Below are 40,721 nucleotides of genomic sequence, written 5' to 3' on the forward strand. Positions count from 1 at the left end.
TCTCGCCGTAGATGATGAACGGGATCATGGCGAAGAAAGAGATCAGCAGCGCAGTCAGGTACACCCACCAATGTTGCTCCTTGGGCAATCCGGCCTTTTCCACCAGTGCCAGGGGCAGCGCGACGAAGCTCGACATGAGCATCGCATGCAACACAAAGATGCCCAGATCGAGGCGCAGCAGATCGGGATGCTTGAGCGTCGGCATCAACGCCTGACGCGCCACGCCCGATTCACGATGCTGCAGCGGCCCGGTGGATTTCGGCACCATGAACATGATGATCAGGATGCCGACCAGCGCCATCGCGCCTGTGGCGAGGAACAACCCGGACAAACCGAAAGCACTGGTCAACAACGGCCCGACCACCATGGCCACGGCAAACGACAGGCCGATAGTCATGCCGATCATGGCCATCGCTTTGGTGCGGTGCTGTTCGCGGGTCAGGTCTGAGAGCAAGGCCATGACCGCAGCGGAAATCGCGCCGGCGCCCTGCAGGATCCGGCCGGCGATCACGCCCCAGATCGAATCGGCTTGAGAGGCCAACACACTGCCGAGGGCGAAGACGATCAGCCCCAGGTAAATCACCGGACGACGGCCGATGCGGTCGGAAATGACCCCGAACGGAATCTGGAAAATCGCCTGGGTCAGGCCATAAGCACCGATTGCCAGGCCGATCAGGGCCGGGGTCGCGCCAGCCAGATCCATGCCATAGGTCGCCAGTACCGGCAACACCATGAACATGCCAAGCATACGGAAGGCGAACACCAGGGCCAGACCGCTCGCCGCGCGGGTCTCGCTGCCACTCATGCGTTCGCTGTGGGGATCGTGCATGGAAAAACCTCATGTGAACCGGCGGCGATTCTACCAGTCCCATCGAGAGACGGGGTATATCGCGACGCTATGACGCGTATAGATGAAACACTCTTCATGCACGGCAAAAAACGCTTCGCTTGATAGTGTGCATCCATCCAGTATTTGCCCGTATACTCCTACGTTTTCGACGCCCGCCGAGCGAGGCCACTTTGGACAAGATCCTGATACGTGGGGCCCGTACCCACAACCTGAAGAACATCGACCTGACCCTGCCCCGGGACAAACTGATCGTCATCACCGGCCTGTCCGGATCCGGCAAGTCGTCCCTGGCCTTCGACACCCTGTACGCCGAAGGTCAGCGCCGCTATGTCGAATCCCTGTCGGCGTACGCCCGGCAGTTCCTGTCGATGATGGAAAAACCCGACGTCGACACCATCGAAGGCTTGTCGCCGGCGATCTCCATCGAACAGAAGTCGACCTCGCATAACCCGCGTTCCACGGTCGGCACCATCACCGAAATCTACGACTATCTGCGTCTGCTGTATGCACGCGTCGGTACGCCGCGCTGCCCGGATCATGACATTCCGTTGGAAGCACAGACCGTCAGCCAGATGGTCGATCTGGTGCTGGCCCAGCCGGAAGGCAGCAAGCTGATGTTGCTGGCACCGGTCATCCGCGAGCGTAAAGGCGAGCACCTGTCGGTCTTCGAAGAACTGCGCGCCCAGGGCTTCGTCCGCGCCCGGGTCAACGGGCGGATCTGCGAGCTCGACGAACTGCCGAAACTGGATAAACAGAAGAAGCATTCGATTGATGTGATCGTCGACCGCTTCAAGGTGCGCGCTGATTTGCAGCAACGCCTGGCCGAGTCGTTCGAGACCGCGCTGAAACTGGCCGACGGCATCGCGCTGGTCGCGCCGATGGACGACGAGCCGGGCGAGGAAATGATCTTCTCCGCACGCTTCGCCTGCCCGATCTGCGGCCATGCGATCAGCGAGCTGGAGCCAAAGCTGTTTTCCTTCAACAACCCGGCCGGCGCCTGCCCGACTTGCGACGGTCTGGGGGTGAAGCAGTTCTTCGACATCAAGCGACTGGTCAATGGCGACCTGACGCTCGCCGAGGGCGCGATTCGCGGGTGGGACAGGCGCAACGTCTATTACTTCCAAATGTTGGGGTCACTGGCCTCGCACTATAAGTTCAGTCTGGAAGTGCCGTTCAACGAACTGACAGCCGAACAGCAAAAGCAGATTCTGCACGGCAGCGGTTCGCAGAATGTCGATTTCAAATATCTGAACGACCGTGGCGATATCGTCAAACGTTCGCACCCCTTTGAAGGGATCGTGCCGAACCTCGAACGCCGCTACCGCGAAACCGAATCGGCGAGCGTGCGTGAAGAGCTGGCCAAGTTCCTCAGCACCCAATCGTGCCCGGATTGCCGTGGCACCCGCCTGCGTCGCGAAGCACGGCACGTGTGGGTCGGCGAGAAGACGCTGCCGGCAGTGACCAACCTGCCTATCGGTGACGCCTGCGTGTACTTCGGCGAACTGAAGATGACCGGCCGTCGCGGCGAGATCGCCGACAAGATCCTCAAGGAAATCCGCGAGCGTCTGCAGTTCCTGGTCAACGTCGGCCTCGACTATCTGTCGCTGGATCGCAGTGCGGACACGCTGTCCGGTGGTGAGGCTCAACGGATTCGCCTGGCCAGCCAGATCGGCGCCGGCCTGGTCGGGGTTCTGTATATCCTTGACGAACCGTCGATTGGCCTGCACCAGCGCGATAACGACCGGCTGCTCGGCACGCTCAAGCATTTGCGTGATATCGGCAACACGGTGATCGTGGTCGAGCACGACGAGGACGCCATTCGCCTGGCCGACTACGTGGTGGATATCGGCCCGGGCGCCGGAGTGCATGGCGGCCAGATCGTCGCCGAAGGTACGCCGGCCGAAGTCATGGCACACCCTGATTCACTGACCGGCAAATACCTGTCGGGCCGGGTCAAGATCGAAGTGCCGGCCAAACGTACGCCACGCAACAAGAAGCTGACCCTGTCGCTCAAGGGTGCGCGCGGCAACAACCTGCGCAACGTCGACCTGGAGATTCCGATCGGCTTGCTGACGTGCGTCACCGGCGTGTCAGGCTCGGGCAAATCGACGCTGATCAACAACACGCTGTTCCCGCTGAGCGCCACGGCACTCAACGGCGCCACCACGCTCGAAGCGGCGGCACACGACAGCATCAAAGGTCTGGAGCATCTCGACAAAGTCGTCGACATCGACCAGAGCCCTATCGGCCGCACACCGCGCTCCAACCCGGCGACCTACACCGGGCTGTTCACACCGATCCGCGAACTGTTCGCCGGCGTGCCCGAGTCGCGCTCCCGTGGTTACGGCCCGGGCCGTTTCTCGTTCAACGTCAAGGGCGGCCGCTGCGAGGCGTGCCAGGGCGATGGTCTGATCAAAGTGGAAATGCACTTCCTGCCAGACATCTACGTGCCGTGCGACGTGTGCAAGAGCAAGCGCTACAACCGCGAAACCCTTGAAATCAAATACAAGGGCAAAAACATCCACGAAACCCTCGAGATGACTATCGAGGAGGCCAGGGAGTTCTTCGACGCCGTCCCGGCGCTGGCGCGCAAGCTGCAGACACTGATGGATGTGGGCCTGTCGTACATCAAACTCGGGCAGTCGGCGACGACCTTGTCCGGTGGCGAAGCCCAGCGGGTCAAGCTGTCTCGCGAGTTGTCCAAGCGTGACACCGGCAAGACCCTGTATATCCTCGATGAGCCGACCACTGGCCTGCACTTCGCTGATATCCAGCAACTGCTCGACGTGTTGCATCGCTTGCGCGACCACGGCAACACCGTGGTGGTGATCGAGCACAACCTCGACGTGATCAAGACTGCCGACTGGCTGGTCGATCTCGGGCCGGAGGGTGGGTCCAAAGGCGGCCAGATCATTGCCACCGGTACGCCGGAACAAGTGGCCGAGATGAAGCAATCTCACACTGGGTATTACCTCAAACCGTTGTTGATCCGCGATCGGGCTTAAACGCCGAGCATGAAAAAGCCCCTGTCACTTCATCAGTGACAGGGGCTTTTTTGTATCTTTTGCAATCAGGTGTGCGATTGCAGATAGTTCTCGAGACCGATCAGTTTGATCAGGCCCAACTGCTTTTCCAGCCAGTAAGTATGATCTTCTTCGGTGTCGTTCAGCTGAATCCGCAGGATCTCACGGCTGACATAGTCTTTGTGCTGTTCGCACAGCTCGATGCCTTTGCACAGCGCGGCGCGAACTTTGTACTCAAGACGCAGATCTGCTTCGAGCATCGAAGGCACAGTGGTGCCGACATCCAGATCATCCGGACGCATGCGCGGCGTGCCTTCTAGCATCAGAATCCGGCGCATCAACGCATCAGCGTGACCGGCTTCTTCTTCCATCTCGTGGTTGATTCGCTCGTAGAGCTTGGTGAACCCCCAGTCCTCATACATCCGCGAATGAACGAAATATTGGTCACGCGCGGCCAGTTCGCCGGTCAGCACCGTGTTGAGGTAATCGATAACGTCTGGGTGGCCTTGCATCGCCCTACATCTCCCTGCTTGAAAGTCTGTAGTTTGAACCAAGCCGACTGTAAGGTCACCCACTTTGCGCAATAAAAGCGAAGATATTCTGAGAAAAGCAGCCTAAATAACGCAAAAACCGCCCTTAATGCGGGCGGTTCTGCTTCTCGTTTAGACTTCGTTAAGCTCTACGTCGAGCAGCTTTGCGATTGCTTCTCCATACGCCGGATCGGCCTTGTAGAAATGCTGCAACTGACGGTCGACAACGTCAGGCGAAACACCGCTCATGGCGCCTGCGATGTTGCTGACCAGAAGCGCTTTTTGCTCATCGTTCATCAAACGGAACAGCGCACCGGCGTGGCTGTAGTAATCGGTGTCTTCGCGGTGATCGTAGCGATCGGCCGATCCACTCAGGGCCAGCGCTGGCTCGGCATAGCGCGGAGCTTGCTTTGGCGATTCGACGTAGCTGTTCGGCTCGTAGTTAGGCGCTGCCCCACCGTTGCTGCCAAAAGCCATCGAACCATCGCGCTGATAGGTATTCACCGGCCTACGCGGGGCATTCACCGGCAGTTGCTGGTGATTGGTGCCGACACGGTAGCGGTGGGCATCGGCATAAGCGAATACGCGACCTTGCAGCATACGATCTGGCGACAGACCAACACCTGGCACCATATTGCTTGGGCCGAACGCCGCTTGTTCAACTTCAGCGAAGTAGTTCTGCGGGTTGCGGTTCAGCTCCAACTCACCCACTTCGATCAACGGAAACTCCTTCTGCGACCAGGTCTTGGTCACGTCAAACGGGTTCTCGTAATGCGCCGCTGCCTGAGCTTCGGTCATGATCTGGATGCACACACGCCATTTCGGGAAGTCACCACGCTCGATTGCCTCGAACAGATCACGCTGAGCGTAGTCCGGGTCGGTGCCTGCCAGACGCGCAGCATCCGCCGGCGCCAGGTTCTTGATCCCTTGCTTGGTTTTGTAATGCCACTTCACCCAGTGACGCTCACCTTTGGCACTGATCAGGCTGTAAGTGTGGCTGCCGAAGCCATGCATGTGACGGTAGCCATCAGGAATGCCGCGATCGGAGAACAGAATCGTGACCTGGTGCAGCGCCTCAGGCGAATGCGACCAGAAATCCCACATCATCTGCGCGCTTTTCAGGTTGCTTTGCGGCAGGCGTTTTTGCGTGTGAATGAAGTCCGGAAACTTCAACGGATCGCGGATGAAGAACACGGGCGTATTGTTGCCGACGATGTCCCAGTTGCCTTCCTCGGTATAGAACTTCAGCGCAAAGCCACGTGGATCGCGTTCGGTGTCTGCCGAACCGCGCTCACCGCCAACCGTGGAGAAACGCAGAAAGGTCGGTGTTTGCTTGCCAACAGATTCGAACAGCTTGGCGCTGGTGTATTCGCTGATATCGCGAGTCACAGTGAACGTACCGTAAGCACCCGAACCTTTTGCGTGTACGCGGCGCTCTGGAATGTTTTCGCGGTTGAAATGGGCGAGCTTCTCGATCAGATGAAAATCGTCGAGCAGCAACGGGCCACGGGGGCCCGCGGAGCGAGAATTCTGGTTATCGGCGACAGGTGCGCCACTGGCGGTCGTAAGCGTTTTGATCTGGCTCATACGGTCTTATTCCTCTGTCAGACTTGAAACTGCCGGCTAATCGGCTTGGTGGGAAGTATTGATCATCAATGTATCAGCCACAAATTCATTAACTTGCAGGCGTCGATAGATAATTACTAATTATGTTTCCCGGCACATAGTGACAACAGAACAATGTCAGATGCTAGTACGAACCAATCATTTTTTTGCAGACACAAAAAACCGGGCACTAGGCCCGGCTCTTCGTTTCAGACTGACGTCTTACTCGGCGGATACAGCTTCGCCAGCAGTAGCACGATCAACCAACTCGACGTACGCCATAGGCGCGTTGTCGCCAGCACGGAAACCGCACTTGAGGATGCGCAGGTAGCCACCCTCACGGGTAGCGTAACGCTTGCCCAGGTCGTTGAAGAGCTTACCAACGATAGCTTTCGAACGAGTACGGTCGAATGCCAGACGGCGGTTAGCCAGGCTGTCTGTCTTGGCCAGAGTGATCAGCGGCTCGGCAACGCGGCGCAGTTCTTTGGCTTTTGGCAGAGTAGTTTTGATCAGCTCGTGCTCGAACAGCGACACCGCCATGTTTTGGAACATGGCCTTGCGGTGCGAGCTGGTGCGGCTCAGGTGACGACCACTTTTACGATGACGCATGGTTCATTCCTTACCAAACACTACGTTCGGTGATTACGACGATCAGGCAGTCGCCTTGTCGTCCTTCTTAAGACTTGCAGGCGGCCAGTTGTCGAGGCGCATGCCGAGGGACAGACCGCGGGAGGCCAGAACGTCCTTGATTTCAGTCAAGGATTTCTTGCCAAGGTTCGGAGTCTTCAACAGCTCTACTTCGGTACGCTGAATCAGGTCACCGATGTAGTAGATGTTTTCCGCCTTAAGGCAGTTAGCCGAACGTACAGTCAGTTCCAGATCGTCAACCGGGCGAAGCAGGATCGGATCGATCTCGTCTTCCTGCTCGACAACCACTGGCTCACTGTCACCTTTGAGGTCGACGAACGCAGCCAACTGCTGTTGCAGAATGGTTGCAGCGCGGCGGATAGCCTCTTCAGGATCCAGAGTACCGTTGGTTTCCAGATCAATAACCAGCTTGTCCAGGTTGGTACGCTGCTCGACACGGGCGTTTTCCACCACGTATGCGATACGGCGAACCGGGCTGAACGAAGAGTCAAGCTGCAAGCGACCGATGCTGCGGCTTTCGTCTTCATCGCTCTGACGCGAGTCGGCTGGTTCATAACCACGACCACGAGCTACGGTGAGCTTCATGTTCAGGGCGCCGTTAGACGCCAGGTTAGCGATTACGTGATCGGGATTAACGATCTCGACATCATGATCCAGCTGAATATCGGCAGCGGTAACCACCCCCGAACCCTTCTTCGACAAGGTCAGCGTAACTTCGTCACGACCGTGCAGCTTGATGGCCAGACCTTTAAGGTTCAACAGGATTTCAATTACGTCTTCCTGTACACCTTCGATGGCGCTGTACTCGTGGAGCACACCGTCAATCTCGGCCTCGACTACTGCGCAGCCGGGCATTGAGGACAACAGGATGCGTCGCAGCGCGTTGCCCAGGGTGTGGCCAAAACCACGCTCGAGAGGCTCGAGAGTGATCTTGGCGCGGGTTGGACTGACAACCTGCACATCAATGTGGCGGGGTGTCAGGAACTCATTTACCGAAATCTGCATGGATGCACCTATTTTCTAGCCCTTACTTGGAGTAGAGCTCGACAATCAGGCTTTCGTTGATGTCGGCGGACAGATCACTGCGAGCAGGAACGTTCTTGAAAACGCCCGACTTCTTCTCAGTGTCTACTTCTACCCATTCTACGCGGCCACGTTGGGCACACAGATCGAGAGCTTGGACAATGCGAAGTTGGTTTTTTGCTTTCTCGCGAACTGCAACCACGTCACCAGCACGAACCTGATACGACGGAACGTTTACGGTCTGACCGTTAACGCTGATCGACTTGTGCGATACCAGCTGACGGGATTCGGCACGAGTCGAACCAAAGCCCATACGGTATACAACGTTGTCCAGACGGCATTCGAGCAGTTGCAGCAGGTTTTCACCGGTTGCACCTTTCTTGCCAGCAGCTTCTTTGTAGTAGCCGCTGAACTGACGCTCGAGAACGCCATAGATACGACGGACCTTCTGCTTTTCACGCAGTTGGGTGCCGTAATCGGACTGGCGACCGCGGCGTTGGCCGTGGATACCAGGTGCTGCTTCAATGTTGCACTTCGATTCGATCGCGCGCACGCCGCTCTTCAGGAAGAGATCGGTGCCTTCGCGACGAGCGAGTTTGCATTTTGGACCAATGTAACGAGCCATTCTTTACAATCTCCTGGATTACACGCGGCGCTTCTTCGGCGGACGGCACCCGTTGTGCGGGATTGGCGTCACGTCGGTGATGCTGGCGATCTTGTAGCCACAGCCGTTCAAAGCGCGGACTGCGGATTCACGACCTGGACCTGGACCTTTGACGTTTACGTCGAGGTTTTTCAGGCCATATTCCAGCGCAGCTTGACCAGCACGTTCAGCAGCTACTTGAGCAGCAAACGGGGTGGACTTGCGGGAACCGCGGAAACCTGAACCACCAGAGGTAGCCCAGGAAAGAGCGTTACCTTGACGGTCGGTAATGGTCACGATGGTGTTGTTAAAAGATGCATGGATGTGGGCGATGCCATCAACCACTGTCTTTTTAACTTTTTTACGAGGACGAGCAGCAGGTTTTGCCATGATTAAATTCCTGTCGATTCGCTGGGGCGATTACTTGCGGATCGGCTTACGCGGACCTTTACGGGTACGCGCGTTGGTCTTGGTACGCTGACCGCGCACTGGAAGACCGCGACGATGACGCAGACCGCGATAGCAACCGAGGTCCATCAAGCGCTTGATTTTCATGTTGATTTCGCGACGCAGGTCACCTTCAGTGGTGAACTTCGCCACTTCGCCACGCAGCTGTTCAATTTGCTCGTCGCTCAGATCTTTGATCTTTGCTGCTGGGTTTACCCCAGTCACTGCACAGATCTTCTGCGCAGTAGTGCGACCAACACCATAGATGTAGGTCAGCGAGATAACAGTATGCTTGTTATCTGGAATGTTAACGCCTGCAATACGGGCCATTCAGTGGGACTCCAATTGACAGCTACCTACGCCCCGGAAGCCAAGAAATAGGGCGCGAGATAATATCGCTGTAATAACAAATAATCAACCCGGTAGCGCACTAGCTACCGGGCTTGAAGCACAATCACACTCAGCCTTGGCGCTGTTTGTGACGCGGTTCCGCGCTGCAAATTACTCGAACAACACCTTCGCGGCGAATAATCTTGCAGTTACGGCACAGCTTTTTCACCGATGCACGAACTTTCATCACCAACTCCTCGAACCTTATGGGTACTCAGCGCAACATGCCGCTGCCGTAACCCTTCAGGTTGGCTTTCTTCATCAGGGATTCGTACTGGTGCGAAACGAGGTGCGATTGTACTTGGGACATGAAGTCCATCACAACCACGACGACGATCAGCAACGAGGTCCCGCCAAGGTAGAACGGAACGTTTGCTGCAACCACCAGGAATTGGGGCAACAGACACACGGCCGTCATGTAAAGAGCACCGAACATGGTCAAGCGGGTCAGAACGCCATCAATGTAGCGCGCAGACTGCTCACCTGGACGGATGCCCGGAATAAAGGCACCGGACTTCTTCAGGTTTTCCGCTACGTCTTTCGGATTGAACATCAACGCCGTATAGAAGAAGCAGAAGAAAATAATCCCTGCACTAAACAGCAGAATATTCAACGGCTGACCAGGAGCGATCGACTGCGAGATGTCCTGCAACCAGCCCATACCTTCAGACTGACCAAACCAGGCACCCAGCGAAGCCGGGAACAGCAAAATGCTGCTCGCGAAAATAGCCGGAATAACACCGGCCATGTTCACCTTCAGCGGCAAGTGGCTTGTCTGCGCAGCGAAGACCTTGCGACCCTGCTGACGCTTGGCGTAGTGAACAGCAATACGACGCTGACCACGCTCAATGAACACCACGAAACCGATAATCGCTACTGCCAGCAAACCGATGGCAACCAGGGCGAAGATATTGATATCACCCTGACGCGCAGACTCGAAAGACTGCCCGATTGCTCTCGGAAGACCGGCGACGATACCCGAAAAAATCAACATCGAGATACCGTTACCTACACCACGCTCAGTAATCTGCTCACCCAGCCACATCATGAACATCGCACCAGCCACAAAAGTGGATACCGCGACGAAATGGAAGCCAAAGTCACCAGTGAACGCAACGCCCTGCCCCGCCAGGCCAATGGACATGCCAATAGCCTGAACGAGAGCGAGGACGACGGTGCCGTAGCGGGTGTACTGGCTGATCTTGCGACGGCCAGCTTCACCTTCCTTCTTCAACTGCTCCAGCTGGGGGCTGACGGCGGTCATCAATTGCATGATGATCGATGCCGAAATGTACGGCATGATCCCCAGTGCAAAGATGCTCATCCGTTCCAGCGCGCCGCCGGAGAACATGTTGAACAAGCTAAGAATGGTCCCCTCATTCTGTCGAAACAGGTCTGCGAGTCGGTCCGGGTTGATACCTGGAACCGGGATGTGTGCGCCTATTCGGTAGACGATAATCGCCAGGAACAGAAAACGCAGACGAGCCCAGAGTTCAGACATACCGCCTTTGCCGAGCGCAGAGAGAGCACCTTGCTTAGCCATTTATTCCTCGAACTTGCCGCCAGCTGCTTCGATAGCCGCACGCGCACCTTTGGTGGCGCCGATTCCCTTGCCGATAGTGACAGCGCGAGTCACTTCACCGGACAGCATGATTTTCACACGCTGTACGTTGACGTTGATCACGTTGGCATCTTTCAGGGACTGCACGGTGACGATGTCGCCTTCCACTTTAGCCAGCTCGGACAGACGCACTTCTGCGCGGTCCATGGCTTTCAGGGAAACGAAACCGAACTTCGGCAGGCGACGATGCAGCGGCTGTTGACCGCCTTCAAAGCCTGGAGCGATGGTACCACCGGAGCGGGAGGTCTGACCTTTGTGGCCACGGCCACCAGTCTTACCCAAACCGCTACCGATACCACGGCCCGGACGATGCTTTTCGCGACGGGAACCCGGCGCTGGACTCAGATCATTGAGTTTCATCGATTAACCCTCGACACGCAGCATGTAGTAAGCCTTGTTGATCATCCCGCGATTCTCGGGAGTATCCTGGACTTCTACAGTGTGACCGATGCGACGCAGACCCAGACCCTTAACGCACAATTTGTGGTTAGGGATGCGGCCGGTCATGCTTTTGATCAGCGTTACTTTAACGGTAGCCATGATCAGAAGATCTCCTTGACAGTCAGGCCACGCTTCGCAGCGATGGACTCAGGAGATTGCATGGCTTTCAGACCCTTGAAAGTGGCGTGAACCACGTTTACCGGGTTAGTCGAGCCGTAGCACTTGGCCAGAACGTTCTGAACGCCAGCAACTTCGAGGACAGCACGCATAGCGCCGCCAGCGATGATACCGGTACCTTCAGAAGCAGGCTGCATGTACACCTTCGAAGCGCCATGGGCGGACTTCATTGCGTACTGCAGAGTTGTGCCGTTCAGGTCAACTTGGATCATGTTGCGGCGAGCAGCTTCCATTGCCTTCTGGATCGCAGCAGGCACTTCACGCGACTTGCCACGGCCGAAGCCAACACGCCCTTTACCATCACCAACCACGGTCAACGCGGTGAAAGTGAAGATACGGCCGCCTTTAACGGTTTTGGCTACGCGGTTAACTTGAACCAGCTTCTCAATGTAGCCTTCGTCGCGCTTTTGGTCGTTATTTGACATAACTTAGAACTCCAGCCCAGCTTCACGAGCAGCATCAGCCAGCGCTTTAACGCGGCCATGGTACTTGAAGCCAGAGCGGTCGAAAGCCACTTGCGAGACGCCAGCGGCCTTAGCACGCGTAGCGACCAGCTGGCCAACCTTTGTGGCCGCGTCGATGTTGCCAGTGGCGCCATCACGCAGTTCTTTATCCAAAGTCGAGGCGCTTGCCAGGACTTTGTTGCCGTCGGCCGAGATGACCTGGGCGTAGATGTGCTGCGACGAGCGGAACACGCAGAGACGCACGACTTCGAGTTCGTGCATTTTCAGGCGTGCTTTGCGAGCGCGACGCAGTCGAGTAACTTTTTTGTCGGTCATTTGCTATGCCCTACTTCTTCTTGGCTTCTTTACGACGGACGACTTCGTCCGCGTAGCGCACACCTTTGCCTTTGTACGGCTCTGGTGGACGGAAGTCGCGGATCTCAGCGGCCACTTGACCTACCAGCTGCTTATCGATGCCCTTGATCAGGATATCGGTCTGGCTAGGAGTCTCAGCGGTGATGCCTTCCGGCAGTTCGTAATCCACTGGGTGCGAGAAGCCAAGGGCAAGGTTCAAAACCGTGCCTTTTGCTTGCGCTTTGTAACCAACACCGACCAGCTGGAGCTTGCGCTCGAAGCCTTGGCTTACGCCTTGGACCATGTTGTTTACCAACGCACGCGTGGTACCGGCCATTGCGCGAGTCTGTTGATCGCCATTGCGAGCAGCGAAACGCAGCTCACCAGCTTCTTCAACGATCTCAACGGACGAATGGATGTTCAGTTCAAGAGTACCCTTGGCACCCTTCACCGAAAGCTGTTGGCCTGCGAATTTTACTTCGACACCGGCTGGCAGCTTAACGGGGTTCTTAGCGACGCGAGACATGCTTATCCCCCCTTAGAACACAGTGCAAAGAACTTCGCCGCCGACACCGGCAGCGCGCGCAGCACGATCCGTCATCACACCTTTGTTGGTGGAGACGATAGACACGCCAAGACCGCCACGAACTTTCGGCAGATCTTCAACGGACTTGTACTGACGCAGGCCTGGACGACTAACGCGCTTCACTTCTTCAATAACCGGACGGCCTTCGAAGTACTTCAGCGAGATGGACAACGACGGCTTAGCGTCGGTGGTGATCTGAAAATCCGCGATGTAACCTTCGTCCTTCAGGACTTTTGCTACAGCCACCTTCAGCGTGGAAGACGGCATGCTTACGACAGACTTTTCAGCCATCTGGGCATTACGGATTCGAGTTAGCATGTCCGCTAACGGGTCCTGCATACTCATGGGCTAGACGCTCCTAATACAGAAAAATTAGCCTTGCGGCTACTACTTGTCGCCGAGAACTTCCGGGCATGAAAAACACGGGCTCAGGCGAGCCGGTCATTCTAGACACACCCCAGAAATGAATCAAGCCCCAAAAGGGGCTTGATTCACATTCTAGGCCACCGATGGTCAGGTTCTTGCAAACCCGCCCATCAAGGCTTTGGCAGCGATTACCAGCTGGCTTTAACCAGACCTGGAACGTCACCACGCATTGCAGCTTCACGCAGCTTGTTACGGCCAAGGCCGAACTTGCGGTAAACGCCGTGCGGACGACCAGTCAGGCGGCAACGGTTACGCATGCGCGAAGCGCTTGCGTCACGTGGTTGCTTCTGCAGAGCTACGGTAGCTTCCCAACGCGCTTCTGGACTTGCGTTCAGATCGACGATGATAGCTTTCAGCGCTGCACGCTTGGTGGCGTACTTGGCAACGGTGAGCTGACGCTTCAACTCACGGTTTTTCATGCTCTTCTTGGCCATTTTCCTACTCCAATCAGTTGCGGAACGGGAATTTGAAAGCACGCAGCAGAGCGCGGCCTTCATCATCGTTCTTGGCAGTGGTGGTCAGGGTAATGTCCAGACCGCGGAGAGCATCGATCTTGTCGTAGTCGATTTCCGGGAAAATGATCTGCTCTTTCACGCCCATGCTGTAGTTACCACGACCATCGAAGGACTTGGCATTCAGGCCGCGGAAGTCGCGAACCCGAGGCAGGGAGATCGACAGCAGACGATCCAGGAACTCATACATACGCTCACGGCGCAGGGTCACTTTGACGCCGATCGGCCATCCTTCGCGGACTTTGAAGCCAGCGATGGATTTACGAGCGTAGGTCACAACGACTTTCTGGCCGGTGATCTTTTCCAGGTCAGCAACAGCGTGCTCGATGACTTTTTTGTCGCCGATCGCTTCGCCCAGACCCATGTTCAGGGTGATCTTGGTAACGCGCGGAACTTCCATCACGTTCGAAAGCTTAAGTTCTTCCTTAAGTTTCGGAGCGATTTCCTTCCGGTAAATCTCTTTTAGTCGTGCCATGGTCTTCTACCTAGCAGTGTTCAAGCATCAACCGCTTTTTGGGTCGACTTGAAGACACGAATTTTTTTACCGCCTTCTACTTTGAAACCAACGCGGTCAGCCTTGTTGGTTTCGCCGTTGAAGATGGCGACGTTAGAAGCGTGCAGTGGCGCTTCTTTCTCGACGATACCGCCCTGTACGCCCGACATCGGATTAGGCTTGGTATGACGCTTGACCAGGTTCAGACCACCAACAACCAGACGGTTGTCAGCAAGAACCTTCAGCACCTTACCGCGCTTACCTTTGTCTTTGCCGGCGATCACGATGATCTCGTCGTCACGACGAATCTTTTGCATGTCGGATCTCCTTACAGCACTTCTGGGGCGAGCGAGACGATCTTCATGAACTTCTCAGTACGAAGTTCACGGGTCACTGGCCCAAAGATACGGGTGCCGATCGGCTCTTGCTTGTTGTTCAGAAGAACAGCAGCATTGCCATCAAAGCGGATAATAGAGCCATCAGCACGACGTACGCCGTGACGAGTGCGGACTACAACAGCAGTCATCACTTGGCCTTTTTTCACTTTACCGCGAGGAATTGCTTCCTTGACGGTAACTTTGATGATGTCACCGATACCAGCGTAACGACGATGGGAGCCACCCAGCACCTTGATGCACATAACGCGGCGAGCGCCGCTGTTATCGGCCACATCGAGCATGGATTGAGTCTGAATCATATAATTTCTCCGACCCCTAGCCCTTAGACTTCCACAGCGCGTTCGAGAACATCAACCAGCGCCCAAGACTTGGTCTTGGCCATCGGACGAGTTTCACGAATAGTGACTTTGTCGCCGATGTGGCACTGATTGGTTTCGTCGTGCGCGTGCAGCTTAGTCGAACGCTTAACGTATTTACCGTAGATCGGGTGCTTAACGCGACGCTCGATCAGAACGGTGATGGTTTTGTCCATCTTGTCGCTGACAACACGGCCAGTCAGCGTACGGACAGTTTTTTCGGCTTCAGCCATGATTACTTACCTGCCTGCTGGTTGAGCACAGTCTTCACGCGAGCGATGTCACGCTTAACTTGCGAGAGCAGATGAGACTGCCCCAACTGGCCAGTTGCTTTCTGCATGCGCAGATTGAACTGGTCGCGCAGCAAGCCGAGCAGTTGCTCGTTCAGCTGCTGTGCGGATTTTTCACGAAGTTCATTCGCTTTCATCACATCACCGTCCGTTTAACAAAGGAGGTGGCGAGCGGCAGCTTTGCAGCAGCCAGGGCGAAAGCCTCACGCGCCAGCTCTTCAGAAACACCCTCGATTTCATACAGGACCTTGCCTGGCTGAATCTGGGCAACCCAGTACTCCACGTTACCCTTACCTTTACCCATACGAACCTCGAGAGGTTTTTTGGAGATCGGCTTGTCCGGGAATACACGGATCCAGATCTTGCCGCCACGTTTTACGTGACGGGTCAGAGCACGACGCGCTGACTCGATCTGACGAGCGGTGAGACGACCACGAGCAACAGACTTCAGCGCGAACTCGCCGAAGCTGACTTTGCTACCGCGCAGTGCCAGACCACGGTTGTGGCCGGTCATCTGCTTGCGGAACTTCGTACGCTTTGGTTGCAACATTTGGCGTACCCCTTACTTAGCAGCTTTTTTACGAGGCGCTGGTGCTTGTGGCTTCAGCTCTTCTTGGCGACCACCAATTACTTCGCCTTTGAAGATCCAAACCTTTACACCGATCACACCGTAGGTGGTGTGAGCTTCGTAGTTGGCATAGTCGATGTCGGCACGCAGGGTGTGCAATGGCACACGACCTTCGCGATACCATTCAGTACGTGCGATTTCAGCACCGCCGAGACGACCGCTCACTTGGATTTTGATGCCTTTGGCACCAATGCGCATGGCGTTCTGTACTGCGCGCTTCATAGCGCGACGGAACATTACACGGCGCTCCAGCTGCTGAGCTACGCTCTGCGCAACCAGCATACCGTCGAGTTCCGGCTTGCGGATCTCTTCGATATTGATGTGCACAGGCACACCCATTTGCTTGGTCAGGTCCTGACGCAGCTTCTCAACATCTTCACCTTTCTTCCCGATAACGATACCTGGACGAGCGGTGTGGATGGTGATGCGTGCAGTTTGGGCCGGACGATGGATATCGATACGGCTTACGGACGCGCTTTTTAGTTTGTCTTGGAGATACTCACGCACTTTCAGATCTGCGAACAAGTAGTCCGCATAAGTCCGACCGTCTGCGTACCAGACGGAGGTGTGCTCCTTGACGATTCCCAGGCGAATGCCAATGGGATGTACTTTCTGACCCATCTCTTCGACTCCGTTACTTGTCAGCAACCTTGACAGTGATATGGCAAGACCGCTTGACGATGCGATCAGCACGGCCTTTGGCACGTGGCATGATGCGCTTCAGCGAACGCCCTTCGTTGACGAATACGGTGCTGACCTTCAGGTCATCAACGTCTGCGCCTTCGTTATGCTCGGCGTTGGCTACGGCCGACTCCAGCACTTTCTTCATGATCTCGGCGGCTTTCTTACTGCTGAAAGCCAACAGGTTGAGCGCTTCGCCCACCTTCTTCCCGCGGATCTGGTCGGCGACCAAGCGGGCTTTCTGGGCGGAGATTCGAGCGCCCGACAACTTAGCGGCTACTTCCATTTCCTTACCCCTTAACGCTTGGCTTTCTTGTCAGCCACGTGCCCGCGATAGTTGCGGGTACCGGCGAACTCGCCCAGTTTGTGGCCGACCATGTCTTCGTTAACGAGAACTGGGACGTGCTGACGACCGTTGTGTACTGCGATGGTCAGACCGACCATTTGTGGCAGGATCATGGAACGACGCGACCAGGTTTTAATTGGTTTGCGATCGTTCTTTTCCGCCGCCACTTCGATCTTCTTCAGTAGGTGAAGATCAATAAAAGGACCTTTTTTCAGAGAACGTGGCACTGTCGTATCCCTCTATTTACTTGCGACGACGGACGATCATTTTGTCGGTACGCTTATTACCACGAGTCTTCGCGCCCTTAGTCGGGAAGCCCCATGGCGATACCGGATGACGACCACCAGAGGTACGACCTTCACCACCACCATGTGGGTGGTCAACCGGGTTCATGGCAACACCACGAACGGTTGGGCGAACGCCACGCCAGCGTTTGGCACCAGCTTTACCCAGCGAACGCAGGCTGTGCTCGGAGTTCGAGACTTCACCCAAGGTCGCACGGCATTCAGCCAGGACTTTACGCATTTCACCGGAACGCAGACGCAGGGTCACGTAGACACCTTCACGAGCGATCAGCTGAGCCGAAGCACCAGCGGAACGAGCGATCTGTGCACCTTTACCTGGCTTCAGTTCGATGCCGTGTACGGTAGAACCGACTGGAATGTTGCGCAGTTGCAGAGCGTTGCCTGGCTTGATTGGAGCCAGAGCGCCTGCGATCAGCTGGTCGCCAGCACTCACGCCTTTAGGGGCGATGATGTAGCGGCGCTCGCCGTCTGCGTAGCAGAGCAGTGCGATGTGAGCAGTACGGTTTGGATCGTATTCGATACGCTCGACAGTGGCGACGATGCCATCTTTGTCGTTGCGACGGAAATCGACCATACGATAATGCTGCTTATGACCACCACCGATGTGACGAGTGGTAATACGGCCATTGTTGTTACGACCACCAGTCTTCGATTTTTTCTCGAGCAGCGGTGCGTGAGGAGCGCCTTTATGCAGCTCCTGGTTGACCACCTTGACCACAAAACGGCGGCCAGGGGAAGTCGGTTTGCATTTAACGATTGCCATGATGCACCCCTTCCTTACTCAGCACTGCTGCTGAAATCGAGATCTTGGCCTGGCTGAAGGGAGATAACTGCCTTCTTCCAGTCATTACGCTTGCCCAGACCGCGAGCAGTGCGCTTGCTCTTACCCAGAACGTTCAGGGTAGTGACGCGCTCTACTTTCACGCTGAACAGGCTTTCGACGGCCTTCTTGATTTCCAGCTTGGTTGCATCAGTAGCAACCTTGAAAACGAACTGGCCTTTCTTGTCTGCCAGAACCGTAGCCTTCTCGGAAACGTGCGGGCCAAGCAGAACTTTAAATACGCGTTCCTGGTTCATCCCAGCAGCTCCTCGAATTTCTTCACGGCCGACACGGTGATCAACACCTTGTCGTATGCGATCAGACTAACTGGATCGGAACCTTGAACGTCACGTACATCTACGTGCGGCAGGTTACGAGCAGCCAGGTACAGGTTCTGATCAACAGCGTCCGACACGATGAGAACATCGGTCAGGCTCATGTTGTTCAGCTTGCCCAGCAGATCTTTGGTTTTCGGAGTTTCAACAGCGAAATCCTGAACCACGACCAGACGATCAGTACGCACCAGCTCAGCAAGGATGGAACGCATTGCTGCGCGATACATCTTCTTGTTCAGCTTCTGGGAGTGATCCTGTGGACGAGCTGCGAAAGTGGTACCGCCGCCACGCCAGATTGGGCTACGGATAGTACCGGCACGAGCACGGCCAGTACCTTTCTGACGCCATGGGCGCTTACCGCCACCACGAACGTCGGAACGGGTCTTTTGCTGCTTGCTACCTTGACGGCCGCCGGCCATGTAGGCCACGACTGCTTGGTGAACCAGCGTCTCGTTGAACTCGCCGCCAAATGTCAGTTCGGAAACTTCGATCGCTTGAGCGTCATTTACATTTAATTGCATGTCAGCTTCCCCTTAACCGCGAGCCTTGGCTGCTGGACGTACAACCAGGTTGCCGCCAGTAGCGCCAGGAACAGCGCCCTTGACCAACAACAGATTGCGTTCAGCGTCCACGCGCACTACTTCCAGGGACTGCACGGTCACGCGCTCAGCGCCCATATGACCGGACATTTTTTTGCCCTTGAATACACGACCAGGAGTCTGGCACTGGCCGATAGAGCCTGGGACGCGGTGGGATACGGAGTTACCGTGGGTATTATCTTGCCCGCGGAAATTCCAACGCTTGATCGTACCCTGGAAGCCTTTACCTTTGGACTGACCGGTTACATCAACCAGCTGACCAGCGGCGAAGATTTCAGCGTTGATCAGATCGCCAGCCTGGTACTCGCCTTCTTCAAGACGGAATTCCATGGTGGTGCGACCAGCGGCAACGTTCGCTTTAGCGAAGTGGCCAGCTTGAGCTGCTGTTACACGCGAAGCACGACGCTCGCCGACAGTGACTTGCACTGCACGATAGCCATCGGTCTCTTCAGTTTTGAACTGGGTGACGCGATTCGGCTCGATCTCAATGACCGTGACCGGAATGGAGACACCTTCTTCGGTGAAAATACGGGTCATACCGCATTTACGACCGACTACACCAATAGTCATGTTGTAAACCTCATGAGTGTACGGGGCTTTCACCCGCTATGGCCGCCCATTTCAGAGCGTTACACGACTAAGACCGAGTCTTAGCCGAGGCTGATCTGCACTTCCACACCGGCCGCAAGATCAAGCTTCATAAGTGCATCAACGGTTTTATCCGTTGGCTGGACGATGTCCAGAACGCGCTTATGAGTGCGGATTTCGTACTGGTCACGCGCATCTTTGTTGACGTGCGGGGAAACCAGAACGGTGAACCGCTCTTTACGGGTAGGCAGTGGAATTGGACCACGCACTTGAGCACCAGTACGTTTCGCGGTTTCCACGATTTCCTGGGTTGATTGGTCGATCAGGCGATGGTCAAAAGCCTTCAACCTGATACGGATTTGCTGATTTTGCATTGGATTTCAGACTCCGGCTGCTATTCCCACCGGGCGCAATACGCCCGTTAAAAGGAGGCGCAATTCTATAGACGCCCCAGACAGGTGTCAACCCAATAAAAAAGCCCCCGCTGAGCGGGGGCTTTTTCAATTCATCAAGCAGACTCTATAAAAGAGATTACTCGATGATTTTGGCTACGACGCCAGCGCCGACGGTACGACCGCCTTCACGGATAGCGAAACGCAGACCATCTTCCATCGCGATGGTTTTGATCAGGGTAACAGTCATCTGAATGTTGTCACCTGGCATTACCATTTCAACGCCTTCTGGCAGCTCGCAGTTACCAGTCACGTCAGTAGTACGGAAGTAGAACTGTGGACGGTAGCCTTTGAAGAACGGAGTGTGACGACCGCCTTCTTCCTTGCTCAGAACGTAAACTTCTGCGGTGAACTTGGTGTGCGGCTTAACCGAACCCGGCTTAACCAGAACCTGACCACGCTCAACGTCGTCACGCTTGGTACCACGCAGCAGAACGCCGCAGTTCTCGCCAGCACGACCTTCGTCGAGCAGCTTGCGGAACATTTCAACACCGGTGCAAGTAGTAACGGTGGTGTCACGCAGACCAACGATTTCCAGTGGATCCTGAACGCGAACGATACCGCGCTCGATACGACCAGTCACAACAGTACCGCGACCCGAGATCGAGAATACGTCTTCGATTGGCATCAGGAATGGCTTGTCGATCATACGAACTGGTTCTGGGATGTAGCTGTCCAGAGTCTCAACCAGCTTCTTGACGGCAGTGGTGCCCATCTCGTTGTCGTCTTTGCCTTCCAGAGCCATACGAGCCGAACCGATGATGATCGGAGTGTCGTCGCCTGGGAAGTCATAGGTGGACAGCAGGTCGCGAACTTCCATCTCAACCAGTTCCAGCAGCTCAGCGTCGTCTACTAGGTCAGCCTTGTTCAGGAAAACCACGATGTACGGAACGCCTACCTGACGGGACAGCAGGATGTGCTCACGGGTTTGTGGCATCGGACCATCAGCGGCCGAGCAAACCAGGATCGCGCCGTCCATCTGGGCAGCACCGGTGATCATATTCTTCACGTAGTCAGCGTGACCTGGGCAGTCAACGTGAGCGTAGTGACGGATCAGCGAGTTGTACTCAACGTGCGCGGTGTTGATGGTGATACCGCGAGCTTTTTCTTCTGGAGCGCTGTCGATCTTGTCGAATTCAACTACGGCCGAACCGAAAACTTCGGAGCAGACGCGAGTCAGAGCAGCAGTCAGAGTGGTTTTACCGTGGTCAACGTGACCAATGGTGCCAACGTTGACGTGCGGTAGGGAACGATCAAATTTTTCTTTAGCCACGACAATTAACTCCTAGCCTAAAGGGGCTGAATCAGCCTTGTTTTTTGGTAACAGACTCGACGATGTGCGACGGGGCTGTATCGTATTTTTTGAATTCCATAGAGTAGCTTGCGCGACCCTGAGACATGGAACGAACGTCGGTCGCGTAACCGAACATCTCACCCAGTGGAACTTCGGCACGAATTACTTTACCGGACACTGTGTCTTCCATACCCTGGATCATGCCGCGACGACGGTTAAGGTCGCCCATCACATCACCCATATAGTCTTCAGGCGTAACAACCTCTACCGCCATGATCGGCTCGAGCAACTCACCACCACCCTTCTGGGCCAGTTGCTTGGTCGCCATGGAAGCAGCCACTTTAAACGCCATCTCGTTGGAGTCGACGTCGTGGTAAGAACCATCGAACACGGTAGCCTTCAGGCCGATCAGCGGATAGCCGGCAACAACGCCGTTCTTCATCTGCTCTTCGATACCCTTCTGGATAGCCGGGATGTATTCCTTAGGAACCACACCACCTACTACTTCGTTCACGAATTGCAGACCTTCCTGACCTTCGTCAGCAGGAGCAAAACGGATCCAGCAGTGACCGAACTGGCCACGACCGCCGGACTGACGAACGAACTTGCCTTCGATTTCACAGTTCTTCGTGATGCGCTCACGATACGAAACCTGAGGCTTGCCGATGTTGGCTTCGACGTTGAACTCACGGCGCATCCGGTCAACCAGGATGTCCAGGTGCAGCTCGCCCATGCCGGAGATGATCGTTTGACCAGTCTCTTCATCAGTTTTAACGCGGAAAGACGGGTCTTCCTGAGCAAGTTTGCCCAGAGCGATACCCATTTTTTCCTGGTCATCCTTGGTCTTAGGCTCTACGGCAACCGAAATAACCGGCTCCGGGAAGTCCATGCGCACCAGGATGATTGGCTTGTCAGCGTTGCAGAGGGTTTCACCAGTGGTGACGTCCTTCATGCCGATCAGGGCCGCGATGTCACCAGCGCGTACTTCCTTGATCTCTTCACGGGCGTTTGCGTGCATTTGCACCATACGACCCACGCGCTCTTTTTTACCTTTAACCGAGTTGATCACGCCGTCGCCGGAGTTCAACACGCCCGAGTAAACACGGACGAAGGTCAAGGTACCCACGAATGGGTCGGTAGCGATCTTGAACGCCAGAGCCGAGAACGGCTCCGCATCGTCTGCATGACGCTCCAGCTCGACTTCCTCGTTATCAGGGTCAGTACCCTTGATCGCAGGAATGTCGGTCGGTGCAGGCAGGAAGTCGATAACGGCGTCGAGAACCAGGGGAACACCCTTGTTCTTGAACGAAGAACCGCAAACAGCCAGAACGATTTCGCCGGCGATAGTACGCTGACGCAAAGCAGCTTTGATCTCTTCGATCGACAGCTCTTCGCCTTCCAGGTACTTGTTCATCAGCTCCTCGTTGGCTTCAGCAGCAGCTTCAACCATGTTGTTGCGCCACTCTTCAGCCAGCTCTTGCAGCTCAGCAGGAATGTCCTTGCGAACAGGGACCATACCTTTGTCAGAGTCGTTCCAGTAGATAGCTTGCATGTTGATCAGATCAATCTGACCCTGGAAGTTATCTTCGGAACCGATGGCCAACTGAATCGGCACCGGAGTATGACCCAGACGCTGCTTGATCTGACCGATCACGCGCAGGAAGTTGGCACCAGCACGGTCCATCTTGTTTACGTAAACAAGACGCGGAACGCCGTACTTGTTGGCTTGACGCCATACGGTTTCCGACTGAGGCTCAACACCCGAAGTACCGCAGAACACAACGACAGCGCCGTCGAGTACGCGCAGGGAACGCTCAACTTCAATAGTGAAGTCAACGTGGCCCGGGGTATCGATTACGTTGAAACGGTGCTCGTGCGAGTACTGCTTCTCGGAACCTTTCCAGAAGGCGGTGATGGCAGCAGAAGTAATGGTAATACCACGCTCCTGCTCCTGCACCATCCAGTCTGTGGTCGCGGCGCCATCATGCACCTCGCCCATTTTGTGACTTTTGCCGGTGTAAAAAAGGACGCGCTCGGTGGTGGTGGTTTTACCAGCATCCACGTGAGCGACGATACCGATGTTACGGTAGCGACTAATCGGAGTAGTACGAGCCATAAAGCCCTCGCAAAATTAGTGAAGCTAAAATTAGAAGCGGTAGTGCGAGAAAGCTTTGTTGGCTTCGGCCATACGGTGCACGTCTTCACGCTTCTTAACAGCAGCACCTTTACCTTCAGCAGCATCCAGCAGCTCGCCAGCCAAACGCAGAGCCATAGACTTCTCGCCACGCTTACGGGCGAAGTCTACCAACCAGCGCATTGCCAGAGCGTTACGACGGGAAGGACGAACCTCGACCGGAACCTGGTAAGTAGCACCACCAACGCGGCGCGACTTCACTTCGACCAGCGGAGCGATGGCGTCGAGTGCTTTTTCGAAGAGTTCCAGGGGATCGGTGCCAGCCTTACGGGTCGCAACGGTTTCCAGGGCACCATAAACGATACGTTCGGCAACGGCTTTCTTGCCGCTTTCCATAACGTGGTTCATGAATTTGGCGAGGATCTGGCTACCGTATTTCGGATCGTCCAGAATCTCACGTTTTGCTGCTACGCGACGTCTTGGCATGATAAGCCCTCAAGCGGTCTTCAGGTTAGCTCGGGACAGATCCAATGGATGCGTGCCCGACCTTACTCTTATCGACTCAATAAAATAAAAATCTGCAAAACGGCCGATTACTTCGGACGCTTGGTACCGTACTTCGAACGACCCTGGTTACGGCCTTTAACGCCGGAAGTATCCAAGGAGCCGCGAACGGTGTGATAACGAACACCCGGCAAGTCTTTTACACGACCGCCGCGGATCAGTACCACGCTGTGCTCTTGCAGGTTGTGACCTTCACCACCGATGTACGAGGAAACCTCGAAACCGTTGGTCAGGCGCACACGGCATACTTTACGCAGTGCCGAGTTAGGTTTTTTCGGCGTGGTGGTGTACACACGGGTGCACACGCCACGACGTTGCGGGCAGTTCTGCAGCGCAGGCACGTCGGATTTCTCGACGATACGCTTACGCGGCTGACGTACCAGCTGGTTGATAGTTGCCATCTACTAGCTCCACTGTTGTCTTGCGACGCTATTGTCTTGCAAGAAAAGCAAAATGGCAGGAACGAATTCCCGCCAAATTTAGGGGATCAAGAGTCTAAAGAGGATCTTGTCCCCAGTCAAGGCAAGGCCCCGACCTCCCCACCCTTCGAACCTCGACAAAATGTCTCGATTCGATGAACGGAGCGATCAGGGCCTTACGCTCATTTATCGCAGAACTCAGTTACCGCTCGAGTTCAGCGCTTCGGTCAGTGCAGCTTCCACTTCACTGGCGCTTACGCGCAACGGTTTGTCAGCATCACGACGACGCTTGCGCTCGCTGTGATAAGCCAGACCGGTACCAGCCGGGATCAGACGACCCACGACCACGTTTTCTTTCAGGCCGCGCAGGTAGTCGCGCTTGCCGGTGACTGCCGCTTCGGTCAGTACACGGGTGGTTTCCTGGAAGGAAGCCGCCGAGATGAACGATTCGGTGGACAACGACGCCTTGGTGATACCCAGCAGAACGCGAGTGTACTTGGAGACGAACTTGTCTTCGCCACCCAGACGCTCGTTCTCTACCAGTACGTGAGTCAGCTCCATCTGGTCGCCCTTGATGAAACTCGAATCGCCGGATTCAGCGATTTCAACTTTACGCAGCATCTGACGCAGGATGGTCTCGATGTGCTTGTCGTTGATCTTCACGCCTTGCAGACGGTAAACGTCCTGGATCTCGTTAACGATGTACTTGGCCAGCGCGCTCACACCCAGCAGACGCAGGATGTCGTGCGGATCGCTTGGGCCGTCAGAGATAACTTCGCCGCGGTTTACCTGTTCGCCTTCGAACACGTTCAGGTGACGCCACTTCGGAATCAGCTCTTCGTACGGATCGCTACCGTCGTTCGGGGTAATAACCAGACGGCGCTTGCCTTTGGTCTCTTTACCGAACGCGATGGTGCCGCTGACTTCAGCCAGAATCGACGCTTCTTTCGGACGACGAGCTTCGAACAAGTCGGCAACACGCGGCAGACCACCGGTGATGTCGCGGGTCTTCGAAGTTTCTTGCGGGATACGCGCGATAACATCACCGATCGCGATCTTCGCACCGTCCGCCACACCGACCAGGGCGTTGGCTGGCAGGAAGTACTGAGCGATAACGTCAGTGCCTGGCAGCAACAGATCCTTGCCGTTGTCGTCGACCATCTTCACTGCTGGACGGATTTCTTTGCCCGCAGCTGGACGATCTTTCGCGTCGAGTACTTCAATGTTGGTCATACCGGTCAATTCGTCAGTCTGACGCTTGATCGTGATGCCTTCTTCCATGCCCACGTAGGTCACGGTACCTTTCATCTCGGTAACGATTGGGTGAGTGTGCGGATCCCACTTGGCCACGATTGCGCCAGCGTCGACCTTGTCACCTTCTTTAACCGAAATCACAGCACCGTACGGCAGCTTGTAACGCTCGCGCTCACGACCGAAGTCATCAGCGATGGCCAGCTCACCGGAACGGGACACAGCAACCAGGTGACCATCCACTCGCTCAACGTGCTTCAGGTTGTGCAGACGGACGGTACCGCCATTCTTCACCTGAACGCTGTCGGCTGCGGAAGTACGGCTTGCCGCACCACCGATGTGGAACGTACGCATCGTCAGCTGGGTACCCGGCTCACCGATGGACTGGGCAGCGATAACGCCGACCGCTTCACCGATATTCACCTGGTGACCACGAGCCAGATCACGGCCGTAGCACTTGGCGCAAATGCCATAGCGAGTTTCGCAGCTTATCGGCGAACGCACGATCACTTCGTCGATGCTGTTCAGCTCGATGAATTCAACCCACTTCTCGTCTACCAGAGTACCGGCCGGAACGATAACGTCCTCGGTGCCTGGCTTGAATACGTCACGGGCAATAACACGACCCAATACGCGTTCACCCAACGGTTCTACAACGTCACCGCCTTCAATGTGCGGAGTCATCAGCAGACCGTGTTCGGTGCCGCAATCGATCTCGGTTACAACCAGATCCTGCGCCACGTCTACCAGACGACGAGTCAGGTAACCGGAGTTCGCAGTTTTCAACGCGGTATCCGCCAGACCTTTACGAGCACCGTGAGTCGAGATGAAGTACTGAAGTACGCTCAGACCTTCACGGAAGTTCGCAGTAATCGGCGTTTCAATGATGGAACCGTCCGGCTTGGCCATCAGACCACGCATACCGGCCAGCTGACGAATCTGTGCTGCGGAACCCCGCGCACCCGAGTCGGCCATCATGTACATCGAGTTGAACGACTCTTGGTCGACTTCAACACCATGACGGTCGATAACCTTCTCTTTCGAGAGGTTGGCCATCATCGCCTTGGAAACTTCGTCGTTCGCTTTCGACCAAAGGTCGATCACTTTGTTGTACTTCTCGCCCTGGGTTACCAGGCCGGAGGCGTACTGGCTCTCGATCTCTTTCACTTCGTCGGTGGCAGCACCGATGATGCGAGCTTTTTCATCGGGGATAACGAAGTCGTTAACACCGATGGAAACGCCGGAGATGGTCGAGTAAGCAAAACCGGTGTACATCAACTGGTCAGCGAAGATCACGGTCTCTTTCAAACCAACCACGCGGTAGCATTGGTTGATCAGCTTGGAGATCGCCTTTTTCTTCATCGGCAAGTTGACGACGTCGTACGACAGACCCTTTGGCACAACCTGGAACAGCAGCGCACGGCCGACAGTGGTGTCGACGATACGGGTGCCGCTTACGCTGTTGCCGTCACGGTCATTGACGGTTTCGTTAATACGTACTTTAACCTTGGCATGCAGTGCGGCTTCGCCGGCACGGAACACACGGTCAACTTCCTGCAGATCCGCGAACACACGACCTTCGCCTTTGGCGTTGATCGCTTCACGAGTCATGTAGTACAGACCCAATACAACGTCCTGCGACGGAACGATGATTGGCTCACCGTTGGCTGGCGACAGAATGTTGTTGGTCGACATCATCAACGCACGCGCTTCCAGCTGAGCTTCCAGTGTCAGCGGTACGTGCACAGCCATTTGGTCGCCGTCGAAGTCGGCGTTGTACGCGGCGCAGACCAGAGGATGCAGCTGAATAGCCTTACCTTCGATCAGTACCGGTTCAAACGCCTGGATACCCAGACGGTGAAGGGTCGGTGCACGGTTGAGGAGAACCGGGTGTTCACGGATCACTTCAGCGAGAACGTCCCAAACCTCTGGCAATTCGCGCTCGACCATTTTCTTGGCCGCTTTGATGGTGGTCGCGAGACCACGCATTTCGAGCTTGCCGAAAATGAACGGCTTGAACAGCTCGAGAGCCATCTTCTTCGGCAGACCGCACTGGTGCAGACGCAGGGTCGGACCTACGGTAATTACCGAACGACCGGAGTAGTCAACACGCTTACCGAGCAAGTTCTGACGGAAACGACCTTGCTTACCCTTGATCATGTCAGCCAGGGATTTCAGAGGACGCTTGTTCGAACCGGTGATAGCGCGGCCACGACGACCGTTGTCGAGCAGAGCATCGACAGCTTCCTGCAACATACGCTTTTCGTTGCGCACGATGATGTCCGGAGCGGACAGATCCAGCAGGCGCTTCAAACGGTTGTTACGGTTGATCACTCGACGATACAGATCGTTGAGGTCGGAAGTCGCGAAACGACCGCCATCCAGCGGAACCAGTGGACGCAGATCTGGCGGCAGAACCGGCAGAACGGTCAGCACCATCCACTCTGGCAGGTTGCCGGAACCCTGGAAGGCTTCCATCAACTTCAGACGCTTGGACAGCTTCTTGATCTTGGTTTCGGAGTTGGTTTGCGGAATTTCTTCACGCAGACGTCCAATCTCGTGCTCCAGGTCGATAGCGTGCAGCAGTTCACGGACAGCTTCAGCACCCATACGGGCGTCGAAGTCGTCACCGAACTCTTCCAGCGCTTCGAAGTACTGCTCGTCGTTCAGCAGCTGACCTTTTTCAAGGGTAGTCATGCCTGGATCGATAACGACATAGCTCTCGAAGTAGAGAACGCGTTCGATATCACGCAGGGTCATGTCCATCAGCAAGCCGATACGCGACGGCAGCGATTTCAGGAACCAGATGTGGGCAACCGGCGAAGCCAGTTCGATGTGCGCCATGCGCTCACGACGAACCTTGGCCAGCGCGACTTCAACGCCGCACTTCTCGCAGATCACACCACGGTGCTTCAAGCGCTTGTACTTACCGCACAGGCACTCGTAATCCTTTACCGGGCCAAAGATCTTGGCGCAGAACAGGCCGTCACGCTCAGGTTTGAACGTACGGTAGTTGATGGTTTCCGGCTTTTTAACTTCACCGAACGACCATGAGCGGATCATCTCAGGCGAGGCCAATCCGATACGGATGGCGTCGAACTCTTCGACTTGACCCTGGTTTTTCAGCAAATTCAGTAGGTCTTTCAAGGCCTTTCCTCCTGGCGGAGCAGAGAGCGGGCAATCCTGCCCCGCTCTCGATTCGCGTCACGTGTTATTCGGTTTCCAGATCGATATCGATGCCGAGGGAACGAATTTCCTTGATCAACACGTTGAAGGACTCGGGCATGCCCGGCTCCATACGGTGATCGCCATCCACGATGTTTTTGTACATCTTGGTACGGCCGTTCACATCGTCCGACTTCACTGTGAGCATTTCTTGCAGAGTGTAAGCGGCACCGTATGCTTCCAGTGCCCAGACCTCCATCTCCCCGAAACGCTGACCACCGAACTGCGCCTTACCACCCAGCGGCTGCTGGGTAACCAGGCTGTAAGAACCGGTAGAACGAGCGTGCATCTTGTCGTCTACCAAGTGGTTCAGCTTCAGCATGTACATGTAGCCAACGGTAACTGGACGCTCGAACTTGTTGCCGGTACGGCCGTCGGTCAGCTGCATCTGGCCGCTTTCCGGCAGGTCTGCCAGTTTCAGCATGGCCTTGATTTCGCTTTCCTTGGCGCCGTCGAACACTGGAGTGGCCATTGGAACACCGCCACGCAGGTTCTTCGCCAGATCCAGGATTTCCTGATCGGAGAAGCTGTCCAGATCTTCGTTACGACCGCCGATCTGGTTGTAGATCTCGTCCAGGAAGGTACGCAGTTCAGCGACTTTACGCTGCTCTTCGACCATCCGGTTGATCTTCTCGCCCAGACCTTTGGCCGCGAGGCCCAGGTGGGTTTCAAGGATCTGACCAACGTTCATACGCGAAGGTACGCCCAGTGGGTTGAGGACGACGTCGACCGGGGTGCCATTGGCATCGTGCGGCATGTCTTCAACCGGCATGATCACGGAGACCACACCTTTGTTACCGTGACGACCGGCCATCTTGTCGCCCGGCTGGATGCGACGACGGATTGCCAGGTAAACCTTGACGATTTTCAGCACACCTGGAGCCAGGTCATCGCCCTGCTGCAGTTTGCGCTTCTTGTCTTCGAACTTGTCGTCCAGCAGACGGCGGCGATCAACGATATAGGCCTGAGCCTTCTCGAGCTGCTCGTTCAGAGCATCTTCAGCCATGCGCAGTTTGAACCACTGACCATGCTCAAGACCGTCGAGAACTTCGTCGGTGATGTCCTGACCTTTCTTCAGACCAGCGCCGCCTTCAGCCTTGTGGCCTACCAGAGCGGAGCGCAGACGTTCGAAAGTGGCGCCTTCAACAATACGGAACTCTTCGTTCAGATCCTTGCGGATCTCGTCCAGCTGGGTCTTCTCGATCGACAGAGCACGAGCATCACGCTCAACGCCGTCACGGGTGAAGACCTGTACGTCGATGACAGTACCCTTGGTACCGGTAGGTACACGCAGGGAGGTGTCTTTAACGTCGCTGGCTTTTTCACCGAAGATTGCACGCAGCAGTTTTTCTTCCGGAGTCAGTTGGGTCTCGCCTTTCGGAGTGACCTTACCCACCAGAATGTCGCCTGCACCTACTTCAGCACCTACGTAAACGATACCGGCTTCGTCCAGCTTGTTCAGTGCAGCTTCACCCACGTTAGGGATGTCCGCAGTGATTTCCTCTGGGCCAAGCTTGGTGTCACGGGCCACACAGGTCAGTTCCTGAATGTGGATCGTGGTGAAACGGTCTTCCTGAACAACACGCTCGGACAGGCAGATGGAGTCTTCGAAGTTGAAGCCGTTCCATGCCATGAACGCGATGCGCATGTTCTGACCCAGTGCCAGTTCACCCATATCGGTGGACGGGCCGTCGGCCATGATGTCGCTACGCTGAACGCGATCACCCTTGCTCACCAGCGGACGCTGGTTGATGCAGGTGTTCTGGTTCGAGCGGGTGTATTTGGTCAGGTTGTAGATGTCGACACCAGCTTCGCCGGTTTCTACTTCGTCATCAGCAACACGAACCACGATACGGCTGGCATCAACGGAGTCGATCACGCCGCCACGACGAGCCACGACGCAAACGCCGGAGTCGCGAGCCACGTTACGCTCCATGCCGGTACCTACCAGCGGCTTGTCAGCGCGCAGGGTTGGTACAGCTTGACGCTGCATGTTCGAACCCATCAACGCACGGTTGGCGTCGTCGTGCTCGAGGAACGGAATCAGCGACGCTGCAACCGAAACTACCTGCTTCGGCGAAACGTCCATCAAGGTGACTTCTTCAGGCGCCTTGACGGTGAATTCGTTCAGGTGACGTACGGCTACCAGTTCGTCAATCAGGACTTTCTGGTCGTTCATGGTCGCCGAAGCCTGCGCGATCACGTGATCGGCTTCTTCAATGGCGGACAGGAACACGATCTCGTCGGTGACCACACCCTCTTTCACCACGCGGTACGGGCTTTCCAAGAAGCCATACTGGTTGGTGCGAGCGTAAGCAGCCAGGGAGTTGATCAGACCGATGTTCGGACCTTCCGGCGTTTCAATCGGGCATACACGACCGTAGTGAGTCGGGTGTACGTCACGAACTTCAAAGCCTGCACGCTCACGAGTCAGACCACCAGGGCCGAGTGCGGAGACACGACGCTTGTGGGTAATCTCGGACAGCGGGTTGTTCTGGTCCATGAACTGGGACAGCTGGCTGGAACCGAAGAACTCTTTCACCGCCGCAGCCACAGGCTTGGCGTTGATCAGATCTTGCGGCATCAAGCCTTCGCTTTCAGCCATCGACAGGCGCTCTTTGACCGCACGCTCAACACGCACCAAGCCAACGCGGAACTGGTTCTCGGCCATTTCGCCTACGCAGCGAACACGACGGTTACCCAGGTGGTCGATGTCATCGACGATGCCTTTACCGTTACGGATGTCGACCAGAGTCTTCAGTACCGCGACGATGTCTTCCTTGCACAGCACACCCGAACCTTCGATCTCGGTACGACCGATACGACGGTTGAACTTCATCCGGCCGACTGCAGAAAGGTCATAGCGCTCAGGGCTGAAGAACAGGTTGTTGAACAGGGTTTCGGCAGCGTCTTTGGTCGGCGGCTCGCCTGGACGCATCATGCGATAAATCTCAACCAGCGCTTCCAATTGGTTGCTGGTGGAGTCGATCTTCAGCGTGTCGGAAACGAACGGACCGCAGTCGATGTCGTTGGTGTACAGAGTTTCAATGCGAACAACGCCGGACTTGGCAATCTTGGCCAGGACTTCGGTGTTCAACTCGGTGTTGCACTCTGCCAGGATTTCGCCAGTGGCCGGGTGCACGATAACCTTGGCGGTAGTGCGACCGAGGACGTAGTCCAGAGGCACTTCCAGGGTCTTGATGCCGGCTTTTTCGATCTGGTTGATGTGGCGCGCAGTAATACGGCGGCCCGCTTCAACAATAACCTTGCCCTTCTCGTCCTGAATATCCAGAACCGCAATTTCACCACGCAGACGCGAAGCAATCAGTTCCAGGCTGAGGGTTTCGCCGCTCAGGTGGAAAACGTTGGTGGTGTAGAAAGCGTCGAGCACTTCTTCAGTGGTATAGCCAAGCGCGCGCAGCAGTACCGATGCCGGCAGCTTGCGACGACGGTCGATACGCACGAACACGCAGTCTTTCGGGTCGAACTCGAAGTCCAACCACGAACCGCGGTAAGGAATGATGCGCGCGGAGTACAGCAGTTTGCCGGAGCTATGCGTCTTGCCGCGGTCGTGATCAAAGAACACGCCCGGGGAACGGTGCAGCTGGGAAACGATTACACGCTCGGTACCGTTGATTACGAAGGTACCGTTCTCAGTCATCAGGGGGATTTCACCCATGTAGACTTCTTGCTCTTTGATGTCCTTGATCGCTTTGTTCGACGATTCTTTGTCGAAAATGATCAGGCGCACTTTTACCCGCAAAGGTACGGCGAAAGTTACACCGCGCAACACGCATTCTTTGACATCAAATGCCGGTTCGCCCAGGCGATAACCGACGTACTCCAGCGCAGCATTGCCGGAGTAGCTGATGATCGGGAAAACGGATTTGAAGGCCGCATGCAGGCCCACGTCGCGGAACTGATCTTTGGTCGCTCCCGCTTGCAAGAATTCACGATACGAATCCAGCTGGATGGCCAGGAGGTACGGCACATCCATGACGTCCGGCAACTTGCTAAAGTCCTTGCGGATACGTTTTTTCTCAGTATATGAGTAAGCCATCAGCGTTCCCCAGCTTGGTCACCTGCTTGTTTGGCCCCTCCCGACGGGAGCAGCCAGAAAATCGTGCAAACCCCATGGTTTGCTCCACCGCATCGGGTGGTTACAGCGCCTTTATCAGCACCGACCCAGTCGGCTGCCAATAACGGAAAAAGGCCGGTGGCAAGAGCCACCAGCCATCAGCCTGTCGCTTGACGCTCGGGCTGGAGGAGCAAAGTCGATGCTTACTTCAGCTCGACTTTAGCGCCTGCTTCTTCCAGCTTCTTCTTGGCATCTTCAGCCGCTTCTTTCGAAACGCCTTCAGCTACAACCTGAGGAGCGGTGTCTACTTTCTCTTTGGCTTCTTTCAGGCCCAGACCAGTCAGTTCGCGAACTGCCTTGATCACGTTAACCTTCTTCTCGCCAGCTTCCAGCAGAACAACGTTGAACTCGGTTTGCTCTTCAACAACAGCGGCAGCAGCAGCTGGACCAGCCGAAGCAGCAGCAGCGGTAACACCGAAGGTTTCTTCCATCGCTTTGATCAGCTCAACGATTTCCACTACGGATTTCTGGCCGATTGCTTCGATGATTTGTTCGTTAGTCAGAGACATGACTCAATTCCTGAATTGGGGGACGGCCTACGCGACCATCGAAATAAACAAAAAACGCGAGAAGTTGACGAGCCTTAGGCTGCAGCAGCTTCTTTCTGGTCGCGAATTGCCGCCAGAGTACGAGCCAATTTGCTGGTAGCGCCTTGAATCACGCTCATCAGCTGAGAAATTGCTTCGTCACGGGTCGGCAGAGTTGCCAGTACGTCGATCTGATTAGCTGCGAGGAACTTGCCCTCGAACGCAGCTGCCTTGATCTCGAACTTGTCCTGACCCTTGGCAAACTCTTTGAAGATACGGGCAGCAGCGCCCGGATGTTCGTTCGAGAATGCAATCAGGGTCGGGCCGGTGAACACGTCGTTGAGGACACTGTATTGAGTGTCAGCAACAGCGCGCTTGAGCAGGGTGTTACGTACAACACGTACGTAAACGCCAGCTTCACGAGCCTCTTTACGGAGTCCGGTCATTGCGCCTACTGTTACGCCACGTGCATCAACCACGACAGCGGACAGAGCGACTTTGGCAGCCTCGTTGACTTCAGCGACGATGGCCTTCTTGTCTTCGAGATTAATTGCCACGGGTTTAACTCCTGCTTGTTACCGTTTCATCCGATCGGAACCGAATGTCGTTTTGGTGTCTGATTCGGTAAGGAACCGGGAGCACCATCTGCGTAGGCTTTTGGTTTAAGGCTTGCGCCGCCTACGGTCTTGGATAGCCCCCGCCAGGCAGGGACCCCAATCTTTCAATTGGCGCGATCATCACGCCAACCTTTGTCTTACGCGTCCAGCGAGCTCTGGTCGATAACCAGACCTGGGCCCATAGTGGTGCTCAGGGTAACGCGCTTGACGTAAATACCTTTCGAGGAAGCTGGCTTGATACGCTTCAGATCAGCGATCAGGGCTTCAACGTTTTCCTTCAGCTTGACGGCATCGAAGCCGATCTTGCCAACGGAGGTGTGAATAATGCCGTTTTTGTCGGTGCGATAACGAACCTGACCAGCCTTGGCGTTTTTAACCGCGGTGGCTACGTCTGGAGTTACGGTGCCGACTTTCGGGTTAGGCATCAGACCACGTGGGCCAAGGATCTGGCCGAGTTGACCTACAACGCGCATGGCATCCGGGGATGCGATCACTACGTCATAGTTCAGGTCGCCGCCTTTCATTTCGGCAGCCAGGTCGTCCATACCTACACGGTCAGCGCCAGCAGCCAGAGCGGCCTCAGCAGCTGGACCCTGGGTGAACACAGCAACGCGAACAGTCTTGCCAGTGCCGTGTGGCAGCACAGTAGCGCTACGAACAACCTGGTCGGATTTACGCGGGTCTACACCCAGGTTTACAGCAACGTCGAACGACTCGCTGAACTTGACAGTCGACAGCTCAGCCAGCAGAGCGGCGGCGTCTACAATGTTGTAGGCCTTGCCTGCTTCGATTTTGCCGGCGATAGCCTTTTGACGCTTGGTCAGCTTAGCCATTACACACCCTCCACGTTAAGGCCCATGCTACGAGCAGAACCGGCGATAGTACGCACGGCCGCATCCATATCAGCTGCAGTCAGATCCGCGTTTTTGGTTTTCGCGATTTCTTCCAGCTGAGCACGGGTAACAGTGCCAACCTTAACGGTGTTCGGACGAGCGGAACCGCTGGTCAGACCGGCCGCCTTCTTCAGCAGAACCGAAGCAGGGGTGGATTTGGTTTCGAAAGTGAAGCTACGGTCGCTGTAGACAGTGATGATCACTGGAGTCGGCAGACCTGCTTCAAGACCCTGAGTACGGGCGTTGAAAGCCTTGCAGAATTCCATGATGTTCACGCCGTGCTGACCCAGAGCAGGACCAACAGGTGGACTTGGGTTAGCCTGAGCGGCCTTCACTTGCAGCTTGATGTAAGCGGTAATCTTCTTGGCCATGAGGCACTCCAATTACGGGTTCGAACGCCTCGAAAGGCTCCCCGGTTACTTGCGCGTTTATCCCAGTGACGACAAAACCCCACAGCCTATGGCTGCGGGGTTGGGATGCTTGTCCAGCTAGACCTTCTCGACCTGACTGAACTCCAACTCTACCGGGGTAGAGCGACCGAAAATGAGCACTGCCACCTGGATCCGGCTCTTTTCGTAGTTAACTTCTTCAACAACGCCATTGAAATCAGCAAATGGACCGTCATTGACTCGAACTGTTTCACCTGGCTCGAAGAGAGTCTTCGGCTTAGGCTTGTCACTACCATCAGCAACACGACGCAGAATTGCTTCCGCTTCTTTATCTGTGATCGGCGCAGGCTTATCAGCGGTACCGCCAATAAAACCCATCACCCGAGGAGTATCCTTGACCAAGTGCCAAGTACCCTCGTTCATATCCATCTGCACCAGCACGTAGCCTGGAAAGAACTTGCGTTCGCTTTTGCGCTTCTGGCCATTACGCATTTCAACCACTTCTTCAGTGGGAACCAGAATTTCGCCGAAGCCATCTTCCATGCCAGCCAGCCTTACTCGCTCAACAAGCGAGCGCATTACATGCTTCTCGTAACCCGAGTAAGCATGCACAACGTACCAACGCTTAGCCACGGGACACCCTTAGCCGACAATCAAGGAAACAAGCCAACCGAGCAGGGAATCAAGCCCCCACAACAGCAACGCCATAACCAGAACAACAGCCACAACAATCAGTGTGGTCTGCGTGGTTTCCTGGCGAGTTGGCCACACGACTTTACGAATCTCGGTACGAGCTTCCTTAACCAGTACAAAGAAAGACTTGCCCTTCGCGGTCTGCAGGCCTACAAAGGCAGCTACAGCAGCAATAACAAGCAAAGCAAGTACACGGTACAGGATCGGCGAAGCAGAGTAATACTGATTGCCAACAACGCCAACAACCACCAAAGCAACTACTACAAGCCACTTGAGCAGATCGAAGCGAGAGCCTTGTGCTTCAGCTTTAGGAGTCATCTATGAAGATCCTGTGAAAAGAAAGCCAGACACACCGAGTGAATCTGGCAGGTCAGGAGGGAATCGAACCCCCAACCTACGGTTTTGGAGACCGTCGCTCTGCCAATTGAGCTACTGACCTAAAACAAAATCAGGCCGACCATTATGCCGGCCCGAAAAATACATTACAACCGCTTATTCGATGATTTTGGCTACGACGCCAGCGCCGACGGTACGACCGCCTTCACGGATAGCGAAACGCAGACCATCTTCCATCGCGATAGTTTTGATCAGGGTAACAGTCATCTGAATGTTATCACCTGGCATTACCATTTCAACGCCTTCTGGCAGCTCGCAGTTACCAGTCACGTCAGTAGTACGGAAGTAGAACTGTGGACGGTAGCCTTTGAAGAACGGAGTGTGACGACCGCCTTCTTCCTTGCTCAGAACGTAAACTTCTGCAGTGAACTTGGTGTGAGGTTTAACCGAACCCGGCTTAACCAGAACCTGACCACGCTCAACGTCGTCACGCTTGGTACCACGCAGCAGAACGCCGCAGTTTTCGCCAGCACGGCCTTCGTCGAGCAGCTTGCGGAACATTTCAACACCGGTGCAGGTGGTGACAGTAGTGTCACGCAGACCAACGATTTCCAGCGGATCCTGAACGCGAACGATACCGCGCTCGATACGACCAGTCACAACAGTACCGCGACCAGAGATCGAGAATACGTCTTCGATTGGCATCAGGAATGGCTTGTCGATCATACGAACTGGCTCTGGAATGTAGGTATCCAGAGTTTCAACCAGCTTACGAACGGCAGTGGTGCCCATTTCGTTGTCGTCTTTGCCTTCCAGAGCCATACGAGCCGAACCGATGATGATCGGAGTGTCGTCGCCTGGGAAGTCATAGGTGGACAGCAGGTCGCGAACTTCCATCTCAACCAGCTCCAGCAGCTCAGCGTCGTCTACCAGGTCAGCCTTGTTCAGGAAAACCACGATGTACGGAACGCCTACCTGACGGGACAGCAGGATGTGCTCACGGGTTTGTGGCATCGGACCATCAGCGGCCGAGCAAACCAGGATCGCGCCGTCCATCTGGGCAGCACCGGTGATCATATTCTTCACGTAGTCAGCGTGACCTGGGCAGTCAACGTGAGCGTAGTGACGAATAGTCGAGTTGTACTCAACGTGAGCGGTGTTGATGGTGATACCGCGAGCTTTTTCTTCTGGCGCGCTGTCGATCTTGTCGAAGTCAACGATTGCCGAACCGAAAACTTCGGAGCAAACGCGAGTCAGAGCAGCAGTCAGAGTGGTTTTACCGTGGTCAACGTGACCAATGGTCCCTACGTTGACGTGGGGCAGGGAACGATCAAATTTTTCCTTAGCCATCGATAACACCCTCAAACAGAAGAATTAGACAAACGATATCTACCATTAAAACAAAGGCAGATATTTTCATATCTGCCTTGTTATATGGAGCTCTTGAGCGGATTTGAACCGCTGACCTCACCCTTACCAAGGGTGTGCTCTACCAACTGAGCTACAAGAGCGAAACACTTTGCACAACCTGCAAACCTGGAGCGGGTAGCGGGAATCGAACCCGCATCATCAGCTTGGAAGGCTGAGGTTCTACCACTAAACTATACCCGCTGCGCCTGCAGCTCACGCTTAAATCTGGTGGAGGGAGAAGGATTCGAACCTTCGAAGTCGTAGACGTCAGATTTACAGTCTGATCCCTTTGGCCGCTCGGGAACCCCTCCTAATCAGGCCGGCATTCTATACCATGCCAAACCTCTGTCAAGCATTTTCTCATTTAAAAACCTGAGGTTAGCTGCTTTGACACCACCCCGCCGATTCAACTTTGAAAGGTCTTCACTGCGGAGCGGGCGCCATTCTATTCAAACTATTGAACAGGCGCAACCCCTTCGCACTGCATTATTTTATGTTTTAACTCATTGAATTCGTTGGAAAGGTTTTGCAACTGCAGATCACTCAACAAATGCTGGCTTTCAGGCGCAATACGCAACCAGAAACCCGGCAAGGGAACGTCATTAGGCGATGACCGAGCTTTGACGTCCATTTCAGTCAAACGCTGATTCAGCGCTATCGCCATTTCCTGACGGGCAAACCCACCCAAGTAAAGACACTGACTCTCAGTACGTTGCGAGCCAAGCCTTTCCTTGGTCACGCCTTCTCCCTCACTTAGCAAACGAATAGCTTGCTGCGATCCTTTGTACAGACTAAGGGGCGTTACGTCCTTTGCGCGCAACGGCGCTTCCTGCTGATGCCAGACGTAATAGAAAACATTGAGAACAAGAAGCAGCAGGAACAACCAACGCATACATACCTCAAGACAAAGGACACGCAACAGCCAAACCTACGAACACCAGATCAGGAACAAACCTGGCTCCGGGCGCGACATCCGCAACCAGCTCGGCATCACCACCCGTGATAAAGACAGTAAAATCTTCCCCCCAGTAGGACCGCGCTATTTCCAACTGGGTGAGCACGAATCCTTTCAGCATCAGCGAGCATCCGCGCTCTACCGCCTCAACAGTACTTCGCCCCGGAGCCTGACTCGTCAACGCCCGCTCGGCAGCCACATCGTCATAGCGAATCTTACGAGTATGGGTACGCAACTGATTGCGCATCAACGGCATACCAGGACAAATAAAGCCGCCAAGATGCTCGCCATCCATCGCAATGAAGTCCGCCGTCACTGCCGTACCAAAATCGAGCACGAGACACGACCCCTTAGACAAGTGAAAACCACCAAGCATCGCCAGCCAGCGATCGAGCCCCAGGCGCTCATAATCTTCGTAACCGTTTCTAACACCTGATAGTTCACGGGCAGGCGTCGCACACATCACCGAAACACCGAACTCTTGTTCAAGCATCTCCGTCAATGCGTCCGTTTCCTCAGCAGTGCGGACGCTTACCAGGCGACATCGACTTAACGACACCCCACTCAACAATCGCAGCCTATCGCACAGGGCCTGATCCGAGTCGACTACTCCCTCTGCAACCAAGATCAAGGCCTCAGCATTCAGCACGCGCCATTTTATAAAGCTATTGCCGCAGTCCAGCTCAAGAATCATCACGCAACCTCAAGCTGAGCTCGCCACCACTAAAGACCTTTTCCACGCCATTCACCTTTAATCGCAGCGCACCCTGATTATCAATTCCGAGCACCACGCCATCTATTTGATTGACTCCAGCAATCAAGGATACTGATCGCCCCTGCCACAAATGATTTCCCTCCCACTCCACCTGGAGATCTGAAAAACCACCAGATTGGTGACGCTGTATATACGCGTGCAACTGCTCGCTCAACTGAGCTGCGAGATCATTACGATCACAACTTCTGCCTGACTCAAGCCTTATGGACGTCCATTGCTGGTCGACCTCCTCTGCAATCTGCATATTCACGTTAATACCGATCCCCAGCACCACGTGACACACATCAGCAGGGTCTCCAACCAACTCCAACAGAATGCCGGCAATTTTCCTATTGCCAACCAGAACATCGTTGGGCCACTTCAAACCCGCCCCGAGCACCCCCAAGCTTCGCAGGGTTTTCATGACGGCCAGCCCAACGACAAGGCTCAAGCCTTCAAGCTGGCGCATTCCACCATCAATACGAAGGACAAGACTGTAGTAAAGATTTTCGGCAAATGGGCTCACCCACTTGCGCCCTCTACGCCCCCGCCCAGAGATCTGGCGCTCGGCGAGGACTAAAAACGGTGCTGATTGCCCTTGGCCGATGGCGCGCAATGCCTCAGCGTTAGTGGAGTCGATTGAATCAAATACCGTGACTGGCCAATCCGCTCTTCCTCCCCCTATCTTGTGAGGATCAAGCAACATTAACGGCGCAGCCAATTGATAACCTCGCCCGCGGACTTTGTGGATGGACAACCCAAGCTCAGCCTCGAGATTCTGCAGCTGCTTCCACACCGCACTGCGACTAACTCCCAAGGCCGCGCCCAGGTCCTGGCCAGAATGGAATCGCCCATCCTTCAGAAGATTCAACAACGTCAGCATGCATGTCTCGCCTCACAATGTGGCCCGAATAATAGCCATGCCCCGGGCTGTTGCATAGAAATCAAGCAGATACATTTCCTGCGGGCAAAACAAAACCCCAACTGCTTTCGCAATTGGGGTTTCGGAATTTAATCTTGACGATGACCTACTCTCACATGGGGAAACCCCACACTACCATCGGCGATGCATCGTTTCACTGCTGAGTTCGGGATGGGATCAGGTGGTTCCA

At 55.3% G+C, this 40,721-nt stretch carries 48 protein-coding genes, 4 tRNA genes and 1 rRNA gene (1 of these 53 only partly in view); 1 reads left to right on the top strand and 52 read right to left on the bottom strand.

Going from position 1 to position 40,721, the window contains the following annotated elements; translation table 11 throughout:
- Positions 1 to 829: the 5' portion of an MFS transporter gene (locus tag CKW18_RS09135; protein WP_095188530.1), read on the bottom strand. It extends 569 nt beyond the left edge of the window; 829 of the gene's 1,398 nt are visible here — the first part of the coding sequence; its start codon is at positions 827 to 829; its stop codon lies beyond the left edge, outside the window.
- Positions 830 to 1,020: 191 nt separating this feature from the next.
- Here CKW18_RS09135 and uvrA point away from each other — a divergent pair, with 191 nt between their 5' ends.
- Positions 1,021 to 3,855 (top strand): excinuclease ABC subunit UvrA, encoded by a 2,835-nt coding sequence (gene uvrA, locus CKW18_RS09140; protein WP_095188531.1) that lies wholly within the window; start codon positions 1,021 to 1,023, stop codon positions 3,853 to 3,855.
- Positions 3,856 to 3,920: 65 nt separating this feature from the next.
- Here the strand turns inward: uvrA and bfr are convergent, their stop codons facing one another.
- From bfr to rrf, 51 genes are all read right to left on the bottom strand, one after another.
- Positions 3,921 to 4,385 carry a bacterioferritin gene (bfr, locus tag CKW18_RS09145; RefSeq protein WP_095188532.1) on the bottom strand — a complete coding sequence of 155 codons (465 nt, stop codon included), beginning with the start codon at positions 4,383 to 4,385 and terminating at the stop codon, positions 3,921 to 3,923.
- Positions 4,386 to 4,535: 150 nt separating this feature from the next.
- Entirely contained in the window at positions 4,536 to 5,990 is a 1,455-nt protein-coding gene (locus tag CKW18_RS09150) for a catalase (RefSeq protein ID WP_095188533.1), read from the bottom strand.
- Positions 5,991 to 6,230: 240 nt separating this feature from the next.
- Entirely contained in the window at positions 6,231 to 6,617 is a 387-nt protein-coding gene (rplQ, locus tag CKW18_RS09155) for a 50S ribosomal protein L17 (protein WP_003176402.1), read from the bottom strand.
- A gap of 42 nt (positions 6,618 to 6,659) precedes the next feature.
- Positions 6,660 to 7,661 (bottom strand): DNA-directed RNA polymerase subunit alpha, encoded by a 1,002-nt coding sequence (rpoA, locus tag CKW18_RS09160; protein WP_003186012.1) that lies wholly within the window; start codon positions 7,659 to 7,661, stop codon positions 6,660 to 6,662.
- Positions 7,662 to 7,683: 22 nt separating this feature from the next.
- A complete protein-coding gene (rpsD, locus tag CKW18_RS09165) occupies positions 7,684 to 8,304 on the bottom strand; it encodes a 30S ribosomal protein S4 (protein ID WP_003176404.1) in 621 nt (206 codons plus the stop codon).
- 18 nt (positions 8,305 to 8,322) lie between these two features.
- Positions 8,323 to 8,712 carry a 30S ribosomal protein S11 gene (rpsK, locus tag CKW18_RS09170; protein WP_002555466.1) on the bottom strand — a complete coding sequence of 130 codons (390 nt, stop codon included), beginning with the start codon at positions 8,710 to 8,712 and terminating at the stop codon, positions 8,323 to 8,325.
- A gap of 30 nt (positions 8,713 to 8,742) precedes the next feature.
- A complete protein-coding gene (gene rpsM / locus CKW18_RS09175) occupies positions 8,743 to 9,099 on the bottom strand; it encodes a 30S ribosomal protein S13 (protein WP_003186020.1) in 357 nt (118 codons plus the stop codon).
- Positions 9,100 to 9,229: 130 nt separating this feature from the next.
- The gene (gene rpmJ, locus CKW18_RS09180; protein WP_002555468.1) at positions 9,230 to 9,346 is read right to left on the bottom strand and encodes a 50S ribosomal protein L36; all 117 of its coding nucleotides are present in this window, start codon (positions 9,344 to 9,346) and stop codon (positions 9,230 to 9,232) included.
- Positions 9,347 to 9,373: 27 nt separating this feature from the next.
- Positions 9,374 to 10,702 (bottom strand): preprotein translocase subunit SecY, encoded by a 1,329-nt coding sequence (gene secY, locus CKW18_RS09185; protein ID WP_003228718.1) that lies wholly within the window; start codon positions 10,700 to 10,702, stop codon positions 9,374 to 9,376.
- Positions 10,703 to 11,140, bottom strand: coding sequence for a 50S ribosomal protein L15 (gene rplO, locus CKW18_RS09190; protein ID WP_003228720.1), 438 nt, complete (start codon positions 11,138 to 11,140; stop codon positions 10,703 to 10,705).
- Positions 11,141 to 11,143: 3 nt separating this feature from the next.
- A complete protein-coding gene (gene rpmD / locus CKW18_RS09195) occupies positions 11,144 to 11,320 on the bottom strand; it encodes a 50S ribosomal protein L30 (protein WP_003176408.1) in 177 nt (58 codons plus the stop codon).
- A gap of 2 nt (positions 11,321 to 11,322) precedes the next feature.
- Positions 11,323 to 11,823: a 30S ribosomal protein S5 gene (rpsE, locus tag CKW18_RS09200; protein ID WP_003176409.1), complete on the bottom strand. Its 501-nt coding sequence runs from the start codon at positions 11,821 to 11,823 to the stop codon at positions 11,323 to 11,325.
- Between the two features lie 3 nt (positions 11,824 to 11,826).
- A complete protein-coding gene (rplR, locus tag CKW18_RS09205; RefSeq protein WP_003186037.1) occupies positions 11,827 to 12,177 on the bottom strand; it encodes a 50S ribosomal protein L18 in 351 nt (116 codons plus the stop codon).
- Positions 12,178 to 12,187: 10 nt separating this feature from the next.
- Positions 12,188 to 12,721, bottom strand: coding sequence for a 50S ribosomal protein L6 (rplF, locus tag CKW18_RS09210; RefSeq protein ID WP_003176412.1), 534 nt, complete (start codon positions 12,719 to 12,721; stop codon positions 12,188 to 12,190).
- 12 nt (positions 12,722 to 12,733) lie between these two features.
- Positions 12,734 to 13,126 carry a 30S ribosomal protein S8 gene (gene rpsH, locus CKW18_RS09215; protein ID WP_007966178.1) on the bottom strand — a complete coding sequence of 131 codons (393 nt, stop codon included), beginning with the start codon at positions 13,124 to 13,126 and terminating at the stop codon, positions 12,734 to 12,736.
- A 209-nt stretch (positions 13,127 to 13,335) separates the two neighbouring features.
- A complete protein-coding gene (gene rpsN, locus CKW18_RS09220) occupies positions 13,336 to 13,641 on the bottom strand; it encodes a 30S ribosomal protein S14 (RefSeq protein ID WP_003228726.1) in 306 nt (101 codons plus the stop codon).
- A gap of 13 nt (positions 13,642 to 13,654) precedes the next feature.
- Positions 13,655 to 14,194, bottom strand: coding sequence for a 50S ribosomal protein L5 (gene rplE / locus CKW18_RS09225; protein ID WP_003210069.1), 540 nt, complete (start codon positions 14,192 to 14,194; stop codon positions 13,655 to 13,657).
- A 20-nt stretch (positions 14,195 to 14,214) separates the two neighbouring features.
- Complete coding sequence (gene rplX, locus CKW18_RS09230) at positions 14,215 to 14,529, bottom strand: 50S ribosomal protein L24 (RefSeq protein WP_095188534.1); 315 nt, start codon at positions 14,527 to 14,529, stop codon at positions 14,215 to 14,217.
- 11 nt (positions 14,530 to 14,540) lie between these two features.
- On the bottom strand, positions 14,541 to 14,909 hold the full coding sequence (rplN, locus tag CKW18_RS09235) for a 50S ribosomal protein L14 (RefSeq protein WP_002555479.1): 369 nt from the start codon (positions 14,907 to 14,909) through the stop codon (positions 14,541 to 14,543).
- 23 nt (positions 14,910 to 14,932) lie between these two features.
- Entirely contained in the window at positions 14,933 to 15,199 is a 267-nt protein-coding gene (rpsQ, locus tag CKW18_RS09240) for a 30S ribosomal protein S17 (protein WP_003194644.1), read from the bottom strand.
- Positions 15,200 to 15,201: 2 nt separating this feature from the next.
- The gene (gene rpmC, locus CKW18_RS09245) at positions 15,202 to 15,393 is read right to left on the bottom strand and encodes a 50S ribosomal protein L29 (RefSeq protein ID WP_002555481.1); all 192 of its coding nucleotides are present in this window, start codon (positions 15,391 to 15,393) and stop codon (positions 15,202 to 15,204) included.
- Positions 15,393 to 15,806 (bottom strand): 50S ribosomal protein L16, encoded by a 414-nt coding sequence (gene rplP / locus CKW18_RS09250; RefSeq protein WP_003228729.1) that lies wholly within the window; start codon positions 15,804 to 15,806, stop codon positions 15,393 to 15,395. The genes rpmC and rplP overlap by 1 nt, the downstream gene beginning before the upstream one ends.
- 12 nt (positions 15,807 to 15,818) lie before the next feature.
- A complete protein-coding gene (rpsC, locus tag CKW18_RS09255; RefSeq protein WP_003176422.1) occupies positions 15,819 to 16,505 on the bottom strand; it encodes a 30S ribosomal protein S3 in 687 nt (228 codons plus the stop codon).
- Between the two features lie 13 nt (positions 16,506 to 16,518).
- Positions 16,519 to 16,851, bottom strand: a complete 333-nt coding sequence (rplV, locus tag CKW18_RS09260; protein ID WP_003103908.1) for a 50S ribosomal protein L22 — start codon at positions 16,849 to 16,851, stop codon at positions 16,519 to 16,521.
- 11 nt (positions 16,852 to 16,862) lie between these two features.
- On the bottom strand, positions 16,863 to 17,138 hold the full coding sequence (gene rpsS / locus CKW18_RS09265; protein WP_011336172.1) for a 30S ribosomal protein S19: 276 nt from the start codon (positions 17,136 to 17,138) through the stop codon (positions 16,863 to 16,865).
- Between the two features lie 16 nt (positions 17,139 to 17,154).
- The gene (gene rplB / locus CKW18_RS09270; protein WP_003228734.1) at positions 17,155 to 17,979 is read right to left on the bottom strand and encodes a 50S ribosomal protein L2; all 825 of its coding nucleotides are present in this window, start codon (positions 17,977 to 17,979) and stop codon (positions 17,155 to 17,157) included.
- A 14-nt stretch (positions 17,980 to 17,993) separates the two neighbouring features.
- Positions 17,994 to 18,293, bottom strand: coding sequence for a 50S ribosomal protein L23 (gene rplW, locus CKW18_RS09275; RefSeq protein WP_002555488.1), 300 nt, complete (start codon positions 18,291 to 18,293; stop codon positions 17,994 to 17,996).
- A complete protein-coding gene (gene rplD, locus CKW18_RS09280; protein ID WP_003228735.1) occupies positions 18,290 to 18,892 on the bottom strand; it encodes a 50S ribosomal protein L4 in 603 nt (200 codons plus the stop codon). Before rplD ends, rplW begins: the two co-directional genes overlap by 4 nt.
- Before the next feature lie 12 nt (positions 18,893 to 18,904).
- Positions 18,905 to 19,540 carry a 50S ribosomal protein L3 gene (gene rplC / locus CKW18_RS09285; RefSeq protein WP_003228738.1) on the bottom strand — a complete coding sequence of 212 codons (636 nt, stop codon included), beginning with the start codon at positions 19,538 to 19,540 and terminating at the stop codon, positions 18,905 to 18,907.
- Between the two features lie 80 nt (positions 19,541 to 19,620).
- Positions 19,621 to 19,932 (bottom strand): 30S ribosomal protein S10, encoded by a 312-nt coding sequence (rpsJ, locus tag CKW18_RS09290; RefSeq protein ID WP_003186070.1) that lies wholly within the window; start codon positions 19,930 to 19,932, stop codon positions 19,621 to 19,623.
- Positions 19,933 to 20,089: 157 nt separating this feature from the next.
- Positions 20,090 to 21,283 carry an elongation factor Tu gene (gene tuf, locus CKW18_RS09295; RefSeq protein WP_095122212.1) on the bottom strand — a complete coding sequence of 398 codons (1,194 nt, stop codon included), beginning with the start codon at positions 21,281 to 21,283 and terminating at the stop codon, positions 20,090 to 20,092.
- Positions 21,284 to 21,314: 31 nt separating this feature from the next.
- Entirely contained in the window at positions 21,315 to 23,420 is a 2,106-nt protein-coding gene (gene fusA / locus CKW18_RS09300) for an elongation factor G (RefSeq protein WP_095188535.1), read from the bottom strand.
- Positions 23,421 to 23,450: 30 nt separating this feature from the next.
- Positions 23,451 to 23,924, bottom strand: coding sequence for a 30S ribosomal protein S7 (rpsG, locus tag CKW18_RS09305; protein WP_007916467.1), 474 nt, complete (start codon positions 23,922 to 23,924; stop codon positions 23,451 to 23,453).
- A 107-nt stretch (positions 23,925 to 24,031) separates the two neighbouring features.
- Positions 24,032 to 24,403, bottom strand: a complete 372-nt coding sequence (gene rpsL / locus CKW18_RS09310; protein ID WP_003186084.1) for a 30S ribosomal protein S12 — start codon at positions 24,401 to 24,403, stop codon at positions 24,032 to 24,034.
- A 216-nt stretch (positions 24,404 to 24,619) separates the two neighbouring features.
- Positions 24,620 to 28,819: a DNA-directed RNA polymerase subunit beta' gene (gene rpoC / locus CKW18_RS09315; RefSeq protein ID WP_034156498.1), complete on the bottom strand. Its 4,200-nt coding sequence runs from the start codon at positions 28,817 to 28,819 to the stop codon at positions 24,620 to 24,622.
- Positions 28,820 to 28,883: 64 nt separating this feature from the next.
- Positions 28,884 to 32,957 (bottom strand): DNA-directed RNA polymerase subunit beta, encoded by a 4,074-nt coding sequence (gene rpoB, locus CKW18_RS09320; RefSeq protein WP_077574738.1) that lies wholly within the window; start codon positions 32,955 to 32,957, stop codon positions 28,884 to 28,886.
- A gap of 221 nt (positions 32,958 to 33,178) precedes the next feature.
- Positions 33,179 to 33,544 carry a 50S ribosomal protein L7/L12 gene (rplL, locus tag CKW18_RS09325; protein ID WP_095188536.1) on the bottom strand — a complete coding sequence of 122 codons (366 nt, stop codon included), beginning with the start codon at positions 33,542 to 33,544 and terminating at the stop codon, positions 33,179 to 33,181.
- A 74-nt stretch (positions 33,545 to 33,618) separates the two neighbouring features.
- Complete coding sequence (gene rplJ, locus CKW18_RS09330) at positions 33,619 to 34,119, bottom strand: 50S ribosomal protein L10 (RefSeq protein WP_008081912.1); 501 nt, start codon at positions 34,117 to 34,119, stop codon at positions 33,619 to 33,621.
- Positions 34,120 to 34,316: 197 nt separating this feature from the next.
- Entirely contained in the window at positions 34,317 to 35,012 is a 696-nt protein-coding gene (rplA, locus tag CKW18_RS09335; RefSeq protein WP_003228754.1) for a 50S ribosomal protein L1, read from the bottom strand.
- Entirely contained in the window at positions 35,012 to 35,443 is a 432-nt protein-coding gene (gene rplK, locus CKW18_RS09340; RefSeq protein WP_003228756.1) for a 50S ribosomal protein L11, read from the bottom strand. The genes rplA and rplK overlap by 1 nt, the downstream gene beginning before the upstream one ends.
- A gap of 117 nt (positions 35,444 to 35,560) precedes the next feature.
- Complete coding sequence (gene nusG, locus CKW18_RS09345; RefSeq protein WP_095188537.1) at positions 35,561 to 36,094, bottom strand: transcription termination/antitermination protein NusG; 534 nt, start codon at positions 36,092 to 36,094, stop codon at positions 35,561 to 35,563.
- Between the two features lie 9 nt (positions 36,095 to 36,103).
- Positions 36,104 to 36,472 carry a preprotein translocase subunit SecE gene (secE, locus tag CKW18_RS09350; protein WP_007916493.1) on the bottom strand — a complete coding sequence of 123 codons (369 nt, stop codon included), beginning with the start codon at positions 36,470 to 36,472 and terminating at the stop codon, positions 36,104 to 36,106.
- 45 nt (positions 36,473 to 36,517) lie between these two features.
- Positions 36,518 to 36,593: transfer RNA gene (locus CKW18_RS09355), tRNA-Trp, on the bottom strand.
- A gap of 53 nt (positions 36,594 to 36,646) precedes the next feature.
- On the bottom strand, positions 36,647 to 37,840 hold the full coding sequence (gene tuf, locus CKW18_RS09360; RefSeq protein WP_095188538.1) for an elongation factor Tu: 1,194 nt from the start codon (positions 37,838 to 37,840) through the stop codon (positions 36,647 to 36,649).
- Positions 37,841 to 37,925: 85 nt separating this feature from the next.
- Positions 37,926 to 38,001: transfer RNA gene (locus CKW18_RS09365), tRNA-Thr, on the bottom strand.
- Between the two features lie 26 nt (positions 38,002 to 38,027).
- Positions 38,028 to 38,101: transfer RNA gene (locus CKW18_RS09370), tRNA-Gly, on the bottom strand.
- A 25-nt stretch (positions 38,102 to 38,126) separates the two neighbouring features.
- Positions 38,127 to 38,211 (bottom strand) — tRNA-Tyr (locus CKW18_RS09375).
- 143 nt (positions 38,212 to 38,354) lie between these two features.
- Positions 38,355 to 38,792, bottom strand: a complete 438-nt coding sequence (locus CKW18_RS09380; protein WP_095188539.1) for a hypothetical protein — start codon at positions 38,790 to 38,792, stop codon at positions 38,355 to 38,357.
- 7 nt (positions 38,793 to 38,799) lie between these two features.
- Positions 38,800 to 39,549 carry a pantothenate kinase gene (locus tag CKW18_RS09385; protein ID WP_095188540.1) on the bottom strand — a complete coding sequence of 250 codons (750 nt, stop codon included), beginning with the start codon at positions 39,547 to 39,549 and terminating at the stop codon, positions 38,800 to 38,802.
- Entirely contained in the window at positions 39,539 to 40,492 is a 954-nt protein-coding gene (gene birA / locus CKW18_RS09390; RefSeq protein ID WP_095188541.1) for a bifunctional biotin--[acetyl-CoA-carboxylase] ligase/biotin operon repressor BirA, read from the bottom strand. The genes CKW18_RS09385 and birA overlap by 11 nt, the downstream gene beginning before the upstream one ends.
- 132 nt (positions 40,493 to 40,624) lie before the next feature.
- Positions 40,625 to 40,721 (bottom strand): 5S ribosomal RNA (gene rrf, locus CKW18_RS09395); the annotation flags it as partial.

It is taken from the genome of Pseudomonas sp. Irchel 3E19, from assembly GCF_900187585.1.
GTDB classification, from domain to species: Bacteria; Pseudomonadota; Gammaproteobacteria; order Pseudomonadales; family Pseudomonadaceae; genus Aquipseudomonas; species Aquipseudomonas baetica.

Excerpts from the sequence above, each read along its gene's own strand:
- rplN (WP_002555479.1), bottom strand. The coding sequence starts at position 14,909 with ATGATTCAGACTCAATCCATGCTCGATGTGGCCGATAACAGCGGCGCT.
- rpsK (WP_002555466.1), bottom strand. The coding sequence starts at position 8,712 with ATGGCAAAACCTGCTGCTCGTCCTCGTAAAAAAGTTAAAAAGACAGTG.
- rplR (WP_003186037.1), bottom strand. The coding sequence starts at position 12,177 with ATGACCGACAAAAAAGTTACTCGACTGCGTCGCGCTCGCAAAGCACGC.
- rplO (WP_003228720.1), bottom strand. The coding sequence starts at position 11,140 with ATGAAACTCAATGATCTGAGTCCAGCGCCGGGTTCCCGTCGCGAAAAG.
- CKW18_RS09150 (WP_095188533.1), bottom strand. The coding sequence starts at position 5,990 with ATGAGCCAGATCAAAACGCTTACGACCGCCAGTGGCGCACCTGTCGCC.
- CKW18_RS09380 (WP_095188539.1), bottom strand. The coding sequence starts at position 38,792 with ATGCGTTGGTTGTTCCTGCTGCTTCTTGTTCTCAATGTTTTCTATTAC.
- rplK (WP_003228756.1), bottom strand. The coding sequence starts at position 35,443 with ATGGCCAAGAAGATTACCGCTTACATCAAGCTGCAAGTGAAGGCCGCT.
- rpsM (WP_003186020.1), bottom strand. The coding sequence starts at position 9,099 with ATGGCCCGTATTGCAGGCGTTAACATTCCAGATAACAAGCATACTGTT.
- rplB (WP_003228734.1), bottom strand. The coding sequence starts at position 17,979 with ATGGCAATCGTTAAATGCAAACCGACTTCCCCTGGCCGCCGTTTTGTG.
- secE (WP_007916493.1), bottom strand. The coding sequence starts at position 36,472 with ATGACTCCTAAAGCTGAAGCACAAGGCTCTCGCTTCGATCTGCTCAAG.
- rpmJ (WP_002555468.1), bottom strand. The coding sequence starts at position 9,346 with ATGAAAGTTCGTGCATCGGTGAAAAAGCTGTGCCGTAACTGCAAGATT.
- rplL (WP_095188536.1), bottom strand. The coding sequence starts at position 33,544 with ATGTCTCTGACTAACGAACAAATCATCGAAGCAATCGGCCAGAAATCC.
- rplW (WP_002555488.1), bottom strand. The coding sequence starts at position 18,293 with ATGAACCAGGAACGCGTATTTAAAGTTCTGCTTGGCCCGCACGTTTCC.
- rpsE (WP_003176409.1), bottom strand. The coding sequence starts at position 11,823 with ATGTCAAATAACGACCAAAAGCGCGACGAAGGCTACATTGAGAAGCTG.
- rpoA (WP_003186012.1), bottom strand. The coding sequence starts at position 7,661 with ATGCAGATTTCGGTAAATGAGTTCCTGACACCCCGCCACATTGATGTG.
- rpsN (WP_003228726.1), bottom strand. The coding sequence starts at position 13,641 with ATGGCCAAGAAGAGCATGAAAAACCGTGAGTTGAAGCGTCAGCTCACC.
- rplX (WP_095188534.1), bottom strand. The coding sequence starts at position 14,529 with ATGCAAAAGATTCGTCGTGACGACGAGATCATCGTGATCGCCGGCAAA.
- rpsD (WP_003176404.1), bottom strand. The coding sequence starts at position 8,304 with ATGGCTCGTTACATTGGTCCAAAATGCAAACTCGCTCGTCGCGAAGGC.
- rplC (WP_003228738.1), bottom strand. The coding sequence starts at position 19,540 with ATGACTATTGGTGTAGTCGGTCGTAAATGCGGTATGACCCGTATTTTC.
- rpsQ (WP_003194644.1), bottom strand. The coding sequence starts at position 15,199 with ATGGCTGAAGCCGAAAAAACTGTCCGTACGCTGACTGGCCGTGTTGTC.
- rpmC (WP_002555481.1), bottom strand. The coding sequence starts at position 15,393 with ATGAAAGCGAATGAACTTCGTGAAAAATCCGCACAGCAGCTGAACGAG.
- fusA (WP_095188535.1), bottom strand. The coding sequence starts at position 23,420 with ATGGCTCGTACTACTCCGATTAGTCGCTACCGTAACATCGGTATCGTC.
- secY (WP_003228718.1), bottom strand. The coding sequence starts at position 10,702 with ATGGCTAAGCAAGGTGCTCTCTCTGCGCTCGGCAAAGGCGGTATGTCT.
- rplD (WP_003228735.1), bottom strand. The coding sequence starts at position 18,892 with ATGCAATTAAATGTAAATGACGCTCAAGCGATCGAAGTTTCCGAACTG.
- rpsH (WP_007966178.1), bottom strand. The coding sequence starts at position 13,126 with ATGAGTATGCAGGACCCGTTAGCGGACATGCTAACTCGAATCCGTAAT.
- rplP (WP_003228729.1), bottom strand. The coding sequence starts at position 15,806 with ATGTTGCAACCAAAGCGTACGAAGTTCCGCAAGCAGATGACCGGCCAC.
- birA (WP_095188541.1), bottom strand. The coding sequence starts at position 40,492 with ATGCTGACGTTGTTGAATCTTCTGAAGGATGGGCGATTCCATTCTGGC.
- tuf (WP_095188538.1), bottom strand. The coding sequence starts at position 37,840 with ATGGCTAAGGAAAAATTTGATCGTTCCCTGCCCCACGTCAACGTAGGG.
- rpmD (WP_003176408.1), bottom strand. The coding sequence starts at position 11,320 with ATGGCTACCGTTAAAGTAACGCTGATCAAAAGCATGACCGGCCGCATC.
- rplQ (WP_003176402.1), bottom strand. The coding sequence starts at position 6,617 with ATGCGTCATCGTAAAAGTGGTCGTCACCTGAGCCGCACCAGCTCGCAC.
- CKW18_RS09385 (WP_095188540.1), bottom strand. The coding sequence starts at position 39,549 with ATGATTCTTGAGCTGGACTGCGGCAATAGCTTTATAAAATGGCGCGTG.
- rplF (WP_003176412.1), bottom strand. The coding sequence starts at position 12,721 with ATGTCTCGCGTCGCTAAGAACCCCGTTAAGCTGCCAGCCGGTGTCGAA.
- rpoB (WP_077574738.1), bottom strand. The coding sequence starts at position 32,957 with ATGGCTTACTCATATACTGAGAAAAAACGTATCCGCAAGGACTTTAGC.
- rpsG (WP_007916467.1), bottom strand. The coding sequence starts at position 23,924 with ATGCCAAGACGTCGCGTAGCAGCAAAACGTGAGATTCTGGACGATCCG.
- rplE (WP_003210069.1), bottom strand. The coding sequence starts at position 14,194 with ATGGCACGACTAAAAGAGATTTACCGGAAGGAAATCGCTCCGAAACTT.
- rplV (WP_003103908.1), bottom strand. The coding sequence starts at position 16,851 with ATGGAAGTAGCCGCTAAGTTGTCGGGCGCTCGAATCTCCGCCCAGAAA.
- rpsL (WP_003186084.1), bottom strand. The coding sequence starts at position 24,403 with ATGGCAACTATCAACCAGCTGGTACGTCAGCCGCGTAAGCGTATCGTC.
- rpsJ (WP_003186070.1), bottom strand. The coding sequence starts at position 19,932 with ATGCAAAATCAGCAAATCCGTATCAGGTTGAAGGCTTTTGACCATCGC.
- bfr (WP_095188532.1), bottom strand. The coding sequence starts at position 4,385 with ATGCAAGGCCACCCAGACGTTATCGATTACCTCAACACGGTGCTGACC.
- rpsC (WP_003176422.1), bottom strand. The coding sequence starts at position 16,505 with ATGGGTCAGAAAGTACATCCCATTGGCATTCGCCTGGGAATCGTCAAG.
- rplA (WP_003228754.1), bottom strand. The coding sequence starts at position 35,012 with ATGGCTAAGCTGACCAAGCGTCAAAAGGCTATCGCCGGCAAAATCGAA.